Source organism: Streptomyces sp. SAS_281, from assembly GCF_052542855.1.
Genome location: NZ_JBMNDO010000007.1, coordinates 56,567 through 100,792, shown reverse-complemented (window position 1 = coordinate 100,792; position 44,226 = coordinate 56,567). Strand labels below are relative to the sequence as shown.

Genomic DNA, 44,226 nt, shown 5'->3' with positions numbered 1-44,226 from the left:
ACGTCGATGGTGGACCAGCCCGCCCAGCCGCTCGTGGCCGGCAGCGTGATCTGCTTCGCCACGCCCGCCGCGTTCAGCGTGAGCGTCTTGGCCGAACCGGTCCCATTCGCGTAGCGGACAGAGACCGTACCGGCGCCGGCGTAGGCGGACTGAACAGTGGTGCCGATCGCGGCGCGGCCCTTGTTCCCGTCGGTCAGACCGCCGACGTACCCGCTGCCGGTGTATCCGGCGTGCTCCTGCTGACTGACCGCACCACCCGACAGGGTCGCCGACTCCGCCTCCAGCGTGGAGGTGGCGGCATAGGCGGGTGCGGGGGTGGCCAGGCTGTAGGAGAGGGCACCGGTGAGGGCCAGCAGCATGGCGGCGGATATGGCGGCGCTGGGCTTGAGGGACTTGGCGATGCGGAGTTTCGACACGGCTGTGTGTCCTTCCGGGAAGGGGCGGCTCGCCCTTGAGGCGTCGGGGGCCTCGCGCAGCCTGGGCTGCGGTGGCGGTCGAACGGGGGGGCGGGGCGGATGTCTGGGGCCTGGGTGCGGTTCGACGTGGCAGGAGCGGGGGCCGGTCGTGTTGGTGGCGGGCAGTGACCGAGGCAGGCGTGTGCTGCGGCGGTGGCCGCCGTGGAGTCGTGCCGTCGGCGTCGTGGGGTGGGCCGCTGCGGCACTCCGGGTCCGCCGATCGCGCCTGTGGTGCGCTCGGGGGCGGAGTTGGCGGGGTCAGCCTTTGAGGCTGCCTGCGGTGAGGCCCGCGATGATGTGCCGCTGGAAGATCAGGAAGATCACCAGCAGCGGGATCGAGGCCATGACCATGCCGGCCAGGAGTTGGTTGGCGGGCATGAATTCAGCGAGTCGGTTGAGCGCGACGGTGATGGGCTGGCGCGCGGGGTCGGGGAGGACCAGGAGGGGCCAGAGGAAGTCTTTCCATACCCCGACGACGGCGAAGATGGAGACCACGGCCAGTACGGGCCGGGACAGCGGCAGAACGACGGACACCAGGACGCGCAAGGGGCCGGCCCCGTCCATCCGCGCGGAGTCCAGGAGTTCGGCCGGGATCTGGTCGAAGAAGCGTTTCAGGATGAAGATGTTGAAGGCGTTCGCGCAGGCCGGCAGCCAGATCGCCCAGGGGGTGTTGATCAGGTTGACGCCGAACACGGGCACGTCGGTGACGGTCAGGTAGGTCGGCACCAGCAGGGCGGAGACGGGCAGCATCAACGTGGCCAGCATCATGCCCAGAACGATGTTGCCCAGGACCGGGCGCAGCTTGGACAGGGCGTAGGCGGCGGACACGTCGACGAGGAGCTGGGTGAGCCAGGCGCCGGCGGCGAGGAGCAGGGTGTTGAGGAAGTAGTGGCTCAGTCCGACGTTCGCCCATGCCTGGGAGTAGGACTCGGGGTGCCAGGTGTGCGGGATGAGAGTGGGGGTCGGGTCGGCCAGTTCGGAGGACGATTTCAGTGCTCCGCCGGCCATCCAGTAGAGGGGGAAGACGAAGGCGAGGGTGAAACCCAGGACGGTTGAGCACAGCACGAACCAGTAGAGCAAGCGGCCGGTGCGCCGGTTCATTTCAGCGGGGGCGATGAGGGTGCGTTCGCTTGAGTCGGACATGGTCGTTCCTTTCAGCCCTTGCTGCGGGTGAGGCGGAGGTACACCGCTGCGAAGAGTCCGAGGACGATGAAGAGCACCGTGCTCATGGCGCTGGCCATGCCGAAGTCGTTGTAGACGAAGGCGTAACGGTAGAGCAGCAGCAGGACGGTCACGGTGGCGTCGTTGGGTCCGCCGCCGGTGAGCACGTAGGGCTCGATGAAGACCTGCATGGTGCCGATGACCTGGAGCAGGAGAGTGATCATCAGGATGAACCGCATCTGCGGGATCGTCACGTGCCACAGCCGCTGGCGGATGGAGGCGCCGTCGAGTTCGGCTGCCTCGTAGACCTCGCCGGGGATGGAGCCGAGTGCGGCGAGGTAGATGAGGGTGGTGGTGCCCATGTTGGCCCAGGTGGAGACCAGGACGAGGGAGATCATGGAGATGTTCTCCGACTCGAGCCACTGCTGGGCCGGCAGGTGGAGGGTCTCCAGGACGTTGTTGAACAGGCCCGGGCCCGGGTCGTAGAACCAGCGCCACAGCAGCATGGTGACGATGGGGGGCAGCATGACCGGGAGGTAGACGGTCATGCGCAGGTACGAACGTGCGTGGCGGAACTCGTTGAGGACGACCGCGGTGAGGAAGGGAGCGGCGAAACCGAAGACGAGGGCGAGGAGGGTGAAGTAGCCGGTGTTCTTCCACGCGGTCACGAAGAGCGGGTCGTCGAAGAGCCGGCGGTAGTTGTCCCAACCCACCCACGTGGCGGGCTGGGCGAAGGTCACCTGCTGGAAGCCGAGGAGCCAGCCGCGGATGATCGGGTACCAGGAGAAGAGAGCGAAGCAGAGCACGCCCGCACCGAGGAAACTGTAGGCAACGAGGTGCTCGCTGAGGCGGCGCCGACGCCTGGTCGGATTGTTCATGCTGGCCTTCTGCGGCTTGGGAGGGGAAGCCGGTTCCCGGGTGAGGGTCGGAGCCGCCATGTCACTTGACCGTCGCGAGGATGGTGTCGACCCTCTTGGACGCGTCCCTGAGCAACTGGTCGAGGTCGGCGTCCTTCTTGGTCAGAACCGCTTGCATGACACCGTCGAGGACGGTGTAGATCTGCTGTGCGTTCGGCGGTTCGACCTTCTGGGTCAGGAGGTCGTTCCGCTCGGTGAACGGCTTGTAGTTCTCCTGCGGCACGTTGGCGTACTTCGCGTGCGCGCGTTCCTGCTTGCTTTCGGCCGGGCCGTTCAGGAGCCGGTCCAGCGGAAGACCGATCGGGACGTCGTTGCCGGAGGCGCGCTTGTCCTCGAACTCGGTGCGGTCGGGGTTGAGGTACTTCCACAGGACCCACTCGATGCCGGCCTTGATCTTCTCCGGCGATGCCTTGGGGTTGAACATGAAGCCGTTGCCGCCGCCGAGGGTGGCTTTGCCCGGCATCGCGGCGACGCCGAACTCACTGTACTTGCGCTCGAACTGCTTGACGATGGTGGGAATGTTGTCCGGTCCAGCCATGTACATGCCGAGCTTGCCGGAGCCCATCATCTTCTGCACGTCGTCGATCTGCAGCAACTGCCGCGTACCCATGGAGTTGTCGGTCCAGCGCATGTCATGCAGCATCTTGAGCGCGTCGCGGCCGGCCTTGCTGTCGAAGGCCGCCTTCCACTTCCCGCCCTTGTCCTGGGCGGCGATGTCGCCGCCCATGGAGTAGACCCACGACGTGAAGTGCCAGCCCCCCTGGTTGTTCTTGCTGTAGTCGGCGTAGCCGACCGTCCCGTCGCCCAGCGCGGTGATCTTCTTGGCGGCCGCGCGGACCTCCTCCCAGGTGGTGGGCGGCTTGTCCGGGTCGAGTCCGGCCTTCTTGAACAGGGCGCGGTTGTAGATCAGGCCGAGGGAGTACTGGCCGTTCGGCAGGCCGTAGAGCCCTCCGTCGGGTCCGGTGAACACCTTCAGGTACTCGGGCTTGATGTCCTTGACCCGTGACAGTTCCTTGGCGTACTTCGTGATCTCCGCGCCCTGGCGCCGCTGGATGAGACCCGCGGGATCGGTGAAGTAGACGTAGTAGACGTCCTCCAACTGTCCCCCGGCGAGCTTCGCGGAGAAGGTCTTGGGGTCCATCTGGCCCTCACGGACATCGATCTTGATCTTCGGATGTTCCTTCTCGAAGGCCTTGACGTCCTCCTCGAAGTACTTCCGGTCCACCGGCTGGGTCTTGGGCGGCATGCCGTTCACCGAGATGGTGACCACACCGTCCTCACTGCCCGAGGACGGAGAGCCGCCGCAGGCGGCAAGCCCTCCGGTGAGAACGCAGGCTATCCCCGCGCCGATGAACCTGCGGCGACTGCGCAGTCCGCTCATGACTGATCTACCTTCCGTGGATGCACTGCGCCGGCGCCCCGTCAAGCGAAGCTCCGGCGGATACGCAGAAGGTAGAAGTCGTTTATGTAAAAAGTCAATGACATGTTGCAAAAGATTGATTACTTCGGCCGTGACCTGCCGGAACCCGGTCTCGCGGTGGAGGACCTGACGATCAGCTCCGCCTGAAAGAGGGTCAGGCCCGGCACGGCCTGGCGGCTGCGGATCTGCTCGTCGAGGGACTCGATCGCGGCCTCGGCCATGGCGGCCACCGGCTGTCGGCACGTCGTCAGGGGCGGATCGACCGCGCTCATGAACGCGGAGTCGTCGAAGCCCACTACCGACAGGCCCTCCGGCACCGTGAGCCCGCGCCGCCGGGCCCCTCTGACCGCCCCCAACGCAAGAGTGTCGCTACCGCAAACAACTGCGGTCACCCCCTGGTCGAGAAGATCGGAGATGGTGCGCGCGCCCGCCTCCAGGGCGAAGAGGCTGTGACCCACCCAGGGCGCCCACTGCCTCTGATGCACTCCCCGGGACTGCCAGAACTGTGCGAACCCGCGCAGTTTCCGTACCGACGGCACATGGCCGCCGGGGCCGACCAGCAGCCCGATGCGCTCGTGCCCCATTCCTTCGAGGTGAAGCATGGCCTGCTGAACAGCTTGCATGTCGTCGGCGGCGATCTGCACCAGATCGGAGTTCTCGTCGGCGACGTTCACCAGCACCATGGGCACCTGCCGCTCCTTCAGCGCGGCCCCCTGCTCCGCGCCGACGTCCGTGTAGCTGGAACCGACGAACACGATCCCGCCGATGTTCTGCGCCAGCAGCATCTCGACGTAGTTGGCCTCTGAAACCCCATCTGCTGTACGAGTGCAAAGAACTGGTACATAACCGCGCTTGTTCAAGCGCCCCGCCAGCGCCTCCACGAAGGAAGGGAAGACCGGGTTCTGCAGATCAGGGACCACGAGGCCCACGAGCGGCGACCGCTCCGCCGCCTCGCCGGCCGGTCGTTTCAGACCCAGGACGTCCAGCGCCCGCAGAACCCGCTCCCTGGTCGCCGCAGCAACACTCGGACTGCCTTTCAGCACGCGCCGGACCGTCAGCTCGCTCACGCCCGCGAACTCCGCTACCTGCACTACCTTCACTGTCATGTCGCCACCATACAGCTGGCTTGCAAAAAATGTTCAGGCAAACGCAAGAATTCGTTCAAGGGGACAGGTGTCGAGCGGATCGAGTACGCCCACGACCGACCGGCAAGCGAGAACGCCGCCTCCGGCTTGTCCCGGCCGCACTGGCCGACGGGCAACTGGGCCCAGCTCCTGCCCGGGCAGCCGAGCGGCTCACCGAGCTCGGCATCCAGCGCGACGACGCCGGCGGCCACCCCAGCGATGTCGCGTACGAGCAGGGGTCCGGCGAAGGTGTAGTAACGAGTTGGTGCGTGATTGTGCTGGCGATCCACGGTCCTGAGTCGGTGGGTTCGTCAGGCAGCGGTGTCGCGGTCGAGCAGAGCCTGTCGGCGCAGGAAACCATGGGGGTTGAGCCGATTGCGCATCACGAAGCACCGTGGCCCCGATGACATCACCTCGCGACCTTCCGTGGCGTCGGTGCCTCCTCGCCGGCCCGCGCGAGTCGGTTGCATTCGGAGCGGGCGGTGGCGAGCAGGGTCCGCCAGGAGGTGACCGGAGGACGCCGCCGCAGCAGGCCGCGACGCTCACATTCCGTCATGCGCTTCGCAGCCCTGGCCGGCGAGAACTGGTCCGACTGCCTGGCGGGTCGCCATCCTGCCCGCGCTCAAGACCGGAGGACGATCATCGTCGCCGCGGTCCACACCATGGAGAGGCAGCGCTGAAGACGCCAAGAGGTGCTGCTTCCGCTCGAAGTTCGAGACACCGGCCGCTTGATCGTCAGTGCTCGCAGGGCTCCCTCAACAACTGACTGTGCAGCGGGCCGGCGCCGTCCAGTCGACCCGCGATGCCCTCGGCGAAGTACTCCCGCACGGAGGTGATGGTGGTGGGACAGAGCTTGCGGCAGCACTCGTTCCCATCCCATACCCGGATGCGGCCGTCGGGCGTGCGGAAGTCGACGAGGGTCCACATCGTGCAGCCGCGGTCCATGATCGGAACGATGCCGTGCGGGACGGTCTCATCGTCCGGGTCCTGGGTGGGAGTGGTGAAACCGCGGTACAGCTCGATGATGTCCTCGCCGTCGCAGAAGTAGTGGTCAGGAAGAGGGCTCAACGAGGCGCATTCCCAGCCGTCGATGCCGAAGCCGCCGTTGGAGACTTCGGCATAGAGTCTGCGGAGGAAACGGGGCATCGGGTGACCGACCTCCGCCTCGACGGCGGAGATCACGGTCGGAGTAGCGACCGGTGCCAAGTTGTCGTCGGGCGTCTGCTTCCTGGCTGCCGCGATCAGTTCGTCCTCGGTCACGTCGTCTCCCTCGGTACATCGACGCGTGAAACAGCATGACGCATGGGCGCGCCGGGAGGCAGCACGACCCCGAGCCCGTCCACCACTGCAGACGCGGACCTCAACGAGGACCGGGCGCAACCGCCGAGGCCTGCCAGTCTCTCGGCCACCACCTGGCCCGCCCAAGAGGCCGGGCCAGGTGGGGAAGGCGCGGGTTCGGATTATCGCCTCTTCACCACCAGCGCTGACAGACGTCCGAGGCGCTCATCGGCGGTGCCCAGCGGATCCCTGCCGCTGTAGACCAACGGCCTCACTGAAGCCCACAGCGGCGTCGCCGGTGAGCACTACGGCGTCGAAGCCCTCCTCGACTTCGGCCGGGCCCTGGCCCCCGCCCCGGTCCAGGACGCCGTCGCCTCGATCAGCAATCTCCGCAACACTCTCGGGTCCGGGGTGGACGACGACACCGCGCTCTTGGCCATCGGCATTCCCCGCCGCGACCCTGCACGGCCCCGGTGAGTCGGTCGAGCGCGAACACGCGCACGAGTCGGTCTGTGCTCCGGGTCCTTGCGGGGCGGCGGCACAGCGCACGTACGCACCCGCCGGCTGAACCGATCGTCCAGGAGACCTCGCAGCACGTCGTCGCCCGCCGCCGTGTGCGGGCACTTCGGGGCTTCATCTTCGGCGGGTGGGGCCGAACCAGTCCAGGCACAGAACCGTGGCGTCGTCACGTACGTCACCCCCGCAGGCTTCGGTGACCGCGGCGACCATGGCGCGCACGGCTTCACGGGGATGGTCCCTGGCAGTGTCGCGCAGGAGGCCGGACAGGTCGACCGCCTTCGCTTGGCGTTCCTGCATGCCGTCGGTGTAGAGGAGGATGCGGTCGCCGGGGCGTAGGTCGAGGTCCTGTACCTGGTAGGTGCCCTGCGCGGAGACGCCGAAGGGGAGATTGATATGCAGGCGGATCTCCTCGACCGTGCCGTCGCGCAGTCGCAGCGGCCAGAGGTGGCCGGCGTTGACGAGTTGGGTGCTGGTGCCGTCCAGGGCGATGCGCAGGAGCTGGCCGGTGGCGAAGGTGCGGCGGCCGTGGTCGAGGAGCGCCTGGTGCGTCTGGCGGGCCTGTTCGGCCAGGTCCAGGCCCGCACGGCGGGCGCCGCGGGAGGCGTTGACGGCCAGGGTGGCCATGAGAGAAGCGTCTACGTCGTGGCCCATCGCGTCAGTGATCGACAGATGCAGAGTGTCCTCATCGAGGCTGTAGTCGTAGGTGTCGCCGGCGATGTCGGAGGCGGGCACCAGGGCACCGGCGAGAGTGAACTCGGGTGCCTCGCACGAGGGCGCCGAGGGCAGGAGCTGGCGCTGGATCTCCGCGGCCAGGGTTACCGAGGCGGTGCGGTTGCCCCAGTGATAGAGATCGGTGAAGCGTCGATCGGTGACGATGACATACGCCAGCGCGTGCGCCACGTCTGCCACCTGCTCCAGCACGTCCTCGGTGGCGTCGGCGAGATAAAGCTCCAGCACGCCGATGGCGTCCCCGCGGTTGGTGACCGGGGCGAGCACCCGCTGTCCCTGTCCGCCCTCCAGCACCACAACCGGCTTCTGGGTGCGCAGGACATCGTCGTACATGCTGCCGGCCCGTATCACCTGTCCGGCGCCGTTCTCCCGTGATGCCGCCTTCTCCTCATGGACTCGCAGCAGTCGCCGGCCCACGACGTCGACGAACAGAAACGACACGTGCCGCGCCCCGAACCGCTCACGCAGAATGTGCGCCACAACATCGAGTGAGCGCACCGGCGCGGCCGCCTCGGCCGCAGCGAGCACCTCTGCCAGTCCGACCCGATCCCGCTCCACAACAGCCTCCCTAGCTTCTGGACCTTCCTTCCTTCCCCCTGTAGGCCCAGGCATGACCGCATGTCTCAATCTCACAAGCCGCAGCGGCGCGGAGCGGGCGGGGGGCCGCCGGCCTCGCGCTCGGCACGGATCGGAGGCGAGGGCTCGACTGCGGCGTGCCGAGGGCTGCGGACTGGGGCGCGGTGCGCGCCCCGGCGTGATCACGCCCCCGTGAGCCGCGGCACCAAGCCGCTCTGCCGGCCGCCGATGTGCCGGCCGGGGTGGATCGGCCTCGGCTGACCGGGTTCGGCTCCCGCAGGCCCTCCTCCAGCAGGAAGTCGTAGAACAGGCGGACCGACATCAGGCGCTGCTGGATCGTGGCGTTGCCAAGCCGACCCCCGAGTCCATCGAGATCACGGGTGGCTAAGGGCTGTCCCGCAATTCCTGGTGGATCAGCGCGCGGCGTCGGATGCGGTGCATCGCAAGGCGGAGAGGCGCCCGCATACTGGATGTATTCGGGCGTTTCGACAACGCGGCGAGGTGCCGTGGCTGTCGTCGTGCGCCCGCTGGGAATTGCGGGACAGCCCTTAGGGAGGTGCGCAAGGTCTGGCGGCAATTGCACCGTGTGGGCATACCCGTGGCCCGCTGCACGGTCGCCCGGCTGATGCGCGGCCTCGGTCTTGACGGTGCCCGACGGAGCGAGAAGATCCGCACCGCATCCGCGGGGACGCCCATGAGCGGGCCTCTGACCTGCTCAGTCGCGACTTCACCGCATCCCGTGCGAACGAGCGGCGGGCAGTCGACTCCGCCTGTGTCGCCACCTGGCCCGGCACCGTCCACGTCGCTCGCCAGGTCCGCTTTGGGAGTGGCAGGGCGAGCCCGTCTCAGCGAGTGCCGCGGACGCCGCCCTCGATCAGCGCGGACATCGCGCCCATGGTGGCGCCGGTGACGTCTCCGGTGACATACACGACCGCTGTACGCGAGCTGTCCGCCGAGACGCCGGCCCAGGCGTGATAGCCGAGCAGCTCGCCGAAGTGGGAGTAGAAACTGCCGCCGTCAGGGAGCGGGAGTTCGGCGATGCCGAGGCCGTAGCGCGCGCCGGCTATGCCGAGACCCGGTGCCGGGACGGTGGCCGTCATCTCGGAGAGCCGCGCCGGGGGCAGCAGCTCTCCGCCGAGCAGCGCGGCGTAGAAGAGGCCGAGGTCCCGGACGCTGCTGATGAGGGCTCCGGAGCCAACAGCCATGCTGGGGTTGAGGAGCGTGACATCGAGCCGGGTCCCGGTACCGAACGACGCCCAGCCTCGCGCGTGCGGGCCGGGGACGAAGGGAGACTCACCGGGGGCGCAGGTGGCGTGGAGGCGCAGGGGACGGATGATCCGGTCGGTGATCTCCTCGGCCCAGCTCCGGCCCGTAATGCGTTCGATGATCATGGCGGTGAGAAGGTAGTTGGTGTTGGCGTACGACCATCGTTCCGGCGCCGTTCCCAGCCGCAGAGCCGCCTTCGCCAGATCTTCCGGCTTGTAACTCCGCAGTCGCTCAGCACGGTAGCCCTTCGCGCTGGTCAGCGCGGGGATCTCCGGGTCGAGCAGACGGCTGGTGTGCCGCAGCAGGCTGCGTACGGTGATATCCCGTGTGACCTCTGGCAGCCAGTGCCGCACAGGCTTGTCCAAAGCCAGGTCGGGGAGTTGGAGTGCCGCCACTGCCGTGAAGGTCTTGGTGAGGCTCCCGATCCGGAACCGGCCGTCGCGCGGCGTCCCGGCAAACGCGTGACGACGCCCGTACGGCGACACCACCTGCGCGCCCACTCCCGCGACCCCGGTGGCCAGGATCGCGTCCACCTGCCGTTGGAGATCGCAGTCCGTCGAGGCGGACCCGGGTGTGGACGGGCCCCGGTTTCCGGCTGCGGAGGCCGCCGGTGCACCGGACAAGCCCGCCAAGGCGGAGGCCATGCCGACGGTCACAACAGCCCGGCGGGACACGGATGCGCGCATGGTGCTTCCCCTTTCGTTTCCGCTATCCCACCAACGCGGTGAGCCCACGCCCACCCGGCTGTCCTCCCTTCCGCCCCTCCGGCCGGCCCCCGTACGGGCCCGGTGGGTCCATCCCTTTGGGGTCGGACACACCGGGTCTGCCGTCGTCGGAGGGGGCTGACGGCCGGTGTAGTACTGGGCGCTGTGGCGGTAGCTGGGGCGGGTGTAGTTCCTCCTGCGGGCGATGTGGAGAGGGGTGCGGGATTCCGTCCCTCCCTGATCCTTGTGCCTTGTGCGAGCGGCAGTGCGCCGCCGTACGGGAGGTGCTGGAGCTGCCGTCGGAGCTCTCTCCGGTGGTGCAAGGTGGTCGGGGAGGGAGGCTGGGCGTGTCGATGGGCGGGGCCGGTTCAGAGGGTGGTGATGGTCTTGTACTCGGTGTAGGTGCCGAGGCCCACGGCACCGTACTCACGGCCGATGCCGCTGGCCTTGAAGCCGCCGAAGGGGCCGTCGAAACCGATGGGGGCGCCGTTGACGGTGACCGTGCCGGTGCGCAGGCGCCGGGCGACAGCGAGGGCGTGGTCGGTATCGGCGGACCAGACACCGCCGGAGAGGCCGTACTCGGAATCGTTGGCGATGCGAACGGCGTCGTCCTCGTCGTCGTAGGCGATGACGACCAGGACCGGGCCGAAGATCTCCTCCTGGGCGATGCGCATGGAGTTGTCGACATCGGCGAAGAGGGTCGGGGTGACGTAGTTGCCCGCCTCCAGCCCCGCAGGGATGTCGGGGCCGCCGGTGACGAGGCGGGCCCCTTCCTCGATGCCGGCCCGGATGTAGTCGCGCACGCGCTGCTGCTGGTCGCGGCGGATCATCGGGCCGATGAAGGTGTCCTGCGCCAGGGGGTCGCCGACCTTCATCGACTCCATCAGTTCCTTGAGCGCGGTGACGACCTCCTCGTAGCGGGAGCGGGGCGCGAGAATGCGGACCTGCGCGATGCACGCCTCTCCGTTGTTGAGGAACGAGCCGAACTGCAGCCCTTGGAAGGCCTGCTGGAGGTCGGCATCGGGGAGGATCAGCGCGGCCGACTTACCGCCGAGTTCGAGGCTGACCCGCTTGAGCTGCTGCCCGGCGATGGACGCGATGGTCCGTCCGGCGCGGGTGGAGCCGGTGAAGGCGATCTTGTCGATGTCGGGGTGGGAGATCAGGTGCTCACTGGTCGCCCGGTCGGCGGGCAGCACGCTGATCACGCCCTGCGGGAGCCCGGTCCGCTCCAGCAGCTCAGCGAGGAAGCCCATGCTGAGGGAGTTCTCCGGGGAGACCTTGAGTACCACGCTGTTGCCGGCAAGCAGCGCCGGGATGATTTTCGCGTTGGCGGCGGAGAACGGCGAGTTCCACGGGATGACGGCCGCGACGACGCCGATCGCTTCACGGCGCACCATGCTGCGGAAGGGGCTGGCCGGGTCGGACGGGACGAGGACGGTCTCCCAGTCGAAGTCCTCGGCAGCCTTGAAGTAGGCGTTGGCCTGCCGGGTCAGGCCGCCCTGTCCGGCGAGAGTGAACCAGGCCGCCGAGCCGTTCTCGGCGGTGATCAGCTCGGCGATCCTCTCCGCGTTCTGCTCGCGCAGTTCGTTGTAGCGGCGCAGGACAGCGAGGCGTTCTTGCGGCGGGGTGCCACTCCACACACCGGCCTCGAACGAGGCCCGGGCGGCGGCCACGGCGCGGTCGACATCGGCGGGCTGCGCCTGGGCGGCGCGGCCGACGACGGACTGGTCGTGGGGGGAGCGGATGTCCAGCAGTCCCGGATCGCTGGGCTTCACCCAGGAGCCGCCGATGAAGAGCCGGTCGTAGGTCATCGTCATGACGTTCGATCCTTTCGAAGAACCTATCTGTCACTTCAATGTAGCACTTACGTTCCGTTTCAGCTCATTCATGGGTCTGAACATGCAGCATGAAGCACGCGCAGGGTACGTTTTTGGGATGAGAGCTGACGCAGCACGCAACCTGGAAGCCGTTCTGACGGCGGGAGCACGAACACTCGCCGTCGACGCGGGGGCGAGCATGGCCGATATCGCCGCGGAAGCGGGCGTCGACCGGCGCACCGTCTACCGGCGCTTCGCCTCCCGGGAGGCCCTGCTGGCCGCGGTCTACGAGGCCCGGCTCGACGCCATCGAGGCTGTGATCCGTGAGGCCCGCCTTCGGGAGGCCCCCGTGCAGGTTGCCCTGCACCGCTACGTCGAAGGCGTCATCGAGGTCAACCGGACCTGGCCCGTCGACCTCGCCCGCATGCTGACCGATGCCCCCTCCCGCGAGCGGCGCGACCGCTTCGTGCACGAAGTCGACGCTTTCCTCCAGCGCGCCACCGACGAGGGTCTGTTCCGGCCCGGACTCCCACCGGGATGGGCCGCCGCGCTCATCCCCCTGATCATGCACCAGGCATCCCGAGAACTGCCCCAACTCACGCCCGGCCAAGCCGCCGACATCGTCGTCGACACCCTGCTCCACGGCATCGGCACGACCCCGCCCACGCACGCTCCCCCGCCGCAATCCCAAGGGCTGGCACGATGACCTGCCGGACCGCGGTGCGGGGCGCGGCGCGACGGACTTGGCACAGAGCTCGACGCCGCCAACTCCAGGACGCCGCCAAGCGCCGCCTGGCTGCCGAGCAGTCTCGCTGGTCCCGTGCCCGGCAGAGCCGGATCGGCAACGCGGCCGCCCGCCACGATGGCCGCGCCCTTTACCGCATGCGGCACTCGGTGCCTGGCTGTGGTGACGACGGAGGGCACTGCGGCTTCGGAGCAGGCCCCGCCCGGCGGAGTCCGCGCGTGTACTGAATGGCGAACCCTGCCCGGATGCCCGCGCTCTGGGCGGGTGAGCCCGGGTGGAGCCCACCGGGTGGAGCCCACCCGATGGGCTCCACTTCGGTGCGGAGGGCGATGCCCACCGGACGATGAGCGCCACCCGTCCCGTTGATCAGGTTCTGCGGCGCACGCCGTTCCCTCACTTCCCCTTGCCGGCGCTGGTATCGGTGGCCAGTCAGACGGTGGTGGTGCCGTGCGCGTGCACGCCCACAGGTGGAGGACCAGCGTGCGCCGCGATTGCTCTCCTCGGTGGACGGACTCCCTCCTCTTCCCGGACGGCCTTGCCACGCAGCAGGCATGGAACGCCGCCTGCCATGCGCGCGCCGTCCCGCGCCCCCACCGCGTACCTGTGCTGCGCTGATGGGTTGCTGCGGCTCTCGGGCACGAAGCGGTCCTGCGCGCGGTTCGGGAGTGGGGGCTTGGCCCGGCGCTGTCACAGAACCATGACATGCGAGGTAACAACCCGGTGCCGGGGTGGGCTGTCGAACTGTGTGAGACGGCGGGGTTGATCCACCCACCGTTCGGCGTGAGGCGGTATTCAGCCCCGCCGCCCACACATCACAGGGGGAATGTCTTGAACACCATTGCGCGTACTGTGCGTTCATCTCTCGTCGCTTCGGCGGCCGGGCTGCTGCTGACTGTCACGGGGGCCGTCCTGGCTCCGGCCGCCGTGGCCGACACCGCCCCGCCGGAGCTGGCTGTGTCCACCGAGGCGCCCGCGGAGATCGGCCTGGGCGGTCTGCCGGTCGCCTTCACCACCACCGCGTCGAACAGCGGCACGTCCGACGCGTCCTCGGCCCGGCTGATCTACCGTATAGACGGCGGCGTTGCCCTGCCTGACAACGCGCTGAGTCTGGAGTACCGGCTCGACGGCTCGACGTGGAAGAAGATCCCGCTGAGTATCGTCGAGGGCACCGTGTACGGCGGTGAGCTGCCCGAACAGCTCGCCCTGGCCGCGGGAAAGTCGCAGACCGTGCAGATACGGCTCGGGCTCCCCATGGGCACCCCGCACAACGGTGCCGGCAACGGGGGCACGGAGCATCTGAAGCTGACGACGATGATCTCCCACGGGGCCTCCGGCGCCGCCAATGCCACCGATTTCGACTTCGTCGGTGTGAACGGGCTGACCACCCGCCTGATCAACGTACCCACCACCGCGACCGCCGGCGGGGCGGCGATCACCTTCAAGGCCACGGTCAACAACGCGACCTCCTCGGCTTACGAGAACGTGACCGACGTGCTGTTCACCAACCGCTACACGACCGTCCAGGTGCGGCGCTCGGGCGTGTGGACGACGCTGAAGCCGGTCACCACCGCCGCCGAACCCGACATCTACGGCTACGACGTCATCGGCAAGGACGCCTCCCTCGCCGCGCACGGCACCGCGACCACCGACGTCCGTGTCACCTACCGCAAGGACGCACCGCTGGGGAAGACCGAGGTGTCCCCGTGCGCGATCGTCAATGAGGGCGCGATCCCCTTCAGGGGCACCACCAGCTGCGGCACGAAGGCCACGGTCACCGTGCGGAAGGCTGCGGGCACCTCCGCCACCGGGCCACGGACCTCCACCAGCTCGGCGCCGGTCGCGCCCGCCTCGACCACCACCGGGAACGGCACCGCCCCGGCCTCCGCTTCACCCGCCCCCACGGGCACCAATAAGGGCGTCGACGCCGACTCGGCGACGTCCGGTGTGACCACGCAGCTCGCCGAAACCGGTAGCGGCAACAGCGTCGCGGCACCGACAGCGGCCGCGGCCGGCCTCCTCGCAGCCGGAGCGGGCGCCTTCGCCTTCACCGCGATGCGCCGCCGCCGACGCAACCACATCTGATACCCACCCTGGGCGGGCCGTGTCGCCGTGTGACGGACACGGCCCGCACTTGTCGCGGTGCTGTCGGTGGGCGTGAACATCGCGGTGGTGCGTGCTGATGCGTGATGCGCGGGCGACGGCGCTTTGTGCCCGGCCTGTGGTGCGTGGTCGAACCGGGTTCACGGTTCCTGTCCCAGCGGCCGTAGGTCGCATCAGTCGAGGGCGTGACCGCGGGCGGCCTGCAGGATCTCGTCGGAGAGCCCGGGCTCGACGTGGCGTACGGCGCGGGCGATCATCAGCGCGCCGACCATTTCGCTGAGCAGGCGGACGGCCTTCTGGCGGGCTTCGGCCGGGTCGGGTTCGTGGCCCTTCTCCTCGGCTTCGCGCAGGAACTCGGTGGCGAAGCCGGTCAGATAGCCCTCGACGCCTTCGGCGTACGCGCTCTGCACCGCTCCGTTCTGCCGTACGGCGTCGGTGACCAGGGAGGCGGAGGGGCAGCCGCCGTTCGCGTCGTCACGGTGTGCGGTGGACAGATACCCGGCCACGACGTGCTTCAGCGGAGGGCCGGCCTTGTCCTGACCGTCCTCGATCATGGCGGCCAGGCTCTCGAGTGAGGCGGCGAAGGAAGCCCTGCACACCTCGACCACCAAGTCGTTCTTGGAGGCGAAGTGGTTGTAGAAGCCGCCGTGGGTGAGTCCGGCTTCCTTCATCAGCTCGGCGATGCCGACAGCGTCGATGCCCTGCGAGCGGAACATGCGGCCCGCCGCTTCCAGGATGTTCTGCCGGTTGCGGGCCTTGTCCTCCTTGGTGATCCGCGGCACTGCAGTCCCTCCGCCGTCGTTCCCGACTTGACCTTTTCAATGACGACCCTCATCATAACAGGAGTTCCAATGATGCCTATCATCAAACTGGTCGTCGGGCGGGAGCGCCGCGCGTGCCCCGACGCCGGCACCCGCCTGTCCGTCCCGGGATCCGACGACCCGGCGGGATCGCACCATCTGTCGGGTGCCGCCGTATGGGCTTGTCCCCGCGGCGACATCAAGCACCGAGGAGAACAGAAGTGACACTCAATGAAGAGGTCGTCCGCGAGGCATACCGGCTGGCGGAAGGGGACGTACTCGACGGACACGGCTTTCGCGCCCTGTTCACCGAAGACGGAACCTTCAACGACCTGCCGAACGCGATGACCCTCCGCGGAGACGAGATCGCACGGGGAGTGGCGGGGCTGGCCGGCGTCTTTCCCGACATTCACCGTGAACTGCTCACGGTGCATGTGCTCGGTGACGTCGTCGCCGTCGAACTGCGGATTCAGGGGACGCATCTCGGCGCGTTCCCGACTCCGGTCGGCGACATCCCTCCCACCGGGAACCGCATCGACGTGCCGACGGCGGACCTCTGGTACCTCCGTGAGGGAAAGATCGAAACGTTCAACTGCTACAACGCGGCGAACGTACTGCTCGCACAGATCGGGGCCACCCCCGACTTCGCATCGGCGATCAAGGCCGCCAAGACGGCTGCCACAGGGGCGTAGCTCCACCCCACGGCGCCCGGCAGACGACAGAAACGACACCGGGGCGGCCACCGCCGGCCGCCCCGGCCGGCTCGTCGTACGGCCGCTCCACCAGCGGTTGTCGCCGCAGATGCGCCAGGCGGTCCGCTCGGCCATCACCCTCACCGGCCGCCCGGGCTTCGTCGAGGAGGAAGCGGTGGCAGAACTCCGGGTCGTCGCGGTGCGCATCGAACAGGGCGTCGGCCCGGTATGCCTATGCCTCGGCCGTCTCGGCGCCGGTGGCAGCGCGATGGCCAACACCGCGTTCGACACACCGCGCGACCTCGACCGCATGCTCCGCCGCGAGTTGTGCAAAATCCAGCTCCAGTGCCGCCTCATCGGCGGCTGCCTCACCGCCACCCGCCTGACGGTCGAACCACAACCACCACCGGACTCGCCGGGACAACCTCAGTAGTTCCTGTTCAACGCGGGAGCTCCTGGGTCCGTGGGACGGATCCTCGGCTATGGGGTCTGGCGTACCGGGCCGGTCCCGATGGCGGCGTACAGGACGAGTGGCAATTCTTTGTCGGCCTGGCCGAGGGCGAGTCCGAGCCAGTGGGTTCCGTTGGGGAGTGGCCAGGCGAGCATGCTCGTGGCGTGCTGGGTGAGGTACTCGAGTGGTTCGGGGACCTCGTCGTCGAGCTCGCCGTTGAGTTCGGCCGTGAGCCAGGCCCAGAGGTCGACGGAGAGGGGGTCACCCCACCGTGCCGAGAGTATGAGCGTCAGGTCGTCGAGGCAGGCTTCCAGCTCGCCATATGCCTTGTCCCACGTCTGCCCGTCGTGTGTCTGCCCGTCGTGGTCCCAGAAATCCTGACTGGTCCGCAGATACCGAACTCGGTAGTCGGGGCCGGCGTGGCCAGTGGCATCGGTGGTGGTGGACGCGGGGAAGGACAGCGTGAGCAGTTCGTCGACCATCGGGAGGCAGCGATCACATGGGGTGGATGTGGTCATGGGCACATCCTAGAAGCCGACGCCGACAGTGCATTCCGTTGCTGGCTGGCGGCCCGCGAAGCGGCTGGTCCCCTCACGAAACGCCCGATGCTCGGTGGTCAGATCTCCGCCCTCCGCACCACGCATACCACCGGCATAGCAGGAATCCGGTCTCGCCATCCAGCTCCCGGGCGGCCGGACGGCCGCAACCAGCGATACGGGGCAGGGCAGCGGAAGCGGCCGCGGCCACTCCACCATTCTTGGTGCGATGCCTGGGGTCGGCGGTAAGCCGGCTGCTGTCGGTTTGGGTGTCGGAGAGGCGGCTGAAGGTGGCGCTTGACCGGCACGGCCGGCTGGAGTTGTACGCAGTCGTGCACTCGGGCGTGTGCACGGACAGCGATCAGCGACGTCGTATCGATCCGCTTCACGATTCGCGACGTTGCTGACGAAGGCGAGGGCCATCCGACCGCCCCGGGCAGGACCGAGTACTTCACGTGCACCTGAGGAAGGCACTCACCCCAGCACGGCCGCCAGCAGGTCCGCCCCAGCCCCGAGGGCGCGGGCAGACCGAGGGTGTAGCGGACGTGGCGGACGTGCCGCTGCGGGCTGAGCAGGTCCGCGTGACGGAGGACCGAGGTGGCGGGAGACCCCCGGGGGCGAGAGCTCCCAGGCGTCGGCCAGTTCAACGGTGGTGTGCGGGCCCCGAACCAGGGTGCGGAGCAGCCGCACGGGATGGGCGAGCGCCTCCAGCCGCAGCGGGACCGCTTCCAGGGACACCGGCTCGGGTGGACCGGCCTCGGGGACGGGGTACTGCACCATGGGCTGCCACCCGGGCGCGTGGACGACCACCAGGTGCGGGCGGCCGAAGACGCTGGGGAGGAAGGTCAGCCCGGTGCCCTGCGCGGAGGTGGCGTTGTCCCGGAGCTTGTCCACTTCAACCGACTGCTCGGCCAACTCCACCACTCCCCCCTGGCGCGCATTCCGTTCGATGAATCGATCGCCTTCCCCGCAGAGCCGTTGCCAGCAGGAGCAACCTCTGCGTGCACGGTCCAGCCCACATGACGAGGCGATACCGAAGGGTGCGACCATCGTCGGATGCGAGGGATCGATGAGCTGGTCAATGTGGATGACCCGGCGTGGCCGGAGCTGCAGGGGATCGTCAGGGAGAGCTCCGTGCCGGTTCAAGTGCTGCCCAGAGATATCGACGAGGGCCACCGCTGCCTTGTGTAGATGCAGGTCAGCGCGCGATCGATGCTGGGTGCAGTGGCGTTGCACACCGGCGGGTTGCTCGTGGACAACGGGTGGCTGCGAGTGTTCGGCGGGAGTTCCGGCCCGGTCGCGGATGGGCGGCTCCCGAGTCTGGCGCAGGTCAACCGCTTTCCCACGGACCTCGACCCTGGCTGGCATCCCGCGACGGGTCTGGTCGTAGGCCATGACATCGTCGGAGGGGTCTTCGCGTTGAACGGCGGCGATCCCGCCGCCGCCGGCCGTCCTGGGGCACCTGGCCAGATGACGTACTTCGCTCCCGACACCCTGGAGTGGGAGGCGATGGGGATGGGCCACTCCGGGTGGGTTGCCTGGCTGCTCTCGGGCAGGCTGGAGACGTTCTACGACGGAATGCGCTGGCCCGGCTGGCGTGAGGAGGCTGCGGCCCTGACCTTCGAGCAGGGCCTTTCCGTGTATCCGTTCCTGTGGTCCGCGGAGGCTCACGCCGATCTCGCGGCCACGAGTCGGCGGCCTGTACCGATGCGTGAGGTGCTCGGTGTCGCGGCGGATTTCGCCCGGCAGATGGGGCCGTCCGATCCGGGGTTCCTGGGCGACGTGTGACTGGCTCCGCTGTCGGTCCTGGCGTGTCAGCCAAGGTACCGGCATCGGGGAGCCGGGCCGAGGACCTGTGGGCGGGATGGGGCTGCGAACCCCTACGGCCTGACGACTCATTGATGGTTTCAGGATGACCCCGGTCGCTAGTGGCGGTCCTGTTGGCACTCGTACAGTTGAGTTGGCACCTTGACCCGGGTGCCGAGAACTCGGGGAAGCACCGGACGCCGCCCGGCCCGCCCTGCGGGCGGACGGCGCTACTTTCGAAACACGCCTCAGGGCCTCTTGTTTGGATCAAGTTGTTGGAATGGTCCTCGGCTACAGTGCGAGAATGACGATCCGTCGCATCATGCCCAATGTCGTCACCCAGGATCTCGAGGAGAGCCGAAACTTCTACAGCGGCTTTCTGGGGATGGACGTGCGTATGGACGAGCCGGGCTTCCTGATGTTGGCCTCGCCGGGTAATCCGACGGCGCAGATGACCGTAGTCTCTCCTGCCGCAGACTCATGGGATCCTCATACCTCGCATTCGGCGCTGGCGGTCGAAGTCGAGGATGTTGATGCCGCGTACGCCGCAGCCAAGCGCCAGGGGTACCCCGTGGTCCATCCCTTGACCACGGAGCCGTGGGGGATTCGGCGTTTCTTTGTTCAGGCACCCGACGGAAGTGTCATCAACGTCCACAGTCACGTCTGAGGATGAAGGGCTCATCGGGCAGACCAGAGAAGATGCCGGCAATGTGGAGATCGGTCGGATAGATCGTGCGGTCTTCTCGTAGCAGGTGGCGATGCCGCGCCACTGCTTCAGGCGGTTGATGCACCGCTCGACGGTGTTGCGCTGCCGACCGGCTGGGAGCCGCAGGCCGCAGGCGTGCCCGCCTCCCCCGATCGGGAACACGGCGCGGGCCCCGGTGCGCAAGGCCGAGGACGGCGGCTGGATCTGCGGTGTTTCTCCGCAGGCCCACGGGTTCCGCGCCGATCTGCCGGACAAGCCGCTCCTGCTGAAGGCGTGCCCCTCCCCCCTCCCGCGAAGCGCCACCCCGGCCAGTGCGTCACCAACCGAGACGCGGCCGTACCCCGCCCCGTGACGCCCACGCGCTGAACCGACTGGGCCGGGTGCCGAGCGTCCCGCCCTCAGCGAGCCGGGCCACCTGCGCCGCCGCGCTGCAGACGGCGGCCGCCACGGGGCGATGCTGGAGGGAGTGGCGGCCTGACGGGGGGCGCCTGCACGGTTGCAGCGGCCGCGCGCGTCGCGATGAAGGTGATACGCGAGGAGTACACGGCCGATCCGCACTTCCGGGCGCGATACGCCCGCGAGGTGGAGGCGGCCCGGCGGGGCATACACGGCCTCGGTAATCGACGGCCTTGCGCGCCTCGTATCGTTCGGCACGCATCCTGGGCTCACGGAGCTTGCAGGGGCGGCGGCGCCGAGCCCAGTTGCTGCAGTCGCCGGACTGACAGACCTCGCACCTAAACTGTCAGGGATCGATCAAGGAGCAGGCAGTGCGAATAGAGCGTCACCAGGTGGGCCAGGCAGTCATTTCGGCAGCGCGCGAGGACTTCGGGAATCGGGTGGGGGGGCTGGTTCGGTCCATGTCGAGGGCCGACCGGATGACTACCTACGAATGGCAGTCGATCGCCGACGAGTTCCTCGACTACCTGGGCGCCCTCTCTGTCGAGACACCCGACCTCGCGTCGTCGGAGGCCAAGGTGGCGCTCAAGGACGCGTCGGAGGCTGCGGCCGGCGCCGTTGCCTATGCCGCCTACCACCCGCACTGCAGCTTCCAGGTGTTCCTGGAGTACGTGAATTTCGGCATGAGCTACGAGCCGGGCGAGGACGCACCCGCGGAGAGCATCTCCGCCGGGGAGTGGATCGACGCGCTGTGCCTGGCCGTCCTCAGGGACAGGGCCCCGTGGCACGGTGAAGCCTTCCACTTCGCCCGGCGGAAGTTCGCCGAGCAGGCGCTCGGTACGCCTGCCGGCGAACTCGCCACCGGACTGATGGCCGTGGTCCTGGAAGACACCGGCGACGACGAGGAGTACCCGCCGAGCGCGCAGGCCAAGCTCGCCGCCATCGACGCGGCCCTGGACCGTGTCCGCACCCGCGCCTCGGAGACCGGTGACGGGCTACTGGACCGGCCGGACACCAAGGCGCTCCACGCGTTGCGCGCCCTGGTCGTCGCGGACCGGAATGCTTTCGACGCCGCGCTCATCAGCCTTCTGACCGGGCACGCTGCCCTGCGGAGTCCCGCAGCCTCTCCGAGCTCTCTGATCCCGCTGGTTCCCATCGCTCTCGCCGCGCTCGCGTATCGGACCCTGGGCTGGGCGCCGGCCGTCCGCACCGACTACCTTCCGCACGCACTGGTCACCGGCTTCGAGACCGCGGGTCCCAGGGTCGGAGGGTTCGGCCAGGACCGCCGGCCGGACGCGGTCGCCGCGCTTGCCACGGCCCCACTGGTGGTGGAACGGCCCGCCTGTGAGTGCGAGGGGATCCCGCAGATCGAAGCAGCGTACGCGGAACACCTCCGGGAAGCGTTCACCCCTGTCGAGGGCAAGCCCCTGGCTGTCTGGCGTATCGGTTGGGCCATGGGTGATCAGGGGCGCCTGTTCGAGTGGCGGGAGGGCAACTCCGACACCGACACGGATGCCCAGCTCGCGACGCTCCGGCTGGCGTCCCAGCTGGGGGCGGCGCTTTTCCGCATTGCGCTGGCGGAGCCGGGCACGGAGGCCGAGGTGCTCATCGAAGGGCGGCCGCTGCGCTACCCGGCCACGCGCGGCGAGGATGCCGGTGCCGGGTACTGGCAGCAGGCCGTCGCCTTCGCCTTGATTACCGGCGTGCGCGAGGACCTCGTCCCGCTGGTTCTCAGCGGCCCGACTTTCGCCCGGCCGGACGGCTCCGCGTTCAGCGAGTACCGCGAGGCACTCCACGCCTACCTGAAGGGCGCCGAGCCCGAAGCGGCCGCGCGACGGGCACTGCAGAAGGCCGAGCTGGCCAAGGACTGGGGGCTCGCGATGCCACCCGCCGTGCTGCTGTCGCAGCTCGTGGAGGGCGACGAGGAGAGCTTCAACCTGGCACTGGCCGACGCACTCGAAGCCCACCGGGCGTACTACGAGGTCGCCGACCGCTCCGACGATCCCGCAGTCTCCGTCAACCTCGACGTCCTCGCGCTCGCCTGCCACGCCCGCCGCCGCGGCTGGGCCATCCGCGTGGACTCCCCGTACCTGCCGCAGTACCTCCTCCGGGCAGCTGAACCCTTCTGAAGGAACTTTTATCCCTTCCGGGGTGTTTGGTGAGTCGCCCGTCCATCGGGTGGAGCGGTCACCCGACGGCCTCTTGCCGTCCCTCACTGGGTTGCGGCCTGGTCCGGCCGGTTCGCGTGGTGCTGCTGGTCAGGGGGCTTGACCGCAACAGCAGGCTGCTCAGGCTTCGGCCGGGCCTCGATGCCGCGGTGGCGGGTGTCGGCGGTCCGCATGCAGGCGGCGAGCCGGTCCAGGTTCTTCGGCGTGCGCAACCAGGTCGCCGGGTCGGTCGTGCGGCTCTCCAGGTACTTGGCGGACATCGAGGCCTGCTGGTGGGCCTGTACGACGGCGGCACTGCTGCGCTGGGGGGCCAAGGAGGCGTCCTGGCCGGGATGGTCGACGGCGTGGGGCCCGCCGAAGGCGCGCCGCCGCGGGAGTCCAGCCGCTACGAGCGGGCCCAGGGCGCGCTCCGCTTCGGCCAGGAGGGGGCGCCGGCCAGGCCGCGACACCGCCCACCTCCCGCTCCGGCAGCAGGTCCACCGGCCTGCGGGGCTCGACGTCGACCAGCACTGTGGGTCGCCCACCGCGACAAAGACGACCCGCCCCCCGGTCCAGGATGCGGGGGCGGCCTTGTCGCTCCTCCACGTACCGTGGATCACGCGGCGACGGTGACCGTTTTTGGTCTTGCGGCGCTTCGGAGGGCCATCTGGCGCCCCGTGCCTCGGGCCGGCCCCTGGCCTGGCACCCCGGCGCGGTCTGAGTTCCCCTGACTTCGGCCGAGGTCACCGCGCGCCGTCCAGCTTCTGCTCGTGGCGCTCGGCACGGTGCTGGAGTGCCGTACCAGCTGCACAGCGATGAGGGGGGCCGCTGCCCGTGGAGGGCAACGGGCAGCGGCTACTCCCCTGTTTCGCCGTCGATCAGTTCCCGGGCCACGTCCAGGTGGCCGATGTGACGGGCGTACTCCTGGAACAAGTGGAAGAGGATGCGCCCCAGCACGGGCGGTTCCTCGCCCACGGGGAAACGTCCGCCGGTCTTGGCCGGAGTATGCAGCGCCAGGCCGGCGGACTGGGCGCGGCCGGCCGTCGCCTCCCGTTCGAATCGGGCCCACACCTCGGCGACCGGCAGGTCCTCGGGCACGTGCCACTCCGCCTGCTCCCCGCCGGGCGGGTAGGGCGGAACGTCTTCCGCTGCGAACCCCCACCGCATCCAGCGGCGCTCCACCCAGCCGAGGTGCTGCACGAGGCCCAGCGGCGACCACCCGAGGGGAAGCACAGGGGCTCTCAGCGCCTCCTGCGGCAGTCCTTCGCATTTGCGTCGCAGTGTGTCCCGGAACCAGTCGAGGTACGCGGGCAGCAGTGCCCCTGGGTCCTCGATATCCGCCCCGGGGCCGGTGAAGAGTTCGCGCTGTGCCGGGGGTTCCATGCGTCTCCTCGTCGGTCGGCCGTACTCCTTTCTACCGGCCGGGCGGGGCCGTGTCGATCATGTCCGGGAGTGACAGAACGGCACAGAGGTGCGACAGGTGGGAACGCCGGTCCGAGGTCAGCAGTAGAACTCCCAGTCCTCGCGCGGGCTGAGGGCGCCCGCGGTGCGCGGATCATCGAGAAAGCGTTCCAGGAAGCGGCGGTTGTGTGCGCGGACCTCGTCGGCCGCGCGCGCGAGCGGGCTGCCGGCCGTGAGATCCAGCATCCACAACGGGCGAAGTTCGGCTCCTCGCAGGGCCTTGGCCGCCTGCGTGGTGGCTCCCGCGTGGATCCAGCGCGTCCGCAGGTCCGGCGCGCGCCGCACCTGCGTGTAGAAGAGTACGTTGAAGTACTCCTCCAAGCCGCTCAAGCGGTCGTTGTCGAAGCCGACCCAACGGATGAGGACCTTGCCCGCCGACTCGTAGTAGATGCAGAAGCCGACAGGGTGCGTGGCGTCGTCGGGCCGATTGCACACCGCCACCCTGGCCTTGTTCCCCAGAATGTCCACCGCGCGCCGCATCGACACCATCTCCGTCTCCGGAGTCGTCCTGTGCCCGTACTTGGCGAGGGTGGACGCCGCGGGGACGCCGAGGGTGCGCCAACAGTCGGCGAGAGGCAGGTGGCTGATGCGCAGCCCGGATTCGCGGAAGATCTTCTCCTCGTTCCGGATGTTGCGCCGCCTCTTGCGAGGAAAGGTCTCCAGCCAGGCCTCCCAGCCCTCCTCGGGCACGGGTATCCACGCATCCGCGTCCAGCAGCACGGGCGCGGCGGTGACCCCGGCTTCCCGCAGTTCCCTGACGTCCCGGGTGGTCAGGTACATTCCCACGCAGGAACGGGCCTCTCCGGGGCCGCTGCCGCTGACCTCACGCAACCGCCCGACCAGACGCTCCAGACGGTCCGGGGAGTGGTCTCCGCTCCGCAGCACATGGGTCTGGAAGCCCTCCGAGGAGCCCACGAGCAGTCCGTCGGGAGCGAGGTGGGGCAGCCCCGCCTCAAGCAGGTGGTCGTTCCACCGGTAGGTGGACCACGCGGGCAGACCGCTCAGTTCCCTGACCGGGACGGCGCACCGTCCCGCATCGTCGTCCACGATCACCGCGTCACCCGGCGTGCCCGTCTCCGCTGTGCAGAATCGCAGCCAGTCGCTCGTGGAGTAGAAGTGCTCGCCCGCGAGCCGGTCCCACTCTGCCGCGTCGAGCCCGCCGAAGGCCGTCGCCGCCTCGCTTCGCGGTACCGCACCCACGTCAGCCGAGTCCGCCATCGTCTCTCGCTCCTCACTCGTCACGTCTTCGTCGCTGCTTCCCGTGCGCGGTCCGGCGGTACCTCCCCTTCTCGGAGTCTCAGCCGGGGCAGCCTCCCGTCGTCCCGGGCCCGCAGCGCCTCCGCAGCCCATGGCCGCCAGTTGTCGGGCAGGTCCTTACGTGCGACCACGTGCGGCAGGACTTCCAGCAGAGCTGCGGCCTGTGCTGTCGCCACGGGAATCCCACACACCCGTTCGAGCATGGAGGGTGTGAGCCCGCCGCCCGCGATGAGTTCCAGCGGTCCGGCCGGGCCGCTCGAGCCGGTGCGGGTGACGAGCGCCGCGCACTGGAGGCCTGCCAGGTGCACGGCGGCGGGCACTTCGCGGATCCGTTCCGCCAGGGAGGCGTCCACCAACGAGGCGGCCGATGCCACGGCGTCGCGCATGACGGGCAGGTACCCCGCCTGGTAGTACCCGCCCACGCAGGTCAGCCCGCGGGCGAAGGCGAGCACTGTGAAGCACGTCAGCAATGACGGAACCAGCCTTCCCTGCGCAAGACTCTCGGCCAGGGCTTCGGGCGCGAGCGGCTGCCGCATCTCCTCACCGTGCTCGTCACGCCCGTCCAACCACGGCTGCCCGCCCCGGGCTCGGTGCGTCAGTGGCACCCGTCGCCCGTCCTCGCGCATGCCCCAGAAGAAGACCGTGCCCTCCCGGGACTGTCCGCCGGCGGGGCGTCCGAGGCGCCGGTCGAGGTCGTCCAGTCGCCAGCAGGCGGGCTGTCCGTCGAGCAGGCGCAGCACCTCGGAACGCACACGGGGGTCGAAGCAGAGCAGGCTCAGCAAGCTGTCGGGCCGCCGCACGTCCCCGGCCGCCAACTGCGCGCAAACGGCCTCCAGAGCCAGCTGCAACGGCCGCGGGCCCCCAGCGGGAAGCAGCCGCCCCCACAGCGCGGTGTTGATCGCCGCCGCCTGCGTCCCGTACTGGGACAGTTCCAGCACACCGGCCCGGCCCAGATCATCCCGCAGGAAGCCGCGGGCGGTCCGGACCGTGGCCGCACCGACTCTGCCCTCGCGTCCGTAGGCGGCGAGCCGGCGCGAGGCCCGCTCCACCATGGGGGCGGTCAGCGGCGGGACACTTCCCGCCGTCCATCGGCGGTAGCGGTTCGGGTACAGCGGCAATCGCAGGGGGATGGCGGAGGGCTCTCCGTCGCCCGGCTCGTAGAGCAGCAGTCCCATGGGGTAGGTGAGGTTGTCCATGCTCACCGAGGAACAGCCCAAGATCACCACCGTCCGTCGGGGGCGGCCTCGGGGCAGGGGCCGCATCCCGAACAGCAGGGTGCCGTGGACGGAGTCGGCGAACGTGTCCACGCCGAAGTGGTTGGAGGTGGGGATCAAGGGGTCAGCCCGTAGTTCCGCGACCGCGACGCGCGCCGTCTCCGCCCCGTACAGGGCCTCGACGTGCGAGGCGATGACGGGCCACAGGTCCTCGCACGCCCGTGCGGCCCATGGGGGTGGGGGCGGCGCGAAGGTGCGTACGAAGGCACCGAGAGACTGGCCACCGTGCTCATCGAGACACGCCCGGAACGCCGGCGAGTGCTGAGCGGCCAGCCCGAGCGCGTCCCCAGGTCCACCCGCGTCCGCTGTCAGCCCCGCGTCCACGGCTGTCCTTCCGTCGGCTCGTCCACGCCGTCGGCCTGCCCCGGTGCCGCGGAGGACTCCGCCACCGGTCTCTTCCCCGGGACGGCGGGATCGTCGTCGTCCGGCTCGGGAGATCCCTCCACGGACACCGTGCGCACGGAGCTGAACAGGAAGACGACACAGCTGACGGCCAGGGCCCCGGTAGCGACGGCGAGTGCCGTCCGTACGCCGAGGAGTTCACCGAGTACGCCGGCCAGCAAGCCGTTCAGCGCAATGGCACCCGTGCTGACCAGTCGCCAGCCCGCAGTGACCCGCCCCAGTAGTTCTGGCGGGATCATGCGGGCCCGCAGGGTCAGCGAGTGCACGTTGAACAGTCCCAGACCCAGTTCGTGCACGATCAGGCCCAAGATGAGGACGGTCACCGCTACCGGTGCCCGGCCGTGGGCAGCCGGGATGGCGGTGAGGGAGAGCGAACCTACGGCCATCGACCAGACGATGGCGCGCCCCGTCCCGAGTCTGCGGCCCACTCGGCCCGCCACCGCCGCGCCGAGCAGTCCGCCCAGGCAACTGACGGAGAGCACGACCCCGAGCGTTCCGGAGGTCAGGTGCAGGGACTGAATCCCGTAGAGGAGGAAGAGGGTGAAGGTGACCTGCCCGAGCAGGTTGAAGGCCGCCGACTGGAGCAGCACCGGGCGCAGCACCGGGTGGCGCGCGAGGAAGACCATGCCTCCCCTGATGGCAGGCCAAGGGGAGACGCTCTTCTCCCGCGGGGGACGGGTCTCGCGGTGCCGGATGCCGAGGTTGAGCCCGCCGGCGACCAGGTAGGAGAAGGAGTCGGCGATCACTGCCCCGGCCGGACCCAGCACATGGACCAGGAGGCCTCCGAGCCCGGGGCCGCCCGCGCCGGCGATCGAGTAGGTGGATTCCAACCTCGCGTTGGCAGAGGTCAGTTGCCGGGGAGGCACGAGTCTCGGCAGATAGGAGACGTATCCGATGTCGAAGACGGCCGTGAGCGCGCCGGTCGCGAAGGCGACCACCAGCAGGAGTGGTACCGACAGAAAGCCGAGGGCCCAGGAGAGCGGGATCACCCCCATCAGCAGGGCGCGGCCGAAGTTGGTCGCGGCGAGTGTCGGACGGCAGGGGCGGGTGTCGAACCAGTGTCCGGCAAGCGGGGATATCAACAGGACGGGTGCGTACTGCGCGGTCGCGAGCAGGCCCACCATGCCGGCCCCGGCGTCGAGGAGGGTGATAGCGGTCAGCGGGAGGGCGATGAGTGAGATCTGGCTTCCGATTTGGGAGAGCGTCTCCCCGCCCCACAGGCGCAGGAAGTCGTCGTTGTGTCGCAGCCCCCTTTCCCGGTCCGCGTGCTCCGGGGCCGTCGGGGGTGGCTTGCGCGCGGTCACGGGGTCTCTTCGGGTTCGATGTCGAAGCGCACACCGTCGGTCAGTCGTATCGCCAGGGCGCGCGCCTGTTCGGGGTCGGCGGCTCCCACGGCCAAGGCTCCGGCGCGCCCGTCGGACTCGTCGGCCGCAGTGACGCGCTCCCCCGGTGCGACGGCGAGTTCGGCGGCCAGGACAGCCGGATGACGCGTGGCCTCCTGCCATCCGTGAACTCCGCGCAACCGGCCGGGGGGCGGGCTGAAGTACCTCGTGGCACCGGCGCGGGCGCAGCCCCGGGGACCGGCGGGAGTGTCGCGGCCGAGGGAGTCGTCGTAGACCTCTCCGAACATCTCCAGTCCCTCGATCGCGTGGGCCAGCAGGCGATGGATGTAGTCGCCGCCGAGCCGGGCGTGGACCTCGCCGAGGATGATGCCGTCTTCGGTCACCCAGAGCTCGGTGTGGAAGAGGCCGTGGCTCAGGCCGAGAACGCGCAGCGCATCGGTGACCGTCTCCTCGATCTGCCGCCGCAGGGGGGGAGGGAGGGGGGCGGGCAGGGTGTGGGCTTGCTCGACGAAGAACGGGGGCGGCAGCTTCTCCTTGGCGGTGATGGCCAGGACCTGTGGCTCACCGCTGCGGAAGAGTCCCTCAACGCTGTACTCGGCGCCGCTGACGTAGCTCTCGACGAGGAAGTCCTGACCGCTCTCCGGCGGGAGGTGGCCGAGGGCTCGGGACAGTCCGGCGGCTGACGACACCAGGCTGACTCCTTCGCTGCCGCTGCCCATGCGGGGCTTGACGACCCATGGTCCGGGCGAGTCCTCCAGCAGGCGAAGGGCTTGTGCGGCAGAGGTGCAGGGGTGGGAGGCCGGCTGCGGAAAGCCCTCATCGGCGAGCCTGCGGCGGCAGTCGGCCTTACTGCGGATCAGGTCGATCACCTCGTGGCTGTTCCCCGGCAGTTCCAGTGCTTCGGCGATGCGTGCGGTCGCGGGCAGGGCCAGTTCCCGGCAGGTGAACACGGCGTCGAAACCCTCGCCGCGCCGGCTGCGGTCGAGGGCCCATGCGACAGCCGCTTCGGGATTTTCGAAGTCCACGGCCTCGGCCGTATCGGCCAGGTCGACGGCGTCCCGGGTGACGGCGAGGTCCTCGGCATGGCCGATGAGGTGCACCGCGAGGCCGCGTGCGCGAGCCTGCTCGATGGCCATGACGGCGACATCGATGCCCAGCGGCGCGGGTCCCGCACCACCGACGAGCAGAAGCGAAGGGGGGGTCAACGTGCCTCCTCGGTTCCGTGGGGGAAGAGCACGATTTTTCCGGTCTCGAACGAGGCCTGTGCCTCGAACGCCTCGGCGGCCCGGTCGAGCGGCAGGCGGTGCGTGATGTAGCGGTCCAACTGGTCGGGAACGGACGCGATGAGGCGTAACAGCCGGCGTGCGTCGTTGCGGTTGATGTCGAGGGTGCCCAGGAGGGTTACTCCGCGCTGGATCAGGTCCTCGTCGACGCTGAGGGCGAGGCACCCGGGCTCCGCGAGGAAGGCCACTGCACCCAGGCGCGCGGCCGAGTCCAAGGCGAGCCGCTGGTACACCTCCTGCCCCGAGCACTCGATGACGTGGTCGGCCCCGCGGCCTCCGGTGGCCGTCATGACCTCCTTGTGGGAGGGTTCGACCACGAAATCGGCCCCGAGGCCGCGCGCCAGTTCGGCGCGGTAGGGGGTGCGTACGGCCGCGATCACCGTGGCGCCGCGTGCTTTGGCGTTGATGACGCCGCCGAGTCCGACCGCACCCAGCCCGGTGATCAGTACGGTGCTGCCGGGACCCACGCCGAGGCGTTCCATGGCACCGAAGGTGGGGCCGAGGCCGCAGCACGCCATGGCGGCGTGCTCGTAGGACATCCCGTCGGGGATCGGTTCACACATCCAGGCGGGCTTGACTGCATACTCGGCGAAGCCGCACTCGCCGGATTCACCGCCGCATACGCCGCGCGGGTCCTCGGTGGCGGCGCAGTGGGCGTAGAACCCGCGCCGGCAGGGCTCGCAGCGCCCGCAGGGGTAGCCGCAGAGTGCGACCACCCGGTCTCCCTCACGGACTGCGGCCCCTGCGGGGGCCCGCACGACCTCCCCCGCCATCTCGTGGCCCAGCGAATCGGACCTGTTGCGCTCCAGGTACACGCCGTCTGTGTAGGCGACGTACTCGTTGCACATGGGCGCGGCCAGGACCCGGATCAGTACGTAGTCCCGGTCGATCCGCGGCATCGGCTTCCGCACCGTCCGGGCCCGGCGGGGCCCGTCGATGCACACGACGTCCATCTGCCCGGCCGGGTCAGTCATGGACGGCCTCCGCCCCGGCGAGGTAGGACCCGCACCCGCCTGTACGCGCGACGTCGAGGGTCACGCAGTGAAAGGAGCCGCCGAAGGTGTAGACGTGACGGAAGTCGACGGGCACGCACCGGAATCCCCACGCGGTGAGGGCCTCTATGAGGGGTTCCTCGTGGCTTTCCACCACCACGGTCTCGGGATCGAGGGACAGGACGTTCATGCTGACCCAGGGGCTGCAGAAGTACATCGGCCAGTCGGAGGGCAGGGCTGGCTTGGGCGCGGGGAGGATGTCCCATCCGTCGAACAGTTCGTGAGGTACGTACCGTTCGGGATTGACCAGCAGTTTGCCCGGAGCGAGCGGGGCGAGGGTGGCGTCGATGTGCATCGCGTGCGGGTCGTCCACGTCGATCCGGCTGACGCGGAAGCCGTCGCCGAGCGACCGGCGCAGCCACTCGATCCCGAACTCGTTGGTGACGTGGCTGCGCTGGACGACCAGGTCCCGCCCGAACCGCATGACGTCGGCCGCGTCGAAGACCGGCTCGAACTCCCCCACGGCCCAGCCGTTGCCGTCCTCGGCCGATTCGTCGCTGAACAGGTCCTCGGTGAGCTGCGGCTTCGGGGCAGCCATCCAGCGGGCTCCCTGCCGGAACCAGTCCTTGATCAGCTCGCGGAAGGCATCCGTCTCGAAGTACCGGCAGCGCCAGGACATCGGGGCTTCCACGATGGTGTCGCCGACGACCATCAGGCAGTCCCTGGGCATGCCCGCGTACAGGCCTCCCTTGCTCGTCCAGTGGGGAGTGGCGAAGGAACTGCCGTGCGGAGCCGGGGCCGGCCGCCGTACACGCACGCCCTCGGCCTCCAGCACCCTGCACAGGTTCTCCAGCTCCTCGCGCGCGGCCCGCAGATGCCCGGCGGGGAAGGGGGAGCCGCCACGGGTGCGCAGGTCCTCCCAGGAGCTCTCCGGCATGGTGTCGGCCATGGAAGGCTGCCATGTCGGGAAGACCGCGTCGTCGAGGCGGCCCACCACCACCTCCTCCAGGGGGTCCCACTCCGTGAAGGAGTTCACCGGACAGACTTCGGCGGTCCGGGGCGCGGCGGAGGCAGATACGCTTTCGTGGAGCATGGGGTCACCTCTGGTAAGGGATCTGACGCCCGTCCGGTGGGTCCGGCGGGGCAGGGGTTCAGACGGCGCTCGCCAGGCCGCCGGCGCTCTCACCGCCGTCGATGACGAAGCTCTGGCCGGTGATGAACGCGGCGTCGTCGGAGGCCAGGTACGAGACGAGCCCGGCGATTTCGCGCGGGGTTCCGAGACGGCCAAGAGGGATGGCGGCAGCGCACTCCGCCAGCATGTGCGGGGTGTACTCGGATTCCTGCATGGGAGTCAGGACGTAGCCCGGGCAAACGGCGTTGACCCGTACGGTGGGGGCCAGTTCGAGGGCCATGGTCCTGGTCAGCTCGATCAGTCCGGCCTTGCTCGCGTTGTACGCGGCGTACTGCGGCATGCCGACGAGACCGCTGACCGACGCGGTGTTGACGATGACGCCCCGGCCGCGGGCGTGCATGCGCAGCGCTGCCTGCCGACCGGTGTGGAACGCCCCGGTCAGGTTGACCGCGAGGACTCTGTTCCACTCGGCGGCGGAGGTATCGAGGACGTCCCGCCGGATGCTGATGCCCGCGTTGCTGCACAGGACGTCGATGCCGTCCCACTCGCGGTCGAGCCGTCCGAACGCCTCCGCCACCGATGCCTCGTCGGCGACGTCCGTCCCCACGGTGAGCAGCATGCCGCCGGTGTCCCGTGCGGCGTGCCTGCCCAAGGCTTCGAGGTCGTTGTCCAGGACCGCGACGCGGCAGCCCTGGGCGAGGAACGTTTCGGTGATGGCCTCGCCGATGCCGCGGCCGCCTCCGGTGACCACGACGGTCCGCCCCTCCCCGGACGCCGGCATCACGCCGACCACGTCGCGGCGAGGACGCGGTCGAGGTGCGCGGGCAGGGGGACGACGTGCGGAGCCCGTACTCCCTCGCATGCGGCGGTGTAACCGTAGGAATACGCGCCCGTGTTCGGGAACAGCAGCGCGTCGCCGTCCGCGAGTGGCGGCAGCAGGGCATCCCGTTTGATCACGTCGAAGGAGTCCATGATCGGCCCGACCAACTGGGTGCGGGAGGGCTCGCCGCGCTCGGGGGCGAGGATGTCGAGGCTCTTTCCTCCGTCCTCGATGAAAGTGGTCTCGAAGAGGCCCGAGTAGCCGCTGACGTCGAGGTGGGTCAGCCGGCGTCCGCCCGCGACGCGGTCAGCGACGACCGTCGCGAGCGTCGCCATCGAGGGCTCGGCAAGATACCTTCCCGGTTCGCACAGCAGAGTGACGTCGGACGGCAACAGTCGCCGGGCGTGTTCGCGGAGCCGGTGGAAGAAGTCCGGGTGGTCGTGGTGGAAGCGGCGCCTCGCGCCCGGGAAGGCACCGCCGATGTTCATCACAGGCACTTCGCCCACGTCGGCGGAGAGTTTCGCCCGGACCTCCGCGGCCTCCTCCAGCGCGCGCCGGTAGGGGACGGCTTCGGCCAGGTCCTCGGTGTCGGTGCCCACGAAGAAAGACAGGGCCTCCACCGCCAGACCGTGTCCGGCAGCGAGACTGCCGAGTCCCACGACTTCCTCCGGCAGGGCGCCGAACCGTACGACCGACCGGGCCGACTCCCCCGCCAGGGCCGGACGCAGCCGCAGTGTGAGGCGCGCGCGGTCAGTCAGGGAGGCCAGCAGCCGCAGCCCCCTCACATCGTCGACGACGAAGCGGGTGACTCCGGCGTCGAGCACGGCCTGGGCGGTGCGTGCGTCGATGACGGGGTTCACCCAGGTCACGCGCTCCGGCTCGACGCGTAAGTGGAGCAGGGCGCGCAGGTGGGCGAGGTTGGTGACGTTGTACTCGTCGACGTCACGGACGGCCTGGAGCATCAGCGGATGGGTGTTGGCCTTGAGCGCGTAGGAGACGCGGCAGCCGAGGCCGTCGCGGAGCAGGCGCAGGGCGTCGGCCACGGACTCATTCGAGAAGAGCTGGACGGGGGTGGCCAGGTGCTGCTCTCCCACCCAGTCGACGATCTGTTCGCGGAGGTGCGCGCTCATGTCCGCAGCCCCCGTCCGCGCAGCAGGTAGCCCAGCTCCACCCCGCTGCTGTCCACGCTCGCCGGTGTCGTGACTGCCGCCCGGCACTCGAGGCCGGCCCGTTCGAACAGGTCCTCCCAGAAGGGGCGGGTCTCCAGGTGCTGGTTGGTGAAGACGTGGAGCAGGTAGTACAGGTTCCAGAAGTTGCGGGCGAGCCCGTGGCGCATCACGGAGGGTTCGGCGACCTTCTGATCGACCTCGATGACGACTATGTCGATGTCGGGAAAGGTGCGCACCAGGGAGCGCAGCATCTGCAGGAGCGTCTTTTCGCCCTGCTGGCCGAGCACCTCCTGAAGGACGTAGCCGAAGACGATGGTGTCAGGCGCACATCCGGTCGGCGGATCGGCCAGGAAGCTCTCGGCGGAGGCGTTCACCAGCGTGATCCGGTCGCCGAGCCCTTCCGCCTCGATGTTCGTCCGTGCCTGCTCGAAGGCGTCCGGGTCCGGCTCCGCCCCCCAGGCGGTAGCGCCTGGCATCCGCCGGCACAGGTCGATGAGGTACTGGGCGTCGCCGCATCCGAGGTCGAGGAGGCAGGCGGGTTCGAGACCGGCGTCCGTGAGCAGGGTGTGCATCATCGGCATGCCGTCGAAGTGGGCTATCTCGCAACTGCCGGTGCCGACGTCGCGCCCCTCGCGTGTGCAGAACGGCGCGCCGCGGCGCATTGCTCCGCCGATCTGCCCGACGGTGCCCGCGTAGCCGCCGACGAAGAAGGTGTACCAGCTGCGGAACTCGGCGTAGGAGTGGGCCTTCGCGCCCAGTGCCGTACGGCCGTCCCGGACGGTCAGGACACCCTCGTTCGCCAGGAAGAGCAGCAGGCCCGTGAGGCGTTCGGTGTCCAGATCCAGGTCTTTGGCCAGGGCCTCGATCTCACGTGGCCCGTCGGATGTGTTCAGCGCGTCGTACACGCCGGAGGCGAAGAGGTGGTGCAGGCACGAGGCCAGGAACAGCTCCGCGATCGGGCGGATGCCGTCGATGAGGCGCTGCTCGAAGCCCTCGTCCACGCCGGGGAGGCGCGCGGGGGGCAGTGGGGAATTTCCGTTGACCATGGCCGTCCTCAGGTGGAGGGGTCGTTGTCGTGGGAGAAGTTGCCGGTGCGCAGCGCTTGGTACAGCCGCTTGCCGGTCGAGGGGGGCGAGAAGAAGAAGCGGGTCTCCTCACGGCGTCCCAGGACGCCGTGCCGCACAAAGTCGGTGCCGGTCCTGGCCCAGTAGCGCGGGCCGAGCCGGCCCAGCAGTACGAGGTACTCGGCGAGCCGCTGCGCCGTGCCGAACCAGTGGTTGACCGAGACGGAGGGTGTCAGCGCCCGGATGTCGTGCCAGCAGCCGCGGGGGATGTACACGATGTCCCCCGGTCGCACGACGCCGCTGTAGAAAGTGGCGTCGCGGAGTTTGGGATGTACGGCCAGATCCGGCGCGCAGACGTCGATCTGGCTGTTCACCAGATTATCGGGGAAGGGATAGGCGGCCGCGCTGTCCCGCCAGGAGAGCAGGGTCACCTGTTTCTCCCCGGAGAGCTGGCAGAAGAGGTTGTCCTTGAGATCCGCGTGCAGCATGGAGCGGGTTCCCGCTGAGCCGATCCACGCGCGGGTATCCGGTTCGTGGGTGTCGGCCGGACCGAGCAGAGCACCGAACTCGCACTCGGACAGGTCGAGGAGGTCTCCCGCGCGTTGGTACGCGAGGTAGCAGGGCGTGTCCTCCTTCGCGTGCGCCATGGCGTCCAGGAAGGCGGCGAAGCTCAGATCCCGTTCGTAGCGCTGCTGGTCCTGGGGGAAGAGCACGCCGTCCCCCGGCAGGTTCATCAGGGCGCGCACACGGTGGTGCCCGTAGCGTTCGCGCAGGCGTTCCGGCTGCCAGGCGCGCTTGGCGGGCCAGTCGTCCGCCAGGCCGCGGAACAGCTGGGGGACCGCGTGTTGCCGCACCGCCTGCCGCAGGCCCCGGGGGCTGGAGTGGGCGGCGAGGGGCAGCGGGCGCACGTCCACGCCGGCCTCCTGGAGTGCACGTACGGGATGTGCGGGGAGCGGGGACCGGGCAAGGGCGGTGTCGCGGCCCGGGTACGAGGTGGTCACTGGGGTGTCTCCTGCCGTGGGGGGAGGACCTGCCGGCTGGGCACGGTTCCGGAGCAGATGTGTGCGGGCCAGCCGTCCAGTACGAGGCCGTTCGGGCCCGGGGTGGCGCGCAGGTGGGTGCCGGGCCTGTGCCAGTTCGCGCGGTGGGGCTCCATGGTGACCGGGCCGTCGGGCACGAGGTGGCGCGCGAGGAGGACATGGGCGCATGCGAGCGCGCCGGTGCCGCAGGCGAGCGTCTCCTGGTTGATGGCCCGTTCCCAGGTGCGGTAACGGGGGGTGCGCCCGGCGAGGTCGACGTAGTTGACGTGGACGCCCGCAGGAAAGGCTTCCTTGTAGCACAGGTTTATCCGGGCGCCGAAGAATTCCATCAGGCCGATGGATTCCGGTGTGGGAGAGGGGGCGAACAGCTCCTGCGCGAGCGCGGGTGAGCCGTGTGCGCCGACGAGGACGAGGTGGGGTTCTCCGTTGAAGACCAAGTGCCCCGTAAGCCGGTCAGGCCATGGCTCTCCCGTATCCGGCAGGAAATGCCGAGGCGGGCGGTCGACGGCGAGTTCCAATTTCAGGAGACTCTGCCGTTCGGGCAGGTGGCCCTGCCCTGTGAACGGCACGTGGCCTGGTAAGTCTGCCTTTCGGCGGTACAACGTCTCGGGGACCTCGCGGGGTGCTCCGACGTTCACCCACATGCGCCCCTCATCGGCCCCTTCTCCCACCCGCACCTGTCGTGGACGCCCGCAGGGAATTTCGGTGAGGAACGTCCACACCCGCCCTTCGCCGCCGGGTGCCCGCGCTTCCGGCAGGCACCGTGCGGCGTAGTGCCCGGCGGAGAGAAGACCATTCCCGCAGGAAAGGGTCTCGCTACCGTCCTGTTCGAAGATGCGGAAGGTGAGAGCGGCGCCGCCCGGCGCGTGTGCCAGGTACAGGACGTTGTCCGCACCCCCCACTCCGAAGAAGGGGTCCAGGATCCATCGGGCGAAGGACGATCGGGTCGCGTCGTCGGGGAGAGGAGTGCGTGTCTCGTCCACGATGAGGAAGGTGTTGCCAGCGACCGAGTACTTCTCGTACCCGACCCGCCCGCCCATCGTCCGAGTGGAAGCAGTCATCGAATACCCCGTGGCCGAGCCGGCCGGTCAGCGCAGATCTTCCTCACCCTGCACCGCTTCCTTCATGGCCATCGCCGTCGGCGTGTGGGCGGTGGGCAGCTGGGTTCCGAAGAACTCCTCGCCGTGCACGACCCGCAACTCCCGGCCGCTCCCGTGGAACTCGCCGCGGCGGTGCATGAGCCGGTAGTTGTCGATCACCACCATGTCGCCGTCGGACCAGCCGAGCGGAATCTCCCGCTCCAGCGCCAGCTTCTCCACCGCGTCGAGGAAGTCCTGTGGCAGGGGCTCGCCGGTCGCGAGTTTCATGCCGTAGTACTCGGGGTCGGTCACCGCGTGGAGCGCGGTATTGCTCAGGCTCCGGGCTCCGGCCCGCGTGGTCACCGCGATCGGCGTCGTGTACCTGGTGTGCAGGGTGCCGTCCTGCGAGAAGTCGAACTCGAACTGCGGCAGCGTGCCCAGGAAGTCGCTTATCTCGGAGGGGTCGTCGCCTCCGGCCGCCTTGCTCCACTGCTCGCGGGGCCAGGCACGATGGAAGCACAGGTCGTTGTCGAGGGCGAAGGAGCGCCACTCGTCGCTCAGACCCTCCAGGAGTGCCACGCCGTCCACGACACCGGTCGGCGCCCCTCCGTCGCTGCCGGCGTTCAGGCAGAGGAACCACAGGGCGTCCGGGCGCCAGGGATTGTAGGAATCCTCCGCGTGGAAGCCCAGGGCGACACCGCCGGGAGGGTAGACGATGGAGCGAGGGGTAGCACACTTGCCGAACTTCCGCGTGAAGGCCTGGTACTCATCCATCGTCGGGTCGAAGCCCGTGAAATACACCCAGCCGTTCTCCCGGAGGAGGCGACGCACCTCATTCGGATCACAGTCGGATAATGTCTCACCGACCCCCGCAGCAATAGTGCTGCCTATCTCGGCGGTCTTTATTTCCATGCTTCCTCCATGGAGAGAAGATTGCACATGGCGAATCCGCAGCCGCCTACGGCCGTGCGGCGCCGCTCTCGCGACAGGTCATGCGCGCCGACAACTCCACTAGACCGCCGCCCATTTGGCCGAGCAACCGGTCACACGTGTGATACAAGTCACATCACGGTTAAATTGCTGGCCAGTTGGTGGATATATTTTCGGCGCTTTGACGAGTTTGTTTGTGGCCACATTACGGGGGTATCCGTGCTGAGCGCACTAGCGCCCCGTCAAAGGCGGGCGAGAGTTCAGTGCGCCCGACTACTGAATGGCGAACCCTTTCCAACCCGCCGGTCTGGACGGACGATTGGCAGGCTGCCCGAACTGTCGAAGCCCCTGATGGACGGGTGCACGACCAAGATCACCCGTGTCGGCCGGAAGTTTCATGTGCTTGCCGGATAGTGAGTCCTTTCCCACCTCACGCCGAAGCGTGGTGAAGGACGAGGATGGCTTGGGCGATCGCCGTGATGCGGTTGGTGCTGCAGCGGAGTTTTCGTAGGAGGCGCCGACCTTTCAGCGTGACCATGGTCCGCTCGCGCAGCGGATCTTGGCGTGCGTGCTGTTGTGGCGGCGTTGCCACCGCTCGATGCGACGGCCGCGGAAGGGCATTCGGATGGAGCTGCCGGCGTCCTGGTACGCCTTGTCGGCCCAGCACTTGAGGTCGGCGGCGGTGAGTGCGCCGACGATGCCGCGGGTGCGGGCGGCAGTCGGGTCGTGGGTGTAGCGGACAGCGCGGGCGAGACCCACAGCAGGCGGCCGAACAGGTCGGTGAGGACCTGGACGTTCCTGCCGTGGCGCTGGTGTTCGCCCGAGCAGCACAGGGCTTCGGCGGCGATCCGGTCGATCGGCAGCAGGGCGCCGCCGTCCAGGATCACGAACGTCCTGACCCGTACGACGCGCATCGCCTGGGTCAGAGTGGTCGCGAGGACAGCCAGAACCTCGACGGCCTCGCGCATGCAGCGGTAGGCGGTCGCGCTGCTGAAACCGAACCCGGCAGCGAGCCGGGCGCATGTGTCACCGCAACGCAGAAGTGCCGGAGCGAGGAGCCCCTGACGACCGGCAGCCAGACGCCGCCACCGGCTCCCGACAGCCCCTCGTCGCACAGCGAGTCGTCCGGTCAGGTACCGCAGAGTGCTTCAGTTCAGTTCGCCGCTCTGAGCGCCACGGTTGGCCGGGCGGCCGGTGATTCGAGTGGTGGGCCGAGGTAGTGCTTGGTCACGTCGTGGACAGGCGCCACGTTCCGGCCGAGCGCACCTGGTAGTAGCCGCGCCCCGGCCACTGGAACGTATGCTCCCCGGCTCGGCCCTCAACCACCGTCACCCAGTAGGCGAGGTGGTCGTCCAGCGCCTCCAACTGGATCAGGCCCGGCCCCGCGCAGTACAGGACGCCCGGGCCCTGGTCCCCTCGGTAGTGCACGACATCCGATCCGGTCCCCTTGATCTCGTCGTGGAAGCGCGGGACTTCTCGCAGTGGCGCCGCTGTCGCCGTCCACTCCTCCTGTTGGCCATCGGCAAGCACGCGGAAGGCGACGGATTTCTTCCCTTCCGGCAGCGGAATCCGGGCGGTGATGGGGGCGCCGTCGCCGGACAGCGGGTACTGGCGGGAGGAACGTCCCTTTCCGCCGCCCTCGAAACGTACGCGGACCCGTGCCTTGCCTCCGGTCGAGAAGACCATCACGGCGGGACGGTATGACGGCATGGCCAGGTGGTGGGTCTGCTCGTCGCTGTCGCTCCTCCCGCTGACCACACCACCCGTCGGCGCCTTCGGACGGCGCTCAGCGCCGCGCGGCCGGGTGGTGTGGACTCTGCTGCCCGGGACCGGATGTCGCGGAGTGCCTGGGCTCGCGTTCTCCGTCAGGCGCACCGCGTCCGCTGCGCATACGGCGATGTTGCGAGCGGCACCCCCGGGAGGCTCCCAACTGACCAGCCGGGCGGCCCGGCCGTGCCGGGCGTCGAAGAAGCACAGGGGCATGCGCTCCGGTAGCGCCCGGTCGGCGATCAGGGCATCCAGACAAGCCAGCGCGTGCCTGCCCTCGTCCAGTGTGCGAAGGACAGGGAGTGTCTCCACCCGTATCCGGTCGCGCTCGACCTCCCGCTTTGCCTGGTCGTACGCGTCGAGGGCACGAGCGAGTTCGGCCCGCATCTCATCCGTCGCACCGGGCTGACCGGGGCTGAACGAATGGACGTCCAGTGCCTCGCCCAAGGCGGTGATCTCGGCCTCGATCTCGGCGAGCGCCGACTCGTCGTGTCCGCGCCATGGCCATAGTCGGCGGAGCCCCCCGCCCACGCTTCTACGCATGGTCCTCATCATGCCGCACGGCCCGGTACGCACGTCCCGAGATCGGCGGCCGAGCACGAGGCGGCCGGCTGAAGCACTCCATGGCTCGCCAGGCTTTGAGCTGGGCGAAGGCGCCGAGCTCGTAGGTGGAGTGCGGGCCCGACTCCGGTTCAGGACTCGGCGGCATCGAGTCTCTTCTTGAGAGGCTCGTATTCCAGCTCCCATGCGCCCGGACGTACCTGAAGGTCGCGGACCAGGAGTCCGAACAGCTTCGCATCGAAGTTGACGGCGAACAGGCTGCCGTCGATGTTGTGCCCGTTCACCATGACAGTGGGTGTGCCGGGGCCGATCGGATCGTCGCCGGTGTGTTCGTAAGCGCGCTGGGAAGCGGTGACGAACGAGCGGTACCTCATGGTTTTGACGGCCTGATCGAAGGTGTCGTCGCGCAGGCCGGGAACTTCATCGGCCAGCTTCAGCAGGCGTGCGGTAGTGAACCCGCCGCTGCTCTCGACTGCGACCTGGTTGGCGAAGAGAACCGCGTGGTACTCAACGAACAATCCCTTCTCCGACGCGGCGCGCAGGGCGTTCACGGCTCGCTTGGAGCCGTCACCACCGAGACGGTCGTCCTTGAACGAGGCGAAGGTGTACTTCGCCTTGACCTTCCCTTCCAGCAGAAGGGCTTGCAGCGCGGTCGCGCCGGTCCGCTCGAACTCCTCGACCACAGGACAACGCGGGTCCTCATACACCTGGACCGTCGAGCTGGCCTTGGGGTTACCCACCTCGAAGGTGGTGCCGTCAGCATCTCTGCGTTCAGGCAGGTCCTCGGGAGACTGATAGCTGACGGCCCGGGCTGCCACCGGATCGTCCTCTCCAGTCCTCTCACCGCCGGGCGCACATGCCGCCGAAACCCCCACAAGTCCCACGATCACGGCAGCCAAGACGGGTCTTCGGATCCTCATTCCCATCAATCTCTGTCCCCTCCCCTGTGAACAGCTGACTCTACGTCCCAGGTGTGACAGATACACCCGTGATACAGGGCCAGCAGGACCGAGCCACGAGGGGACCGCGTCGCCCACGTCTACGGATGACCACCCAGCGCCGTCTGCGGAGCAGTGTCCTCGGCTCGCTCACACCAGGTGGCGGAGTCGGAGATCGATCCAGAGCCCCTTTTGACGCGCCCCGGCGGCGCGCTGGTGGGTGCGGATGATGCTGCAGTCGTCGGCAGCGGCCCAGTCAAGGTCGCCTTCGGCGTCGGCCTGGGCGAGCAGGGCGGTGAACCCATCTCCCAGGTGCCGTAGGCGGCCCAATTCCGCAGTTGGCTCTGAGCTTCCTTCCACGAGCCGAGGTGCTCGGGCAATTCCCTCCAGGGAGTGCCAGTGCGGTACTTGAACGCGATTGCGTCGATCACTTACCGGTGATCCCGCCACCTTCAGCCCCACGTCAGCGTCCGATCCGGCAACAGCGGCTCGGTGCGCGCCCACTGGGGCTCGGTCAACGCCACGCAGCAACCAACGGTCAGATGGTCCGAAGGAACGGCCTGAGGCCCGTCCAACCGCCGGACCACGAGGACCCGTTCCCACACTCGCGAGCGCGGGGCGTTGTAGAGTCTGTGCACATCCCGGGAATGCTTCACCCTGCACATGCCGTGCCCGTGAAGGCGTTTCTCCCGGTTCCACCACTGTGACCCCTGGGGGGGCTTTGACTTCTGTGGAACCTGGCCGTTCCGTCGCACGCTCCAAGCGTGCGAGCCGGATAGCGGCCTGCACCGCACTCGTTCTTTCCGCCGGCATGCTGCTGGCGGCCCCGGCCTCGGCCGACGACCCAGCGCCTGCCCCGCGCCGCACCGTCCAGTCCCTCATCCCCGCAGCCGCCCCGCAGCCCACGCTGACGTTGCCGAAGCACCCGGCGATGAAGAAGCCGTCTGCCGCGGCCGCCGACGGTGCGAAGGCGGCGCCCGTTGCCGCCGCCCCGCGTTTCGACGTGGACGGTGACGGCTACAGCGACACGCTGTACCGCGGGATCGACGGTCGTTACTACCTCGTTCCGGCCAACGAGACGGACCCGCAAGAGTTCACCCTGACCACCGGCGACCTCGACGAGCAGCTCAAGGACGTCATCACGCCGGGCGATCTGAACGGCGACGGTGTGCCCGAGCTGCTCACCCTGTCGGCGGCCGGCACGCTCTCGATCCACCAGCTCCGGGGCACCAGCGCCTCCGGCTCCGCCGACTGGTCCGGCACGGGCTGGCAGAAGTACAACAAGGTCGTCGCCGCCGGCGACCTGACCGGCGACGGCCGCGGTGACCTGCTCGCCCGTACGCCGTCCGGCGACATCTACCTGTACGCCGCCACCGGCAACGTCACCGGCGCCCCCTTCGAGGCCGGTGCAAAGGTGGGCTACGGCTGGGGCGTCTACGACCAGATCGTCGGCGCGAACGACGTCAACGGCGACGGCATCGGTGATATCTACACCCGTACGTTCGCCGGTGACGTGTACTACTACGCGGGTACCGGCGACGCAGCCGCACCGTACAAGGCGCGCGTCAAGGTGGGCTACGGCTGGGACATCTACAACCAGCTGATCCCGGTCGACGACGCCACCGGCGACGGCCTCGGCGACCTGATGGGACGCACCCCGGGCGGCACGCTGTACTTCTACGAGTCCACCGGCAACGGCACCTTCCTCAAGCGGACGGCCGGCGGCACCGGCTGGAACGTCTCCTCTCTCTTCGCGGGCCAGGGCGGCAACCCCGCCTTCGGCAAGAGCGGGCTGATGGCTCGAACCACCGGAGGCACCCTCTACCGGTACTACGGACTGAACAACGGCAAGCTCAGCGCCCGTACGAAGGCGAGCGACGACGGCGGCTGGGCCGGCGCGGACATCAGCTTCGCGTCGTCGCTCGACAACGACGGCTACGCCGACCTCCTCGAGACGTCCAACGGCACGCTCTACAACCAGGGTTCGAGCCTCGGCAGTGGCTGGGGCGACTACGACGCCCTCATCGGCCCCGGCGACCTGAGCGGCGACGGCAAGGGCGACCTGCTCGCCCGCACCAACTCCGGCGACCTGTACCTCTACCGGGGCAACGGGTTGGGCACCGGGTTCTCGACCAAGATCAAGGTCGGCTACAACTACGGCATCTACGACAAGATCATCGGTGCGGGCGACCTCGACGGCGACGGTCTGAGCGACGTGGTGGGCCGTACGCCGAGCGGCACGCTCTACATGTACCGAAGCACGGGCAACGCCTCCGCACCGTTCACGAAGTACCGCACCGTGATCGGCGTCGACTTCGACGTCTACCCCCAGTGGGTCGCCCCGGGCGACATCAGCGGTGACGGCAAGGCCGACCTGATCGGCGTCGACACCAAGGGCGACGTCTATCTCTACACGTCCACCGGCGTCCCCTCCGCGCCGCTCTCCGAGCCCGTGAAGATCGGCTACGGCTGGGACATCTACAACAACCTGTACTAGGACGCGTTTGCAAGAACGCCTGCCGCCCACAAGGCGGGCCGGGCCGCGCCTGGTGCGTGCGGTCGCAAGGCGCCGGGGAGTCCTCGTAGCGGAGCTACCAGGGCCTTTCGGCAACGCTGCGAACGCGCCTGCCAGGCGTCGCCCGGCGGGCGGAATCTTCGCGATACACCTGGGACGGCCAGCCGAGCTCGCTCCGGTGTGGCCGTCCTTGGTGGGACTCGCCTCCGCCCTCTGCTGCTACACATGATTCCTCGAACCGGCCATGTAGGACACGGCCTCCACCTCAGTCAGCACAGTCGGGCGTGCAGGATGGCGGCACCGTCACCCTCGAGGTCTTCGCAGGCCGCTGCACGGCCTGCCATCCCCATCACCAGCGATAGGGTGGGCCCCCGGAGCAGATGCCCCGAGCCGGTGGTGAACGGTCCGTCCGTAGCCTCGACCCGCAGACCCGCGATCGCGGCCCTGCTCGGGACGGTGAAATCGCGGCTTGCGAAGAAGCGGGCCACGGCGGTCGTCGTGGCCACTGGGGGTGTCCGCACAAGACCCAATGGCCGACGGATGTCCTCGCTGTGGACGACGATCTCGCCCAACCAGGCAGCAGTATGTCCTGTCGGCCCGGCCGACCCGGCGACAACTGCGCGAAATAGCCGCAAGGTCTCTTGTGGTGTAGCGCCACGGTGCTGTGCAAGCCGTCGGTCATTGTGCAGATCGGGGTCGAACCGCGCAGCCAACATGCTGAGCAGCCAGCGCCACATACTCGTGCTCGCACCTGCCGTCAGATGGGCCACTACCTCCTCCGCGGTCCAGCGTTCACACAGTGATGCTTTCGCCCACTGAGCCTCGCTGAGTTCGGCGAGGTCTTGAGCGAGCGC

39 protein-coding genes and 5 pseudogenes (1 of these 44 running past the window's edge) are annotated in these 44,226 nt (G+C 69.0%); 10 read left to right on the top strand and 34 right to left on the bottom strand.

What is annotated here, in order from left to right; genetic code table 11:
* The 6 genes from ACN6LM_RS04975 to ACN6LM_RS04950 form a co-directional block, all read right to left on the bottom strand.
* A partial coding sequence (locus ACN6LM_RS04975) for a carbohydrate-binding protein (RefSeq protein WP_458576026.1) occupies window positions 1-416 on the bottom strand: 416 nt, incomplete at its 3' end.
* Between the two features lie 297 nt (window positions 417-713).
* Entirely contained in the window at window positions 714-1,598 is an 885-nt protein-coding gene (locus ACN6LM_RS04970; RefSeq protein WP_445064032.1) for a carbohydrate ABC transporter permease, read from the bottom strand.
* Window positions 1,599-1,609: 11 nt separating this feature from the next.
* Complete coding sequence (locus ACN6LM_RS04965) at window positions 1,610-2,494, bottom strand: carbohydrate ABC transporter permease (RefSeq protein WP_445064031.1); 885 nt, start codon at window positions 2,492-2,494, stop codon at window positions 1,610-1,612.
* A gap of 61 nt (window positions 2,495-2,555) precedes the next feature.
* Window positions 2,556-3,803, bottom strand: coding sequence for an extracellular solute-binding protein (locus tag ACN6LM_RS04960; RefSeq protein WP_445064044.1), 1,248 nt, complete (start codon window positions 3,801-3,803; stop codon window positions 2,556-2,558).
* A 230-nt stretch (window positions 3,804-4,033) separates the two neighbouring features.
* Entirely contained in the window at window positions 4,034-5,059 is a 1,026-nt protein-coding gene (locus tag ACN6LM_RS04955; protein WP_445064030.1) for a LacI family DNA-binding transcriptional regulator, read from the bottom strand.
* Window positions 5,056-5,367, bottom strand: coding sequence for a hypothetical protein (locus ACN6LM_RS04950; protein WP_445064029.1), 312 nt, complete (start codon window positions 5,365-5,367; stop codon window positions 5,056-5,058). Before ACN6LM_RS04950 ends, ACN6LM_RS04955 begins: the two co-directional genes overlap by 4 nt.
* Before the next feature lie 264 nt (window positions 5,368-5,631).
* On the opposite strand from ACN6LM_RS04950, the gene ACN6LM_RS04945 reads away from it, so the two are divergent.
* Window positions 5,632-5,757: a hypothetical protein gene (locus tag ACN6LM_RS04945; protein ID WP_445064028.1), complete on the top strand. Its 126-nt coding sequence runs from the start codon at window positions 5,632-5,634 to the stop codon at window positions 5,755-5,757.
* Between the two features lie 55 nt (window positions 5,758-5,812).
* Here the strand turns inward: ACN6LM_RS04945 and ACN6LM_RS04940 are convergent, their stop codons facing one another.
* Window positions 5,813-6,337: an SMI1/KNR4 family protein gene (locus ACN6LM_RS04940; RefSeq protein WP_445064027.1), complete on the bottom strand. Its 525-nt coding sequence runs from the start codon at window positions 6,335-6,337 to the stop codon at window positions 5,813-5,815.
* Window positions 6,338-6,988: 651 nt separating this feature from the next.
* Complete coding sequence (locus ACN6LM_RS04935) at window positions 6,989-8,161, bottom strand: PP2C family protein-serine/threonine phosphatase (RefSeq protein ID WP_445064026.1); 1,173 nt, start codon at window positions 8,159-8,161, stop codon at window positions 6,989-6,991.
* A gap of 448 nt (window positions 8,162-8,609) precedes the next feature.
* Here ACN6LM_RS04935 and ACN6LM_RS04930 point away from each other — a divergent pair, with 448 nt between their 5' ends.
* Window positions 8,610-9,089 (top strand): IS3 family transposase, encoded by a 480-nt coding sequence (locus tag ACN6LM_RS04930; protein WP_445064025.1) that lies wholly within the window; start codon window positions 8,610-8,612, stop codon window positions 9,087-9,089.
* On the opposite strand, the gene ACN6LM_RS04925 is transcribed toward ACN6LM_RS04930, so the two are convergent.
* Window positions 9,025-10,131 carry a serine hydrolase domain-containing protein gene (locus ACN6LM_RS04925; RefSeq protein ID WP_445064024.1) on the bottom strand — a complete coding sequence of 369 codons (1,107 nt, stop codon included), beginning with the start codon at window positions 10,129-10,131 and terminating at the stop codon, window positions 9,025-9,027. The two genes, ACN6LM_RS04930 and ACN6LM_RS04925, sit on opposite strands and share 65 nt — an antisense overlap.
* A gap of 386 nt (window positions 10,132-10,517) precedes the next feature.
* Window positions 10,518-11,966 carry an aldehyde dehydrogenase gene (locus ACN6LM_RS04920; RefSeq protein WP_445064023.1) on the bottom strand — a complete coding sequence of 483 codons (1,449 nt, stop codon included), beginning with the start codon at window positions 11,964-11,966 and terminating at the stop codon, window positions 10,518-10,520.
* 118 nt (window positions 11,967-12,084) lie between these two features.
* Between ACN6LM_RS04920 and ACN6LM_RS04915 the strand changes: the two genes are divergently transcribed.
* Window positions 12,085-12,672: a TetR/AcrR family transcriptional regulator gene (locus ACN6LM_RS04915; protein WP_445064022.1), complete on the top strand. Its 588-nt coding sequence runs from the start codon at window positions 12,085-12,087 to the stop codon at window positions 12,670-12,672.
* An 888-nt stretch (window positions 12,673-13,560) separates the two neighbouring features.
* On the top strand, window positions 13,561-14,793 hold the full coding sequence (locus ACN6LM_RS04910) for a hypothetical protein (RefSeq protein WP_445064021.1): 1,233 nt from the start codon (window positions 13,561-13,563) through the stop codon (window positions 14,791-14,793).
* A gap of 191 nt (window positions 14,794-14,984) precedes the next feature.
* Here ACN6LM_RS04910 and ACN6LM_RS04905 read toward each other — a convergent pair whose 3' ends face one another.
* Window positions 14,985-15,593 carry a TetR/AcrR family transcriptional regulator gene (locus ACN6LM_RS04905; RefSeq protein WP_445064020.1) on the bottom strand — a complete coding sequence of 203 codons (609 nt, stop codon included), beginning with the start codon at window positions 15,591-15,593 and terminating at the stop codon, window positions 14,985-14,987.
* A 239-nt stretch (window positions 15,594-15,832) separates the two neighbouring features.
* On the opposite strand from ACN6LM_RS04905, the gene ACN6LM_RS04900 reads away from it, so the two are divergent.
* Complete coding sequence (locus ACN6LM_RS04900; protein ID WP_445064019.1) at window positions 15,833-16,303, top strand: ester cyclase; 471 nt, start codon at window positions 15,833-15,835, stop codon at window positions 16,301-16,303.
* 109 nt (window positions 16,304-16,412) lie between these two features.
* Window positions 16,413-16,736: a hypothetical protein gene (locus ACN6LM_RS04895; protein WP_445064018.1), complete on the top strand. Its 324-nt coding sequence runs from the start codon at window positions 16,413-16,415 to the stop codon at window positions 16,734-16,736.
* Window positions 16,737-16,783: 47 nt separating this feature from the next.
* Here ACN6LM_RS04895 and ACN6LM_RS04890 read toward each other — a convergent pair whose 3' ends face one another.
* The gene (locus ACN6LM_RS04890; protein WP_445064017.1) at window positions 16,784-17,272 is read right to left on the bottom strand and encodes a hypothetical protein; all 489 of its coding nucleotides are present in this window, start codon (window positions 17,270-17,272) and stop codon (window positions 16,784-16,786) included.
* A gap of 492 nt (window positions 17,273-17,764) precedes the next feature.
* Window positions 17,765-18,229, bottom strand: a pseudogene (locus ACN6LM_RS04885) (ArsR/SmtB family transcription factor); the annotation flags it as partial.
* 117 nt (window positions 18,230-18,346) lie between these two features.
* On the opposite strand from ACN6LM_RS04885, the pseudogene ACN6LM_RS04880 reads away from it, so the two are divergent.
* Window positions 18,347-19,078: pseudogene (locus ACN6LM_RS04880) on the top strand (DUF2625 domain-containing protein).
* A 322-nt stretch (window positions 19,079-19,400) separates the two neighbouring features.
* Complete coding sequence (locus ACN6LM_RS04875) at window positions 19,401-19,763, top strand: VOC family protein (RefSeq protein ID WP_445064016.1); 363 nt, start codon at window positions 19,401-19,403, stop codon at window positions 19,761-19,763.
* A 60-nt stretch (window positions 19,764-19,823) separates the two neighbouring features.
* On the opposite strand, the pseudogene ACN6LM_RS04870 reads toward ACN6LM_RS04875, so the two are convergent.
* Window positions 19,824-19,910 (bottom strand): annotated as a pseudogene (locus tag ACN6LM_RS04870) (IS5/IS1182 family transposase); the annotation flags it as partial.
* A 680-nt stretch (window positions 19,911-20,590) separates the two neighbouring features.
* Between ACN6LM_RS04870 and ACN6LM_RS04865 the strand changes: the two are divergent.
* Window positions 20,591-22,327: an immunity 49 family protein gene (locus ACN6LM_RS04865; RefSeq protein WP_445064043.1), complete on the top strand. Its 1,737-nt coding sequence runs from the start codon at window positions 20,591-20,593 to the stop codon at window positions 22,325-22,327.
* 83 nt (window positions 22,328-22,410) lie between these two features.
* Here ACN6LM_RS04865 and ACN6LM_RS04860 read toward each other — a convergent pair whose 3' ends face one another.
* The 19 genes and pseudogenes from ACN6LM_RS04860 to ACN6LM_RS04770 all read right to left on the bottom strand — a co-directional run.
* Entirely contained in the window at window positions 22,411-22,815 is a 405-nt protein-coding gene (locus tag ACN6LM_RS04860) for a hypothetical protein (protein ID WP_445064015.1), read from the bottom strand.
* Window positions 22,816-23,200: 385 nt separating this feature from the next.
* A complete protein-coding gene (locus ACN6LM_RS04855; RefSeq protein ID WP_445064014.1) occupies window positions 23,201-23,728 on the bottom strand; it encodes a DinB family protein in 528 nt (175 codons plus the stop codon).
* Between the two features lie 117 nt (window positions 23,729-23,845).
* Window positions 23,846-25,024: a GNAT family N-acetyltransferase gene (locus tag ACN6LM_RS04850; RefSeq protein ID WP_445064013.1), complete on the bottom strand. Its 1,179-nt coding sequence runs from the start codon at window positions 25,022-25,024 to the stop codon at window positions 23,846-23,848.
* Between the two features lie 20 nt (window positions 25,025-25,044).
* A complete protein-coding gene (locus ACN6LM_RS04845) occupies window positions 25,045-26,661 on the bottom strand; it encodes a hypothetical protein (RefSeq protein WP_445064012.1) in 1,617 nt (538 codons plus the stop codon).
* Window positions 26,646-28,043, bottom strand: a complete 1,398-nt coding sequence (locus ACN6LM_RS04840; protein WP_445064011.1) for an MFS transporter — start codon at window positions 28,041-28,043, stop codon at window positions 26,646-26,648. The genes ACN6LM_RS04845 and ACN6LM_RS04840 overlap by 16 nt, the downstream gene beginning before the upstream one ends.
* Window positions 28,040-29,287, bottom strand: coding sequence for an ATP-grasp domain-containing protein (locus tag ACN6LM_RS04835; protein WP_445064010.1), 1,248 nt, complete (start codon window positions 29,285-29,287; stop codon window positions 28,040-28,042). Before ACN6LM_RS04835 ends, ACN6LM_RS04840 begins: the two co-directional genes overlap by 4 nt.
* Window positions 29,284-30,339 carry a zinc-dependent alcohol dehydrogenase gene (locus ACN6LM_RS04830; RefSeq protein ID WP_445064009.1) on the bottom strand — a complete coding sequence of 352 codons (1,056 nt, stop codon included), beginning with the start codon at window positions 30,337-30,339 and terminating at the stop codon, window positions 29,284-29,286. The genes ACN6LM_RS04835 and ACN6LM_RS04830 overlap by 4 nt, the downstream gene beginning before the upstream one ends.
* The gene (locus tag ACN6LM_RS04825) at window positions 30,332-31,450 is read right to left on the bottom strand and encodes an amidinotransferase (protein WP_445064008.1); all 1,119 of its coding nucleotides are present in this window, start codon (window positions 31,448-31,450) and stop codon (window positions 30,332-30,334) included. Before ACN6LM_RS04825 ends, ACN6LM_RS04830 begins: the two co-directional genes overlap by 8 nt.
* A 58-nt stretch (window positions 31,451-31,508) precedes the next feature.
* Entirely contained in the window at window positions 31,509-32,270 is a 762-nt protein-coding gene (locus tag ACN6LM_RS04820; protein ID WP_445064007.1) for an SDR family NAD(P)-dependent oxidoreductase, read from the bottom strand.
* Window positions 32,270-33,439, bottom strand: coding sequence for a hypothetical protein (locus ACN6LM_RS04815; protein ID WP_445064006.1), 1,170 nt, complete (start codon window positions 33,437-33,439; stop codon window positions 32,270-32,272). Before ACN6LM_RS04815 ends, ACN6LM_RS04820 begins: the two co-directional genes overlap by 1 nt.
* Complete coding sequence (locus tag ACN6LM_RS04810; protein WP_445064005.1) at window positions 33,436-34,524, bottom strand: methyltransferase domain-containing protein; 1,089 nt, start codon at window positions 34,522-34,524, stop codon at window positions 33,436-33,438. The genes ACN6LM_RS04815 and ACN6LM_RS04810 overlap by 4 nt, the downstream gene beginning before the upstream one ends.
* 8 nt (window positions 34,525-34,532) lie before the next feature.
* Window positions 34,533-35,543 carry a cupin-like domain-containing protein gene (locus ACN6LM_RS04805; RefSeq protein WP_445064004.1) on the bottom strand — a complete coding sequence of 337 codons (1,011 nt, stop codon included), beginning with the start codon at window positions 35,541-35,543 and terminating at the stop codon, window positions 34,533-34,535.
* Entirely contained in the window at window positions 35,540-36,622 is a 1,083-nt protein-coding gene (locus tag ACN6LM_RS04800; RefSeq protein WP_445064003.1) for a hypothetical protein, read from the bottom strand. Before ACN6LM_RS04800 ends, ACN6LM_RS04805 begins: the two co-directional genes overlap by 4 nt.
* 48 nt (window positions 36,623-36,670) lie before the next feature.
* Window positions 36,671-37,573: a TauD/TfdA family dioxygenase gene (locus ACN6LM_RS04795; protein ID WP_445064002.1), complete on the bottom strand. Its 903-nt coding sequence runs from the start codon at window positions 37,571-37,573 to the stop codon at window positions 36,671-36,673.
* A gap of 448 nt (window positions 37,574-38,021) precedes the next feature.
* Window positions 38,022-38,733: pseudogene (locus tag ACN6LM_RS04790) on the bottom strand (transposase family protein).
* An 85-nt stretch (window positions 38,734-38,818) separates the two neighbouring features.
* Window positions 38,819-39,901, bottom strand: coding sequence for a hypothetical protein (locus tag ACN6LM_RS04785; protein WP_445064001.1), 1,083 nt, complete (start codon window positions 39,899-39,901; stop codon window positions 38,819-38,821).
* A 149-nt stretch (window positions 39,902-40,050) separates the two neighbouring features.
* A complete protein-coding gene (locus ACN6LM_RS04780; protein ID WP_445064000.1) occupies window positions 40,051-40,737 on the bottom strand; it encodes a DsbA family protein in 687 nt (228 codons plus the stop codon).
* Between the two features lie 270 nt (window positions 40,738-41,007).
* Window positions 41,008-41,187: a hypothetical protein gene (locus ACN6LM_RS04775; protein ID WP_445064045.1), complete on the bottom strand. Its 180-nt coding sequence runs from the start codon at window positions 41,185-41,187 to the stop codon at window positions 41,008-41,010.
* A gap of 35 nt (window positions 41,188-41,222) precedes the next feature.
* Window positions 41,223-41,288 (bottom strand): annotated as a pseudogene (locus ACN6LM_RS04770) (hypothetical protein); the annotation flags it as partial.
* A gap of 380 nt (window positions 41,289-41,668) precedes the next feature.
* On the opposite strand from ACN6LM_RS04770, the gene ACN6LM_RS04765 reads away from it, so the two are divergent.
* On the top strand, window positions 41,669-43,354 hold the full coding sequence (locus ACN6LM_RS04765; protein WP_445063999.1) for an FG-GAP repeat domain-containing protein: 1,686 nt from the start codon (window positions 41,669-41,671) through the stop codon (window positions 43,352-43,354).
* Between the two features lie 287 nt (window positions 43,355-43,641).
* On the opposite strand, the gene ACN6LM_RS04760 is transcribed toward ACN6LM_RS04765, so the two are convergent.
* Window positions 43,642-44,226, bottom strand: the 3' portion of a protein-coding gene (locus ACN6LM_RS04760; RefSeq protein ID WP_445063998.1) for a maleylpyruvate isomerase family mycothiol-dependent enzyme. The gene runs 66 nt beyond the window's last position; the window shows 585 of its 651 coding nt (coding positions 67-651); its start codon lies off the right edge, out of view; its stop codon occupies window positions 43,642-43,644.

Coding starts and splice junctions, on each gene's coding strand:
- ACN6LM_RS04890 (WP_445064017.1), bottom strand. CDS start 17,272: ATGACCACATCCACCCCATGTGATCGCTGCCTCCCGATGGTCGACGAA.
- ACN6LM_RS04765 (WP_445063999.1), top strand. CDS start 41,669: ATGCTGCTGGCGGCCCCGGCCTCGGCCGACGACCCAGCGCCTGCCCCG.
- ACN6LM_RS04815 (WP_445064006.1), bottom strand. CDS start 33,439: ATGAGCGCGCACCTCCGCGAACAGATCGTCGACTGGGTGGGAGAGCAG.
- ACN6LM_RS04925 (WP_445064024.1), bottom strand. CDS start 10,131: ATGCGCGCATCCGTGTCCCGCCGGGCTGTTGTGACCGTCGGCATGGCC.
- ACN6LM_RS04795 (WP_445064002.1), bottom strand. CDS start 37,573: ATGGAAATAAAGACCGCCGAGATAGGCAGCACTATTGCTGCGGGGGTC.
- ACN6LM_RS04800 (WP_445064003.1), bottom strand. CDS start 36,622: ATGGGCGGGCGGGTCGGGTACGAGAAGTACTCGGTCGCTGGCAACACC.
- ACN6LM_RS04855 (WP_445064014.1), bottom strand. CDS start 23,728: ATGGAACCCCCGGCACAGCGCGAACTCTTCACCGGCCCCGGGGCGGAT.
- ACN6LM_RS04820 (WP_445064007.1), bottom strand. CDS start 32,270: ATGCCGGCGTCCGGGGAGGGGCGGACCGTCGTGGTCACCGGAGGCGGC.
- ACN6LM_RS04945 (WP_445064028.1), top strand. CDS start 5,632: ATGCGCTTCGCAGCCCTGGCCGGCGAGAACTGGTCCGACTGCCTGGCG.
- ACN6LM_RS04785 (WP_445064001.1), bottom strand. CDS start 39,901: ATGCGTAGAAGCGTGGGCGGGGGGCTCCGCCGACTATGGCCATGGCGC.
- ACN6LM_RS04895 (WP_445064018.1), top strand. CDS start 16,413: ATGCGCCAGGCGGTCCGCTCGGCCATCACCCTCACCGGCCGCCCGGGC.
- ACN6LM_RS04930 (WP_445064025.1), top strand. CDS start 8,610: ATGCGGTGCATCGCAAGGCGGAGAGGCGCCCGCATACTGGATGTATTC.
- ACN6LM_RS04955 (WP_445064030.1), bottom strand. CDS start 5,059: ATGACAGTGAAGGTAGTGCAGGTAGCGGAGTTCGCGGGCGTGAGCGAG.
- ACN6LM_RS04875 (WP_445064016.1), top strand. CDS start 19,401: ATGACGATCCGTCGCATCATGCCCAATGTCGTCACCCAGGATCTCGAG.
- ACN6LM_RS04970 (WP_445064032.1), bottom strand. CDS start 1,598: ATGTCCGACTCAAGCGAACGCACCCTCATCGCCCCCGCTGAAATGAAC.
- ACN6LM_RS04850 (WP_445064013.1), bottom strand. CDS start 25,024: ATGGCGGACTCGGCTGACGTGGGTGCGGTACCGCGAAGCGAGGCGGCG.
- ACN6LM_RS04915 (WP_445064022.1), top strand. CDS start 12,085: ATGAGAGCTGACGCAGCACGCAACCTGGAAGCCGTTCTGACGGCGGGA.
- ACN6LM_RS04810 (WP_445064005.1), bottom strand. CDS start 34,524: ATGGTCAACGGAAATTCCCCACTGCCCCCCGCGCGCCTCCCCGGCGTG.
- ACN6LM_RS04965 (WP_445064031.1), bottom strand. CDS start 2,494: ATGAACAATCCGACCAGGCGTCGGCGCCGCCTCAGCGAGCACCTCGTT.
- ACN6LM_RS04825 (WP_445064008.1), bottom strand. CDS start 31,450: ATGCTCCACGAAAGCGTATCTGCCTCCGCCGCGCCCCGGACCGCCGAA.
- ACN6LM_RS04920 (WP_445064023.1), bottom strand. CDS start 11,966: ATGACGATGACCTACGACCGGCTCTTCATCGGCGGCTCCTGGGTGAAG.
- ACN6LM_RS04830 (WP_445064009.1), bottom strand. CDS start 30,339: ATGACTGACCCGGCCGGGCAGATGGACGTCGTGTGCATCGACGGGCCC.